Genomic DNA, 56,347 nt, shown 5'->3' on the forward strand with positions numbered 1-56,347 from the left:
GCTGCCCGACGTGCCTACCGCCGCCGAAGCCGGCCTGAAGGACTTCGAAGTCAGCTCGATGTTCGGCATCGTGGCCCCGGCCAATACGCCTGCGCCGGTCATCGACCGCCTGAACGCCGAGCTCAAGAAGATCCTGGCCAAGCCCGAGGTCAAGGCGTCGCTGTTGAACCAGGGCGCGATTGCGACGTGGACGTCGCCTGCTGACGCCAGCGCGCGTGTGTCGGCTGAAGTCGCGCGCTGGACCAAGGTGATCGACGAGGCGGGCGTGAAGGGCGAGTAAGTCCCTTCTGACGGCGCGCCGCGCCTCATTGCTCCCTACGCCGGAAATTCGCCACGAATTTCCGGCGTTCTCGTTTTTGCGGCTTCTGAAAGGAACCGAAATAATCGCTTCCGCCGCCTTGTGCGCTGCGCTGGGAAAGACGCTGTATTTCAGAGAATTGCACTGACGCTGCGAACGGCTATGCAATAAACCGCAATAAAGCGGTTTTGGGGCCCGACAAGGTGGTTGACCCCAAATTCAGTAGCCCGTAATGTGTTTCGCGGGCCTTAGGACGGCGGGGGGATACCAATGACTGAGAACCAGGACGAAAAGTCGATCCTGCACACGCATTTCGGTACGCATAGCCCATATTGGCGGTTGTCCGCCGATAGCGATGCGATTGAACTCGCCGCAGTCAAGGGCGCAACCAATATCGCCATGGCCTTGCGCCCGGACCAGGCCGAGGCCGTGCGCGGCCTGACGGGCATCACGTCCAGCGTGCGGATCGACATCATGCTGTATGGCGATCTGCTTCACCTGCACCTGGTTGGCCGCAAGATCAATCCCAACGAATGGGCCGGCACCGCATCGGCCCACACCGATACCGAATCCGTCGCCAAGGACCTCGTCGAAGGTCTGTCGTTCGCCGAAACGGTAGTGTCCGAAGCCAATTCGGTCATCGTGATTGTCGACCAGAACGGCCGCGTACAGCGCTTCAACAAGCTCAGCGAGGAATACACCGGCAAGCGCGAACAGGACATCGTGGGCCGCAGCGTCTTCGACATGTTCATGACGCGCGAGGAGGCCATTGCCTCGCGCCGCAATATCGCCGAGTTCTACAAACGCGGCCAGTCGTACGAGGTCGAGCGCACGATCAACACCGTCAAAGGTCCGCGCCTTTTCCTGTTCCGCAACAAGTTCGTTACCAGCGGCAGCGGCGAAAAGCGGGTCTACCTGATCTGCTCGGGCACCGACATCACCGAAGAACGCCAGGCGCAGGAGCGCATGCGGGTGCTGGCCAACACCGACATGCTGACCAACCTGCCCAACCGCCACGCGATCACGTCGCGGCTGAAGGCGGCGCTGGCGGCGGGCCGCGAAGGGCGGGGCGGCGTGTTGTTCCTGGACCTGGACAACTTCAAGCGCATCAACGACCACTACGGCCACGGCTTCGGCGACCGGCTGCTGAAAGCGGTGTCGGTCGCCATTTCGAACTGCTTGTCCGATGGCCAGACGCTGGCCCGCCTGGGCGGCGACGAGTTCATCGTCCTGCAGGAAGAGGCGCAGGCCTGGCAACTGGAGGCCACCGCGCAGCGCATCATCGAGCGGCTGCGCGAACCGTTCCGCCAGGGCCTCATCGAGGTCTACACCAGTTGCTCCATCGGCATCGCAATGTACCCCGATCACGGCGCCGACCTGGACAGCGTGGTGCGCAGCGCGGATATCGCCATGTACGTGGCCAAGGAAGCGGGCCGCCATACGTATCGCGTGTTCCAGCCCGACATGGACCGCCGCAACGCGGACTATGTGTGGCTGGACACGAACCTTCGCAAGGCGCTGGCCGAGAACCACCTGATGCTGTACTACCAGCCCAAGCTGGTGGGCCGCACAGGCGAGGTCGACGGCGTGGAAGCGCTGGTGCGCTGGCGTTCGCCGGAACGCGGCATGGTGGGTCCGGACACCTTCATTCCCTACGCCGAGGAATCGGGGCTCATCTCGCCGCTGGGCGTCTGGGTGATGCGCGAAGCGGCCCGGCAGGCGGCGGCCTGGAAGCGCGAGGGCCTGAACCTGCGCATCGCCATCAACATGTCGGCCCGCCAGCTGGATGACAAGGGCGTGGTCAGCGAATTCATGCGCGCCATCAACGATGCGAATCTCAACCCCTGCCTGGTCGACATCGAGCTCACGGAAAGCTGCCTGATCGACGATGAAGACGCCGCCATCGAACTCATCAAGCAGTTCCGGCAACTGGGGGCGCGTGTGCACCTGGACGATTTCGGCACGGGTTATTCGTCGTTGTCGCAGCTGGCGCGGATTCCGCTGGACGCAATCAAGCTTGACGCCAGCTTCGTGCGTGGCGTCAACGAAAATCCGGTCTCGCAGGCGCTCGCGCGCGCCATCGTTGCCGTGGCGCGCACGCTCGAGCTCCAGGTCATTGCCGAAGGCGTGGAAACCCAGGAAGAAACCGTCTTCCTGGACACCCTGGGCGTGGACGCCAAGCAGGGCTACCTGTACGCCAAGCCCATGCCCGCGGCGGAGCTCACCGCCTGGCTGGCGCAGCGCCGCCGGCTGCATCTCATTGCATGACGCAACCGGCGGCGCGCCGCCGGATCAGTGCATGGTGGCCACTTCGGTGGCCTCCGAATTGCTCGCCGTGCGGCGGTTCTGCGCCATCACCAGCCGCTCCATGTAGGCGCGGTCCTTCGGATCGATGGAGAAGGCGGCTTCGACCCAATCCTCGGTAATGTCCATCAGCTCGGCGCGCGGCAGAGCCAGCACGCGCTGGCGCGCGCGCAGCATGGCGCGCATGCCATTGAGCTTGGGCCGCATCACGTCGATGAAGGTGCGGGTGGCCTTGAAGGCCTCGCCCGGCTCGAACAGCACGTCCACCAGGCCGCGGCCGTGATACCACTCGGCCGTGTGCGATTCGCCGGTGCTGATCAGCTCCTCGGCCAGCTTCATGCCCGAGCGGCGCGCGACCAGCGAATAGCCGCCCATGCCGGGGAAAAGGTTGAACGCCATCTCAGGGAAGCCCATGCGCGCATTGTTTTGCGCGAGCACGAAGTGGTGGGCCAGCGCGGCCTCGAAGCCGCCGCCCAGCGCGGTGCCCTCGATCATGGCCAGCGAGATGGCGCCGGTGTCAAAACCGCGCGTGGCGGCGTGCACGCAATCAACGCATGCACGGGCATAGGCCCGCAGCGCCTCGCGCTTGCCGGTGCGGATGGCCTCGGCAAAAAAGTTCAGATCGCCGCCGACGTTGTAGATCTGCGGCACCAGCGAGCCCGTGACCCAGAAGTCGATGGGCAGGCCGGAGTCCTTGGCGGCGCGCGCCAGGGTCATGATCTCGTCGATGAGTTCATGGTTAAAGCACGGGCGCGGTTGCGCGCGCAGCATCATCCACATGACACGGCGACCTTCCTCGTAATACGCGGAGATCTGCTTCAGATTGCCTGCGGCGGTAAAGGGGTGGCAGTCCGGATGAATGAGTTGATTCATTGCTTTCGTCCAATCGATCAAGGTGAGTCGGAGTACTGCCGGGTCAGGCTAAACCACGGCTTACGGACTCCGTCTCATGCAAACCTCGTCCAACTGGCCAGACTTTTCCGTAAATCAAAGTCCGGAGCGCGCAAACTGAAAATCTGAAAACCGCTGAAATTGCCTCGGCCCATCGGGCGAGGCGCGCATGGGTAATACGGATGAGGACATCAGCAAATATGCGGCATTCCAAGCCGCGGCATGTGCGTCTGTCCACGTGACCGCGTTCATGCGTAGGGATGAGGGTGGGCCATCGCGCCAACGCCGGGCCGCGCCGAAAGCCGTGCGTGTGCACCCCTGCGCGTGCGACTGGCGGAGGCGATTTGGTGGGCGTACTGTGGCTCGCACCTCAACCGTGGTTTAACCCGAAGGGGGAGCAACATGAACGTTCTTGAACGCATCTCGCTCGTTTGCCTGGCCGGACTGGTCGCGGCCTGCGCGTCTTCCACACCCGGCCGCAATAGCAAGGAAACCGTGGAACGGGTGCCCGTCTCGGTGCAGACGGACACCGGCGTTGTTGTGGGAGCGCTGGTCGTGACCGTGTATGCGCCCGCAGCGCCGGGCAAACACCCTCTCCTGATCATCAACCACGGTCGGGGCGCAACCGCCGAAGAACGGGCCAAGATGAGCCGCACCCAGTATCCGCAGGCGGTCAGGTACTTCACTGATGCCGGCTTCGTCGTGGCGGTGCCGCTGCGGCTGGGCTATGGAGAAACGGCCGGCCCCGATCTGGAGGACAGCGGTCCTTGCGGCGATCGCCAGTTCACACCGATGTTCAATCGGGCCGCCAGCCAGATCGGACAGGTCGTGAAGGCGCTTCAGCAGCGCCCCGATGTAGACGCTTCCAACGTCGTGCTGGTTGGACAGTCGATCGGCGGCGGCACCGTCATCGCGCTAGCTGCGCAGAATCCGCCCGGGGGCAGGACGGCCATCAATTTTTCTGGCGGCGCGGGCGGGGACGCGAAGTCTCCGGGCAACCCGTGCGGGCCAGACCGGCTGCAGCAGACGTTTGCGTCTTATGGGCAGACGACGCGCCTGCCCACGCTTTGGATCTATTCGGAGAACGATCTCTTCTGGGGGCCCGACTGGCCCAAGCGCTGGGTGGACGCCTACAACGCGGCGGGCGGTCACGCGACTTTTGTGCCGATGGGACCCGATGGCAACAACGGCCATCTGCTGTTTCCGCGCTCGCCGCAGAAGTGGCAGCCGGTGGTGGCGGAGTTCCTGCGGGCGCAGGGCTACGCGATGCCGAAGTAGGCGGGCGCTCAGGCCACGCCGCCATTCGCACGCACGATCTGCCCGTTCACCCACCCACTGTCGGGTCCCGCCAGGAACGAGATGATGCCCGCGATGTCATCCGGTTGGCCCAGGCGTTCCAGCGGCGGCATCTTGGCGTAGTGCTCGATCAATTCGGGGCTCTTGCCCTTGAAGAACAGCTCGGTGGCGACAGGGCCGGGGGCGACGGCGTTCACCCTGATCTGGCGTCCGCGCAGTTCCTTGGCGAAGACCTGCGTCAGGCTTTCGACGGCGGCCTTGCTGGCGATGTAGACCGAGTAGCCGGGCAGGTTGAGCGCGACGGTGGTGCTGGACACGTTGATGATGCTGCCGCCATCGGCCAGACGTGCGGCGGCCTCGCGCAGCGTGTTGAAGGTGCCGCGGGTGTTGATGTCGAACGTCCGGTCGTACAGGTCGTCGCTGGTTTCCGCCAGCGGCTGCACCTGCAGCACGCCCGCGCTGTTGACCAGCACGTCGATCCGGCCGAATTCGGTCTGGATGGCATCGAACATCGCGCGCACGTCATCGGGCTTGGCAACATCGGCGCGCACGGCCAAGGCGCGTCCGCCGGCTTGGCGGACTTCGCCGGCCAGGGCGTCGGCTTCTGCCGCGCTCGAGGCGTAATTGATGGCGACGGCAAAGCCGTCGTCTGCCAGGCGGCGCACGATGGCCGCGCCGATGCCGCGCGATCCGCCGGTGACCAGGGCAACGCGCTGGGAAGCTTGGTCGATCATGGGTTTCTCCTTGGATGAGTGGGTGAGACGTATGATCGACTATTCCGATCCAAAGATAATTACGCCTGCTTTGCTAAGATAATTTCATTTGCTTTAACAATAGGCGGGGCAGGGGCATGGATCGTTTCCAGGAAATGCAGGTGTTCGTGCGCATCGCCGAACGGGGCAGTTTCACCAAGGCGTCGGACGACCTGCGCATCCCGCGCGCCACGGTCACCAACCTGATCAAGCGCATGGAGGCCCGCTTGGGCGCGCGGTTGCTTGACCGCACCACGCGGCAGGTCCGGCTGACGCACGACGGGGAGGCCCACTACCAGCGCTGCGTGCGGCTTCTGGCCGACCTGGAGGAGGCCGACGGCGCTTTCCTGGACACGGCGCCCAAGGGGCTGTTGCGAGTCAACGCGCAGGGCACGCTGGCCCGGTTCTTCGTGATGCCCGGCCTGCCGGATTTTCTGCAGCGCTATCCCGACATCGCCCTGCATCTGGGCGAAGACGACCGGCTGGTGGATCTGGTGCGTGAGGGCGTCGACTGCGTGCTGCGCGCGGGCGTGCCGCAGGACTCGACGCTGGCGGGGCGGACGATCGCCCAGATGCCGCAGGTGACGGTGGCCAGCCCGGCCTATCTGTCGCGCCACGGCGTGCCGGACAGCGTGCAGGCGCTGGAACATCACATCGCCGTGGATTACGTGTCCAGCGTGACGGGCCGCGCCGTGCCGCTGGATTTTCGGGTTGACGGGCGCATCGTCCAGGTGCGCCCGCGTGCGGTCGTCAGCGTGAGCGGGGCCGAACTCTACACCAGTGCGGCGCTCGCGGGCCTGGGATTGGTGCAGGTCCCGCGCTACCGCGTGGAGCGCGAACTGGCGGCGGGGCACCTGAAGATCGTGCTGCCCCACGCGCCGCCCGCGCCCATGCCGGTTTCCGTGCTGACGCCGCAGAACCGGCAGGTGCCGGCGCGGGTGCGCGTGTTCACGCAGTGGCTGGCGGGCGTATTCGCCGCCGCCTTCGATCAGACGATGCCGGTCAGGTAGAACACGCCGATCACCAGGAACACCGACAGCGTCGATATCAGCGTGATGGCGAAGATGTCGCCATAGGATTGGCGGTGCGTGAGACCCGTGACGGCCAGCAGCGTGATGACCGCGCCGTTGTGCGGCAGCGTGTCCATGCCGCCGCTCGCCATCGCGGCGACCCGGTGCAGCACCTCCATCGGGATACCTGCCGCCAGCGCGCCGTCGATGAAGGTCTGCGACATCGCGGCCAGCGCGATGCTCATGCCGCCCGAGGCCGAGCCCGTGATGCCGGCCAGTGTGGTCACCGCGACCGCTTCGCCCACCAGCGGATCGGGAATGGCCTTCAAGGCCTGCGCGACCAGCAGAAATCCCGGCAGCGCGGCAATGACGCCGCCAAACCCGTATTCGGCTGCGGTGTTCATCGACGCCAGCAGCGCGCCCGACACGGCGCTCTTGCTGCTTTCGGCAAAATGCGACTTGATGGCGCGGAACGAGAACAGCAGGATGGTGACGATGCCTGCGATCAGCGCGCCCATCACGGCCCACAGCGCCACCTGCTCCTCGGCGTTGACGGGCATGGGCTTGGCCAGGCCGGGCAGGTCGACTTCGGAACCGGCCGGATACCAGCCCGGGATCCAGCGCGTCAGCAGGAAGTTCATGACCCCAACCACCACCAGCGGCAACAGCGCGATCAGCGGATGATGATTGCGCTCACCGGTAGGCGCCGCGGGTTCGTTGCGCAGGTCCGTGCCGTAGGTCTCGCCAGCCGCGGCCGCGCGCTTGCGGCGCCATTCCAGGTAGGCGATGCCGGCGGTCAGCGTGAACGCGGCGCCGATGAGACCGAGCCAGGGCGCGGCCCAGGTCGTGGTCTCGAAGAACGTGGTGGGGATGATGTTCTGGATCTGCGGCGTGCCGGGCAGTGCCGTCATGGTGAAGGTGAAGGCGCCCAGCGCAATCGCGCCCGGCATCAGGCGCTTGGGGATGCCGCCCTGGCGGAACATCTCGGCGGCAAACGGGTAGACCGCGAACACCACCACGAATAGCGATACGCCGCCGTACGTCAGCACCGCACACACCAGCACGATGGCGACGATGGCGCGCTCGGCGCCGATCAGACGCAGCACCGCCTGCACGATGGCGCGTGAAAAGCCCGACAGTTCGATGAGCTTGCCGAACACAGCGCCCAAGAGGAACACAGGGAAATAGAGCTTGGCAAAACCGGCCATGCGCTCCATGAAGATGCCCGAGAACACGGGCGCCAGCGCTGAAGCGTCTGTCAGAAGCACCGCGCCCATGGCTGCGATGGGCGCGCACAGGATGACGCTATAACCTCGATACGCCGCCAGCATCAGAAACGCCAGCGCCGCCACCACGATGAACAATCCGGTCATTCGGTACTCCAGGAATGAAGAGACAAGGGGTGTGGGGCTACACCTTAACGTATCGGGCGTTTAGCGCGCTGCCATCAGATCTGCCGCCTTGTGCGCCAGCTCCGCCACCCCGAAGCTCGTGGCCAGCGCGTGGGCATCAAGGTCAGCCAGGGACACCCAGCGCGCATCGCGGGCATCGTCCCCCGCGACCGGCTCACCGGACACCCAGCGGCACAGCACGGCGATCAGGATGAAGTGGCGGCGCAGGGCGCCGGTGTCGTCGCGGTCGAAGACGTCGACGGCGTCAAAGACGTGCAGCGGCTCGGCAGTGACGCCGGTCTCTTCCAGTAATTCGCGCGCGGCCGCGTCAGCCAGCCGTTCGCCCGCGTCGATCTTGCCGCCCGGAAACGCCCAGCGGTCCTGATCGGGCGGGTTGGCGCGGCGCACCAGCAGCACGTGGCCGTCGCGCACGACGGCGGCGATGGTGGCAGCGATGGGGCGCGGGGCGGGGGTGGTCATGCGGATCTCCAGCGGCAGTCAGACGTCCGGCAAGGATACGCCCCGTCCGTTCATACCTCTTCGATGCGTCGCTTGGGCGCGAACGGCGTGCCCAGGTCGAGCAGCGCATAGATGCGTTCGGTGATGCGCTGGCGCCGCGTCGGCTTGCCCATGCGCCACCGCACGTCGAGCCAGAGGAGCGGCAGAGCGAAGCACAGCCACACCAGCAGGAACATGCCCAGGATGAACAACGCGAGTTCCGGAAAGTCGCCCTGCAACGCCTCGGGATCCATGAACCAAGTCAGGCCAATGAGGAACAGCCAGACCGCAAGCATCAACCCGCCGATGGACTTGAGCAGCGGCGCGCGCTGATTCATGCCGACGCCGACCGGCGTGTCCCTGCCGGGAAAGGCGCGGAATCGCAGATGACACATATAGGTGCGCCCGTCCTCAAGATTGCGCAAAGCGTAGACCGCATGCGGCTCGTCTGGCGCCGGCTGGGCATTGACGGCCATCTCGACGAAATCGTCCTGCGCCAGGAACGGCTGCCAGCTTCCCAGTGATTCATCGACCGTCATCAGGAACTGGCGGCCCTGAACCGAAAAGCGATAGTGGCCGTAAGTCGGGCCCTTATGCACATGCCGCGTTTCATGCGTGATGCCGTCCAGCTGCCCGCGGATCAGGAGGAGAGGGGGATCGCCCTCCTGCGTCAGCGCAGCCGGTTCCTGCTGAAGCGGTGAGGGGGCTGGCGCAGCGTTCATGGCCGCTGGGCGCTTCGCGGGATCGAACAGAGCCTCGCTGGCAAGGATGCGCGGCCGCTCGCGGCGGTTGTGCCAGAGGGCGTGCAAGGCGCTCGCGGCAAGCACCAGCGCCATCAGCGCGATCACCAGCGCGAACACCATCATGAACATGCGCGGCAACGTCGAGATCCCTGCCAGCCACGCCGCGCCCAGGGCAGCCACGCCCACGGCGCTGCAGATGGCGGCCTCGCGTCCGCTGCGCCGTTGGGCGGTCTGGTAGGTGAGCGGCGCAATGGGTTCACCTTGCGCGGGCACGGCCCAGCAAAAGCGGTTCAAGCCATGCTCGGCTTCCAGCACGCCTATGCGCACGGCAGTGCCTTTATTGTGGAAGGCGCGCAGCAGGGAGATGTGCGAGGGGTCCAGCGCGGCTCCCCAGATCGTCTCTGCACCGACCCGCAGGAAGACATCGTTTCGCCGCACCGGCGTTGCGACCCGGATCTGGTCGATGGTTCCCTCGATGATGCGGGCTGCGCGTTGCGACATGTCGGAGCGGCGAAAGGCAAAGCGGCAAGGATAACGCGCCGGGCGTAGTCGGCGGCGGGCGTCCCCGCGGCGGGCGTCTCCCGCGGCGGGCGCTTCACGCCGCCGATGCCATCCTCCGCAGCTCCCGCCGAGGACGCCCCGCCGTACTACTTCTTGACCAGCGGGCAGGTCGACCGGGACAGCGGCATGAAGGCCTGGTCGCCCGGCAGCGTGGCCACCAGCTTGTAGTAGTCCCACGGCCGCTTGGATTCCGACGGCTTCTTGACCTCGAACAGGTACATGTCGTGCACCATGCGGCCGTCTTCGCGGATGCGGCCGTTGGTGGCGAAGAAGTCGTTGATGGGCGTGGCCTTCATCTGCTTCATCACCGCCGTGGGTTCGTCCGTGCCCGCCGCCTGCACCGCTTTCAGATAGTGCATGACCGACGAATACGTGCCCGCCTGGCTCATGTTGGGCATCTTCTTGAGCTTGTCGTAATAGCGCTGCGACCACGCGCGGGTCTGGTCGTTCATGTCCCAGTAGAAGGCTTCGGTCAGCGTCAGGCCGGCGGCCGCGTCCAGGCCGATGGCGTGGATGTCGTTGATGTAGAGCAGCAGGCCCGCCATCTTCTGCCCGCCCTTGGTCAGCCCGAACTCGCTGGCCGCCTTGATGGCGTTGACGGTGTCGCCGCCCGCGTTGGCCAGGCCCACGATCTGCGCCTTGCTGGCCTGCGCCTGCAGCAGATAAGAGGCGAAGTCGCTGGAGCCGAGCGGGTGGCGCGAGGCGCCCAGCACCGTGCCGCCATTGGCCTTCACGACGTCGGTGGCCGACGCCTGCAGCGTGTGGCCGAACGCGTAGTCCGCCGTCAGGAAGTACCAGCTCTTGCCGCCTTGCTCCACGGTGGCGCGTGCGGTGGTGTTGGCGAGCGACCAGGTGTCGTAGGTGTAGTGGACGGAATAGGGAGAGCACAGGTCGTTGGTGATGCGCTCGGTGCCCGGCCCGCTGAAGACCACGATCTTTTTCTTTTCACGCGCCACTTCCAGCGCGGCCAGCGCGGGCGCGGAGCCGGCGACGTCCATGATGGCGTCGACCTTCTGGACGTCGTACCACTCGCGCGCCTTGGCGGCGGCGATGTCGGCCTTGTTCTGGTGGTCCACCACCAGCAGGTCCACCTTCTTGCCCAGCACGGTGCCGCCGAAGTCGGCAATCGCCATCTCGGCGGCGGTGGCGCTGCCCTTGCCGGTCACGTCGGCATAGACGCCGCTCATGTCCAGGATCAGGCCCAGCCGCACCACGTCGTCGGAGACGGCGGGGGCGGGCGTCTGCGCCTGTGCGCTGGCGGCGGCAAGCGCGGCCGCGGCAAAGGCGGTCGTGGCGAACAAGCGAACAATCGTGCTGCGGCACTGCATTGAAATCCGGGTCCTGTCGGCATGTCTCATGGTTGTCTCCCTGTATGCCGGATTCTTTTCGGATATGGCGGGCGCGTATGTAGGTTTTGTTTGCTGCTGCACCCAGTGTGTTCGGACGGCGGCGGTCGTTGATGGGGGGCGGTGTTCTCCTGAGGCAGGTTGGGTGAAGCGCTCAGCGGCTGGTGAGCAGGTCGAACTCCATCCGCACCTTGCGGAATGGAAACTCCAGCCGCGCGAAATACACCACGCGGCCGTCGATGCAGGCATAGCGGCGCAGCTCGGCCACCGGGGAAGACACGGGTATCTGCAGCGACTCGGCAGACTCCTGGCCCGCTTCGATCACGTTCAGGACCTGGCGGGCTTCAGAGATGCGCGCGCCGTAAAACTGGTCCAGTACCGGGGCGACGGTGCTTTTCTGAATGCGGGCGCGGTGCTTACGGAAGAGGCCGCTGTCCAGAAAGACCTCGCTGTAGCAGAAGGGGCCGGCATCCGTCGTATGAATGCGCCGCAGGTACTGGAAGCTGCCGCTGCGGTCGGCGCCGCACGGCATGCCCAGCGTGTCGGGCAGCGGCGAGTCGGCGCTGGACTCTACCAGCGACACCGTGCCGAGCTGGTTGCTCAGTTCGACCGTTTCGGCCCAGGTCTTGGGAATGAGCAGCGTGGGCGTTTCGGGCAGTTCGGCGTTGACGAAGGTGCCGGAGCCGCGCGAGCGCCGGATCAGGCCGTCTTCTTCCAGCAGGCCGAACGCCTGGCGGATGGTCGCGCGCGAGATGCCGTAGGTCTCCATCAGCGATTCCAGCGGCGGGATCTGCTGTCCGGGCCGCCACGTCCGGTTCTGGATGTGGCTGCGGAACAGCGCGGCGGCCTGCAGATAAAGCGGCTGGGGACTGCGCGAAAAAAGCTTGCGGGCGGGCATGGCGGGATGAAGGGCTATGAAGCGGAAGCCGAGAGCATAGCGTCCGCCATCTCGCGCAGCCGGTGCTTCTGGATCTTGACCGAGTTGGCGCTCTCCACTGACGGGAAGGCGTCCAGCACGGTAAAGCCCGCCGGCGCCTTGAAACCCGCCATGGCCGCCTTGCACGCCGCGGTCCAACCGGCCGGGTCGGCCTGCGCGCCTTCCTGCAGCAGCACGAAGGCGTACGGCACGATCTTGCCGTTGCGCGTTGCGCCCACCACCTGGCAGGCCCGCACGCCCGGCAGGGTCTCGACGACCTGTTCGATCTCCACCGGATTGACCAGGAAGCCGGACAGCCGCAGCGAGTCGCCCATCCGGGTCTGGAACACGAACTGGCGGTCGGTCAGCGTGTAGCCCAGGTCGCCAGTCTTGAAGTAGCCGTCATCCGTCACGGCCGCGCGGGTCGCGTCCGGGTTGTCCAGGTAGCCCTGCATCAGGCTGGGCGAAAGGATTTCGATTTCGCCGGACTGGCCGTGCGGCAGCACCTGGCCGGACTCGGGATCGCGGGCGCGCACACGGGCGTTGGGGTAGATGAGCGTGCCGCCGGGCTGGTGGCGGGCCAACACGTCGCCGTCGGCGGGGTCGCGGGGCTGGCCGGCCACCAGCGCGATCAGTTCGCTGGAACCGTACAGGCCCGTGAGCGGCACGCCAGCCACGCGGGCCAGGTCCAGCATGTTGTCCAGCGCGGGGGTGAAGCTGGCGAAGCCGAATAGCTGCACGGACGCAAACGCGCCGGGCGCGGCGGCCTGCATTATGCCGACCAGCGCCTCGTTGTTGGCGTAGGTGTGGGTGACGGCATGCCGGGCGATGGCCTGCGCGGATTGGGCCGCGTCGAACACAGGGGCGCAGACGACGGGCACGCCGCGCGCCAGGCCACCGGCCAATGTCGCAAAACCGAATGCGCCGCAGAACGGCGCGCTGGCCAGCACGCAGGCCCGGTCGTCGTAGCCGAACGCCCGCGCCACCATCGCGCCGTGGCGCAACAAGGTCTTTTGATCGTGCAGCACGAACTTGGGTTTGGACGTGGTGCCGGATGTGGTGAAGCACAACACGCCGGCATTGGCTTGCGCGACGGGGGCGGGGTCGGCGCAGGCCAGCAGCGCGTCGTACCGGTGCACCGGTTTGCCGTGAAGCGATGCCGGAGGAAGTTCGTCGGGCCCAGCCAGCGCGACCGCGCCCTGCAACTGATCCACATCCACTGGCGCGACGCCATCCAGGATGCCCTGGAAGTCGATGCCTTTGAAGTCGGGCCAATACACCAGCCAGTCGGCGCGGCCGCGACCCAGGATGTCGGCCACTTCGACCGAGCGGAAGCGCGTGTTGACGGCCAGCACCAGCGCGCCCAGCTGGGCGCACGCAAGAAAGGATTCGACCCAGGCCGCGCAGTTGGGCAGCCAGACGGCGACGCGGTGCCCGGGCTGCACGCCGATGCGGGACAGGCCCGCCGCCAGCGCGAGGCTGCGCGTGCGCAGGTCCGCGAAACTTAGCGGCTGATCACGATCGATGAGCGCAACGGCATCGGGTTGCCGGGCGGCCCGCGCGTCCAGATGGTCGGAGAAGGTCGAGTACGGCAGGGGCATGGCTTACACCGTGGCGATAGGCGTCACAGGCGAGCCGACGGCGCCGGGCATGCGCAGGGGCGGGGCGGTCAGCAGGAACCGGCTGCGGCCGTTCGCATGGAGCCAGTCGGCCAGGTCCTTCAGATACCACAGCTCGGCCAGCGGCACGCCCAGCTTGAAGAGGCAATGGTGGTGCAGCGGCAGGATGGAATGGCCGGGGCCGGCTGTGCGCGCCGGATACGATTCGACGGCGTAGTTGTCGGCGCAGATGGCGGCGATGCCGGAATGCGTGATCCAGTCCAGCAGCGCGGAATCGGCGCCGTCCAGCACCGCGCCCGTCTGCTCCAGTGTGTGCGGATCGGGGTGGCCATTCATGGCCACGACGGCTTCCGCGAAACCGGTGCGCAGCACCAGCATGTCGCCGGGCTCGGGCTGGGCGTCCTGCTCGCGCATGGCGGCTCGAAGCTGCGCATGGCCGACGATCGTGCGGCCCGGGCCAAAGGCACGCGCCAAGTCCACCAGCACGCCGCGGCCCTGCATGCCTTTTTCGGCATAGCGGCTGACGCTGAGCTTGCGCGCATACGAGCCGCCCGGCGGGCAGCAGGCGGCTTCCGAGTTGTCGGGATCGGCGCCGCCAAACACGTCCACGCCGGCGGCGTAACCGTTGTAATAGACGCGGCGCGCCTGGCCGTCGCCCTGAATGTCGAACATGGCGCCCACGTGGCACAGGCCGTCCCATTGCGTCGAATACTGCATCGACAGCGTGACCTGATCGTCCGACAGCACGTCGATGGCTTCGGGCTGTACCTGCGACATCGCAAAGTTCAGATAGGGCGTGCCTTCGCGGAAGGTGGGCTTGAGGGTGGGCGCGTGGCGGCGCGGATTGAGCAGGTTGCCGCCGGGCAGATCCAGCGGCAGCGACAGGCAGAAGACCTTGCCGGCACGGACTTCGCGCACCGCCTGCAGCACCTTTTCTTCGGTCAGCAGGTTCAGACGGCCCAGTTCGTCATCCGGGCCGAAGTCGCCCCAGGTGGAACCTTCGGGGCGTTGCGTCCAGCGTTTCATCTGCTTGTCTCCTGTCGGTTTTTCATGTTCTTATGAATATAGTACGTATTTACGTACTTTAAAAAGAAATCCGCAATCACCGGATTCGATAGGAGACGAGACCATGACGCAATTGCAGCATCCGCGCGCCGGATGGCGCATCGCCCTTGCCGCGCTGGCCGTTCTGGCGCTGCCTGCGGCCCACGCCGCGGGCTATCCCGAGCACCCTGTGACCGTCGTCGTACCGTATCCGCCGGGCGGCGGCGCGGACCTCTTTGGCCGCGCCATCGCCAACGCGCTGCAGCCGGGCTTGAAGCAGACGGTGCTGGTCGAGAACAAGCCGGGCGCGGGCGGCAATATCGGCATGGCTTACGTCGCCCGGGCGAAGGCGGACGGCTACACGCTGGGGCTGGGCACGATCGGCACGCAGACGATCAACCAGTTTCTCTACAGCAACATGCCGTTCGATCCCGAGCGCGATTTGGTGCCGATCGCGCTGGTGTCCACGACGCCGAACGTGATCGCGGTCAGCGCGAAGTCGCCCTACAAGACGGTGGCGGACGTGATCAAGGCGGCCAAGCAGTCAACGGACAAGAAGCTGACTTACGCGTCACCGGGGATCGGTTCGTCGGTGCACCTGACGGGGGCATACTTCGAGGCCATGGCCGGGGTGACGATGCTGCACGTGCCGTTCAAGGGCACGTCCGCATCGCTGCCGGCGGTGGCGGGCGGGCAGGTGGACCTTCTGTTCGACAATCTGCCGGGCGCGCTGGCGCAGATCAAGGACGGGAATCTGGTGCGCGGGGTGGCGGTGACTTCTGCGGCGCGTGATCCGTCGGTGCCAGACTTGCCGACGGTTGCCGAGTCCGGATTGCCTGGGTTTGACGTGACGGCGTGGTTTGCGTTGTATGCGCCGCGCAATACCCCCGCGCCGGTAGTTGAACAACTGATTGCCGCCGCCCGCAGCGGCTTGGCGACGCCGGCCATCGCCGCCAACTTCGCCACGATGGGCGCGAAGCCGGGCACGCTGTTCGGCAAGGATCTGGCCGCGTTCGAATCCGCCGAACGCAAGAAGTGGGGCGGACTCATCAAGGATCAGGGAATCAAGGCGCAATGAATTCACCCATCGCTCTCGTGACCGGCGCAAGCCGGGGAATCGGCCGCGCCATCGTGGCGAGGCTGATCGATGACGGCTTTCAGGTCGTCAATTTCAGCCGTACGTCACCCGAGACATTGTTGCCTGGCGAGACGTTCCGGTCGGTGGACCTGTGCGACGCGGCGGCGACTATTGCTGCGGGCCGTGAGTTGGCGGCGCAGCAACCGGTGCTGCATCTGGTCAACAACGCGGGGATGATCCAGGTTGCGAACATCGAGGACATTACGCAGGAGGAACTGGCGCGGACGATGGCGTTGAATCTGACTGCGCCGATTCTGCTGATGCAGGCGCTATTGCCGGGGATGCGGCAGGCGAAGTACGGGCGTGTCGTGAATATCGGCAGCCGGGCGGCGCTGGGCAAGGGCGGGCGGTCGGTGTATGGCGCGTCGAAGGCGGGGCTGGCGGGGATGACGCGGACCTGGGCTTTGGAGCTGGCGGGCGATGGCATTACGGTGAACACCGTGGCGCCTGGGCCGGTTGCTACCGAGCTGTTCAACCAGTCCAATCCGCCAGGGGCACTGAAGACGCTGGCGCTGGAGGCGGCGATTCCCGTGGGGCGGGTTGGGCGGCCGGATGAGGTGGCGCATACCGTGGCGATGTTTCTGGACCCGCGGGCGGGGTTTGTGACTGGGCAGGTGCTTTATGTTTGCGGGGGGATGTCGGTGGGGTTAGCTTGAGTGCCGTTGCTGGCCATCGTCGGCGTTCTTGAGACGCCCGGTGCGGCGTGGGCCTGGGGCGGGCGGGGCTCCGATTGCGGTCCGGAGCCTTCGCTCCGGACTGGCCTAGGCGGCCCCCCCCTTCGTCAACCTCGTACGCCTTCGGCTCCCTACGGTTTCCCTCGGGCGCATCTAAACGCCCCGCCCGCCCCAGGCCCACGCCACACCGGGCTCGAGTTGCTTGATCTTCGAGGGCGTTGGGGCGAGTTGGGTTCTTGAGGTTTTGGCACGCACTGGTGTGGAAGAGAAGCGTCTTGCGGTGCCCGCCCCCGGGCGGCCGCGCGGGCGGCCTTCGTTGGCTTACGCGCTGTCTTGCGTCGTGGCGATGACGCTTCGCGCGTGGCTGCTTGTGCTTCTGCGTCAGGGTAAGTGTCATAAATTCGGTGTCTGACACCCTGATCCCCACCAGCGCGCAAGCGCACACCGCCACGACGTCCCACCGGCCCAATGCCGGGTTGCCGCCGTCCGGGCGGCAGCAACCCGGCGGCCCCGCAGATTTCCTGCCCTGAACACGGGTCTTACAGCGCCTCAAACCAAAGACCCTCGCAGCACGGCGTCGTGGTCCCCGTCGGCACGAGCGCCGTCGATGCGCCCGAGGGAATCCGTAGGAGTCGCCGCAGGCGAGGACGAGGATGACAACGGGGCAGTCCGGAGCGAAGGCTCCGGACCGCAATCGTGGGCGCTCGTGCCGACGGGGACCGCGGCGTCGGGCGACCTACGAAGCTCGGACGCAGCCTTGCCGTTATCGCCGCGGACGCAGCCTCACCGCTATTGCCTGGGGCGCTTGTGCACCGGACCCACGTGTTGCTCGACGGCCTTCCTCGTCATCTTCCCCGAGCCCTCCAGGGCACCGGCGCGCTCTTCGCGCAGACGCCGCAGCACTTCGGTCGGCGCGACGCCGAAGTGTGCTGCGAACTTGCGCTGGAAGGTGCGCCGCGACATGCCGCAGGCGTCGGCCATGTCGTCCACCGACCAGCGGGCCGACAGGCGTGCCTCCATTTTTTCGACCAGTTCGCGGAATGGGGCGGCCACGCGATCCTGGAGCCGCAGCGTCTGGCTGTACTGGCGTTGGTCCCCGTTGCGGCGCATGAAGACCACCAGCCGCCGCGCGACCTGCTGGGACAGCGCGGCGCCGAAGTCGCGTTCGATCAGCGCCAGCGCCAGGTCGATGCCGGCGGTGACGCCCGCGGAGGTCCAGTATTTGCCGCTTTCGATGAAGATGCGATCGTCATCGACGCGCAGGCCCGGATAAAGCTTGCGCAGCCGGTCGGCGGAGCGCCAGTGCGTGGTGACGGCGCGGCCATCGAGCAGGCCGGCGGCGGCCAGGATGAATGCGCCCGTGCAGACGCTGCTGGTGCGGCGTGTGCCGTAGTTGCGGCGGCGTAGCCAGGCGCGGGTTTCACCGTGCGCCGCGGCGCGATCCACGCCGGGGCCGCCGGGCACCAGCAGCATGTCGATGGGCGCGTCGTCGTCCGCTTCGAAGGTGCCGTCCACTTGCATGCGCAGCCCTTGTTCCCAGGTGGTTACCACCGGCGATGCCGCGATCGTGTTCAAGGCATATAGCTGGCGGCCCGATTCTTCGTTGGCCGAGCTGAACGCCTGCCACGGTCCGGCCAGGTCCAGCGGCTGGAAACCGTCGTACAGCACGAACAGCACGCGCTGTGGCGCGATTGGCGCGTTTTCTGGCGCACCGCGCGGCGCGCGTTCGCCTATGCTGGGTTCTGGCGTTTTCATGGGAGCAACGTCATGAAGGTGAATATCGTCTTGTTCGAAGGGCTGACTCAGCTGGATATGACCGGGCCGTACGAAGTGCTGGCGAACGCGCCGGGATTTACCGTGGATTTTGTCGCAAAAACGATGGAGCCGGTGCGCTGCGACCGGGGCTTGCGCTTCGTGCCTACGCAAACGATCGACTCGGCGCCGCCTTGCGACCTGCTGGTCGTGCCGGGCGGACCTGGCACGGACGACGCCATCGTCGATCCGGCGTGGGTGGATTTCACCCGCAGGCAGGGGCAGGGCGCCAAATACCTGTTCGGTATCTGCACGGGATCGCTGCTGCTGGGCGCGGCCGGGCTGCTGCGGGGTAAGCGGGCGTCCAGCCACTGGCGGGCGCGGGAGCTGCTGGCGCGGTTTGGGGCCACGCCGAGCGACGAGCGCCTGTGTGTGGACGGCAATGTGTTCACGGCCGGCGGCGTGACGTCGGGGATCGACATGGGGCTGAAGGTGGTGGCGTCGCTGTGCGGCGAGGATGTCGCCAAGCTGATCCAGTTGCAGATCGAATACGATCCGAAGCCGCCGTTTCCGGGCGGCACGCCCAAGACGTCCGAGCCGGCGATTGTGGAGCGCTATCTGGCGATGTCGCAGGCGCGATTCGCGCGACGCAGCGCGGCGGTGGATCGGGCGGCGGCGGCCATGCGGTGAGGCCGTGAACATGGCAAGAGGGCGGCGATTCGGCCGTGTCGGCGGCGGCCATGCCGCGGGGGTGAGGTGTCGCGACGATGGCGATGCCGTGGCGGCGAAGTTCATGCCGTCACAGCGGCGCCCCTGTCTTTGAAGAGGGGCGGAACAGCCTTTATCGCTGCGCCGCTCACCGCCCCAGATGGTCCAGCGGCAGCGGGCTCTGCGGCTTGACCGTCTGGATCGCGAAGTTGCTGCGGATGTCCTTGACGCCGGGCAGTTTCAGCAGGGTACGCAGCAGGAACTGCTCGTATCCGCGCAGGTCGGGCACCACGACCTGCAACAGGAAGTCGGACTCGCCGGACACCAGATGCGCGGCGATCACTTCCGGCAGCGCGCTGACCTCGTTGCGGAACATTTCGGCGTCGCGCTCATGGTGGCGCTCGACCTTCACGCCCACGAATACCGTCAGTCCCAATCCGACCTCGTCCGGATCCAGCCGCGCTTCGTAGCCCTGGATGACGCCGGCTTCTTCCATCATCCGCACGCGCCGCAAGCAGGGCGAGGGCGACAGGCCGATCTGGTCCGCCAGCTCCACGTTAGTGAGCCGGCCGTTCTTCTGCAGCGCCTCCAGAATCCGGCGGTCGTAGGCGTCAAGTTGGCGTTTTGGCATGGATGTGGGGAATTCAGGCTTGGGTTGGTGGGTTGTGCCAGGAATGGTATCCAACTTGGCAAGAATGGCAAGCACATGCCAGCCCCTTTTTTCTAGAATCTCGCCATTGAAAACTTGCGGTGGAGCGCGGTCATGGCCGATATGGCGTTGTTTCTGGGAGCCTTGCTGATTGTGTACGTGGTACCCGGGCCGGACATGATCCTGCTGCTGGAAACCGGCCTGCTGCGCGGTCGCGGGCAGGCGCTGGCGGTGGCGGCGGGCCTGGCGATTGCTCGTGCGGCGCACGTGACGCTGGCCGCGCTGGGTCTGGCGGCCTTGTTCAAGACGCACCCCTGGGCGTTCGACGCGGCGCGCACGGTGGGCGGCTGCTATCTGGTGTGGCTGGGGATCCGTCTCTTGCGCGCGCCGCTTGCCGTTCCGGCTTTGGACGGGGAGGCCGCGCCGCGCCATGCAGGCTGGGGACCCGCGCTGATGAGCGGCGTGCTCACCAATGTGCTCAACCCCAAGGCCTTGCTGTTCTGCTCGGTGCTCCTGCCGCAGTTCGTGTCGCCGGAGCGCGGCCCGATTGGCCAGCAGTTTGCCGTGCTGGGCGTCATCCTCGTCGGATTGGGCCTGACGTTCGACGTGCTGTGCGCGCTGGCGGGCGGCGCGGTAGGCCGCTGGATGTCCGCCAGCCCGCGCGCACAAAAGATCCAGAGCCTGGTCTTCGGCACCGCCCTGATCGGCTTCGGCCTGCGCCTGACCTTCGCCAATCGCCCGGCCTGAGGTGCGCGGCACCTTGTGGGGAGTAGGACATCCATGGTTTTGTAAGACCAAATGAGGTGTCAGACACCGGCCCTATGCGTCGAAATCCGCAACAAAATAAGGTCCGGCGCGCAATCGCGCCGGGCCTTATTGCTTAGCACCGGACCTGCGTTACTTGCCGAAGGCGAACGACGCTGCGTCGACCTCGTCAGCCTTGGCGGGCGGCGGGACGGCGCCGTCTTCCAGCAGTTCCGCGGGATCCAGTCCCTTGGTCAGCTCCAGCGCCTGGCGCTCGAACAGGCGCCGGTACAGGCCGCCCTTCAGGCGGATCAGCGCGTCGTGGCTGCCTTCTTCAATCACGCGGCCATGGTCCATCACCAGCAGGCGGTCCAGGGCCCGGACCGTCGACAGGCGGTGCGCTACGACCAGCGTCGTGCGGCCTTCCATCAGGCGGTCCATCGCGCGCTGGATCAGCACCTCGCTTTCGCTGTCCAGGCTGGACGTGGCTTCGTCCAGGATCAGGATCGGCGCGTCCGCCAGGAACGCCCGCGCAATCGCCACACGCTGGCGTTCGCCGCCGGACAGCTTCACGCCGCGTTCACCGACCAGCGTCTCATAGCCCTTGGGCAGCGCCTTGATGAAGTCATGCGCACTGGCCAGCCGGGCCGCCTGCTCGATGTCGGCCTGCGACGCGCCGGGGCGGGCGTAGGCGATGTTTTCCGCCAGCGTCCGGTGAAACAGCACGGGCTCCTGCTGCACGATCGCGATCTGCCCGCGCAGCGACGCCTGCTTCACCTGGGCGATGTCCTGCCCGTCGATGGTGATGCGGCCGCCGTTCACGTCGTACAGACGCTGGATCAGCTTGATGAACGTCGTTTTGCCCGAACCCGAGTGGCCGACCAGGCCCACCCGTTCGCCCGGCGCAATGCGCACCGAGAACCGGTCGTACAGCGCGACGTTGTGCGCGCCATAGCGGAACGTCACGTCTTCGAAGCGGATCTCGCCTGCCGTCACCGCAATGTCGCCCGCGCCCGGCCGGTCTTCCACGCCCAGCGGCTGCTTCTCCAGCGACACCAGTTCCTCCATGTCGTTGACCGAGCGCTGCAGGTTGCGGATGTGCATGCCCACGTCCCGCAGATAGCCTTGGAGCACAAAGAACATGGTCAGCGTGAACGTGATGTCGCCCACGCTGGCCTGGTTGCGCGACCACAGCAGCAGCGATGCGCCCAGGATCGAGGCCTGCATGGCGACGAGCATCGCGCCCTGGATGCCGCCGTTGAACGTGGCGCGGATCCAGGTGCGGCGCGTGCGGCGGCGCCACTTGTCGATGACGCGGTCCAGCCGCGCTTCTTCACGCGTCTCCGCGCCAAAGGCTTTGACCACGGCGTTGCAGCTGACCGCATCGGCCAGCGCGCCGCCCATGCGCGTATCCCAGGCATTGCCCAGGCGCGCCGCGGGAGCCACGTACGCCAGCGACAGCGTGGCGGTGACGGCGATGTAGAGCACCGAACCCAGGCCCACGACCAGCCCCATCAGCGGCCAATGCGCGCCCAGCAGCGCGGTGGCGCCCACCAGCATGACGACCGACGGCAGCAGCGCCACCAGCAGCGTGTCATTGAGCAGGTCCACCGCCCACATGCCGCGCGTGATCTTGCGCACTGTCGAGCCCGCGAAGCTGTTGGCATGCCAGTCGGTCGAAAAGCGCTGCACGCGGTAAAAGGCATTCGAGGCGATGCCGTTCATCATCTTCAGCGTGAAGGTGATGATGTTCTGGAACACCGCCTGGCGCAGCAGCGTCCCGCCCACGCCTAGCGCAACCAGCAGCCAGAAGGCGGTGATGGCGGCGGTCCAGGCAAGCTGGTCGCCGGCCGCGCCCGATGCCACGGCGTCGACCAGGCGGCCGGCGTACATCGGGGTCAGCACGTCGGCCACGGCGGACAGCAGCGCCAGCGCCACGATCACGACGATGCGCAGCGGCTGCCGGCCCCAATAGCGGAAGGTAAAGCCCAGGACATCCTTGAAGGCCTGTCCTCGAAAATCGATTTTTTTTCTAGCCATTGCCATGGCCTGGCGGCAGAGCACACGCCAGGTTCCTTGTAAGGAAAGAGGAAAAACACGCCGTGCGCCGGAAGGGGCGCTGGCAACTGCGTTAAGGGTTCAAATGGGCACGGCGGACCGGTCGCCAGGTAGTGAACTGGCGATGGTGCCGCGCGGGCGACGACTTAATGGCGTCGCGGGGACACGCGCGGGACGGCGTTCGGCATGGGGTACATCATGCGGCCTCCCTGTCGGTGGGTGAGGGGAAAAAAGGAAGTGGGCGCGAGGCCCGAATTGCCGATTCTATCCAAGTGATGTAGGCGAATCAACGGGCCGCGCGTGGGGACAGAATGCGATGTCGGTTTTTTTCAACGCGGCGGATGCGGCAAATGCGCCCGACGCTGCATGCGTCGCAAACGCTGCGATCAAGACGATCGCAGCGGATCAGCGGGCACAACGAGCGGCGCAACCGCCGCGCTAACCGGGCAGCGACGCCGCGCCCGCAGCGGTATACCCGCCCTGATGGCTTGCCAGCCGCGCATACACGCCTTGCTTGCGCAGCAGTTGGTCGTGCGTGCCGGACTCGGCCAGCGTGCCGCGGTCCAGCACCAGGATCAGGTCGGCGTCGCGAATGGTGGACAGGCGATGCGCAATCACCAGCGTCGTGCGGTGGCGCATCAGCACGTCGAGTGCGCCGCGCACCTGCATTTCCGACAGCGTGTCCAGATGCGACGTGGCTTCGTCCAGAATCAGCACCGGCGCGTTCTTCAAGAAGGCGCGCGCAATCGAGATGCGCTGCCGCTGACCGCCCGACAACTGCATGCCGCGTTCGCCCACGCGCGTCGCCAGCCCCTCGGGCAGACGCTGCACGAAGTCGGCCAGCGCCGCCTGTTCCAGTGCACGCATCAGATCTTCGCGGCTGGCCTCGGGACGCGCCAGCCGGATGTTGCCTTCGAGCGTGTCGTTGAACAGATACGTATCTTGTGTGACCAGCGCCACGCGCTCGCGCAGGCCGTCGAGCTGGAGTTGGCGCACGTCCACGCCGTCCAGCTTGACCGCGCCTTCGCGGGGATCCCAGAAGCGCAGCAACAGGCTGGCCACCGTGCTCTTGCCCGCGCCCGAGGCGCCGACGATCGCCACCGTGGCGCCGGCAGGCGCGGTGAAGCTAAGCTGCCGCAGCGTGTCCTGGCGCTTGCCGGGGTAGGCGAAGCTGACGCGCTCGAACGCGAGCGACAGGCCATGCGGCGCCACCGGCGCGGGCAGGGGGCCGTCCACGACCGGTTCGGGTTCGGTGGCCACCACGTGCAGGCGGCGCGTGGCGGCGATGGTGTCGGCCAGTTGCCGGCTGACCTGCGAGATCTCCGACACCGGCAGGAACGTCGCCAGCGCGATCAGCACCAGTAGCGGCAGCATGCCGGCCGCCAGCGTGCCGGCCTGCACCTGCAGCGCGCCCACGACAGCCACCGCGAGTCCGCCCAAGCCCATCGCGATTTCAAACCAGGCCGTCTGGCGGGACAGGTCGCGCAGGATGGCCAAGCGCCGCGCCCGATAGTGATCGGCGACCTTCAAGAACTGATCGCGGCGCCGGCCCGTCGCCTGGAAGGCAGTGAGGTCGGCCAGGCCCTGGATGGTGTCGGTGGTGTGAGCGCTCATTTCACCCAGCGCCTCGCGCGCCTTGTCGCCCAATGCATCGACGCGGCGCCGGCCGCGCACGGGAGAGACCAGCGCATAGGCCAGGAACGGCAGCAGCGCCAGCGCCACCGGCCAACTGTAGAACCCCAGGAAACCCAGCACGGACAACGGCACCAGCACGGACACGATGGCCGGCGCGATGGTGTGCGCGTAGAAATACTCGACCATCTCCACGTCCTGCGTGGCCAGCGCGACCAGATCGCCGGAGCGGCGTTGCAGCAGGTACGCGGTCGCCAGCCGTTCCAGCTTGTCGTAGAGCTTGACGCGCATGTCGGCCAGTAGCTGATAGGCCATCGCATGCGCCAGCCACGATTCCAGCCAATGGAATAGCGCGGCCAGCGGCGCGGCGATCAGCAGGCCGACGATCAGCGCGGTGGTATCGCCGCCGTCGCGGATGGCGGCCACGATCAGGGCGCTGAACACGCCCACGCCGATGAAGGCGGCGACACGCGCCACGCCCAGCAGAATGGTCGCGATGAGCGTGCCGCGCCATGGGCGCACCACCGACAGCAGGGTGCCCAGTGTGGCGCGCCAGCCGACCTGATCGGCATCCGCGTCCAGCGACCGCAGGGCCGGACAGGGCGTGTTGCCGTCGTCGGGCTCAGCGGCGGTATGGCCCGCCGCCTGCTGCGCCGAGGGCAGGGAGCCGGCGGCCGGGTTGCGGTGCGCGGCCGCCTGTTCGTGCATCAGGCGGTAGTACAGCCCTTTCTCGCGCATCAGGTCGGCATGCGGTCCGGCTTCGGCCACTCGGCCCTGGTCCAGCACCAGGATGCGGTCCGCGCCGATCACGCTGGCCAGCCGGTGCGCCAGGATCAGCGTCGTGCGGCCGGCCATGAGGCGGTCCAGCGCCTGCTGGATCAGCGCCTCGTTCTCGGTGTCGACCGATGACAGCGCCTCGTCCAGGATCAGGATGGGCGCGTCGCGCAGCAGGGCGCGGGCGATCGCCACGCGCTGGCGCTGGCCGCCCGACAATTGCAGGCCGCGCTCGCCAATGCGCGTGGCGTAGCCGTCCGGCAGCGCCATGATGAAGTCGTCGATGTTGGCGGCACGGGCGGCGGCACGCACCTCATCAAGCGTTGCGTCGGGGCGGCCCAGACGCAGGTTGTCGTCGATGGTGCCGTGAAATAGGGTGATGTCCTGGCTGACCAGCGCGATGTGTGACAAGAGGAGCTGCGTGTCCAGCGCGTTGACGTCGTGCCCGCCCACGCGGACCGCGCCGGATTGCGGCACGCATTCGCGCAGCAGCAGCCGCACGATGGTGGATTTGCCCGCGCCGCTGGGGCCGACCACGCCGACCCGTTCGCCCGCCGCAATGCGGAACGCCAGGCCCCGGTGGGCGGCGCGTTCGGGCGTGTACGAAAAGGCGACGTCGTCGAACTCGATGGTCGGCGCCAGGCGCGCAGGGCCCGCTTGCGCGGCGCGCGCGTCGGGGGCGGGCGTCAGCGGCTGCGCATCCATCAACGCGTGAATGCTGGCGGCGGCCGACTGGCCCAGCATGCCCCGGTGCAGCACCGCGCGCAGATCGCGCATTGGGCGGAAAATCTCGGTGCCCGCCATCAGCACGATCAAGAGCGCCTCGACGCTCATGTCGCCGGCGGTCACGCGCCAGGCGCCCAGCGTCAGCGCCAGCGCGGCGCCCAGCGCCACGCCCAGGTCGCTGATGCCGCGCGTCAGCAGGCTGACGGACAGCACCCAGAACGTGTTGTCGGACAGACTGCGCGCGCGGGCGGCAAGCCGCTCGCCCCAGGCCTTGCCCTGGCCATACGACTTGAGCGTGGGCAGCCCCTGGACCGCGTCCAGGAACTCTTCACCGAATTCGTTGAGCGACCGGCTGCGCGCCAGGCTGGCACGGCGGTCCAGCATGTGTACGGCCATCGGCCCGAACAATGCGAAAAGCGCGGCGGCCAGGAAGACGAGGGCGGTCGGCACGTCCCAGAACGCGATGACGGCAAAGATGGCAAAGGGTGCGGCGGCCGCGATGGCGACCTGCGGCAGATACTGTCCGAAGAAGGTCTGCAACTGTTCGACGCCGTCCACCACGGTCAGCATGACGCCGCCAGTGCGCTGGTTGGCGAACCATGCCGGTCCCAACGCGACGATGCGGTCATACAGCTTCGCGCGCAGCGTGTGCTGGATGGCAGCGGATGTGCGGTTGGCCTGCACCGTGCGCCAGTCGTCCAGTAACGCCCGCAGCAGCACCATGGCCGCCACGCATAGCGCGGGCATTGCCCATTCCTGCCACGGTGCCCCGTCGAACACGCGTGCGAGCAACTGCCCCAGGAACACGTACCGTGCAATCCCGGCCGCCAGCGCCAACAGGCCCAGGAAGATGCCGCCCGCCATGCCGGCACGCAGACCCTCGGTCAGACGCCACAGCCTCGAATCGAAATACATAGCATTACTCCATCCAGAGCCTGCATCGTCCCCGATCCGGCGCGCGTGCGAAAGCGATGAATTTTCAATCAAGGGTTGAGATAAACTCAACCGATGTCCGATTCCTCTACCCGCACGCCGCCGCTGGCCGCGTTGCGCGCCTTCGAAGCCGTGGCCCGTCTAGGGAGCCTAAGCCGCGCGGCTGCCGAGCTCAACGTCACGAAAAGCGCAGTCAGCCATCAGTTGCGGGCGCTGGAAGCCGACCTGGGAACCTCGCTGCTGCGCCGGGGCGGCACCGTGCGGCGCGCCGAGACCACCGAGGCGGGTGCTGCGTTGCTGGCTTCCGTACAACAGGCCTTGACCCTATTGGAAACCGCCTGCCGCAATGTCCGGGCCAGCGCCCGCGGCAAGCGGCGCTACACCCTGAACGTGTCCGCCAACCCGTCGCTGGCCGCGCTGTGGCTGGCGCCGCGCATCGGCCGCTTCATCGAACTGCATCCGGACATCGACATCCAGGTGTATCTGCACGCCAGCCAGGATCCGGCCTGGAAAACCCAGGACATCGACCTGGCCTTCCTGCACGTGCGCGCGATGGGGCCGCACATTGCCGCGCCGGGCGACATTCCGCTGATGACCGAGACCGTGGTGCCGGTGTGCAGTCCGGCGCTGGTGCCCGAGGCCGACCGCAATGACCCGCGCGTGTTCATGCGCCACCGCTGGTTGGAAGAAAAGCACATCGACAGCCCCGAGACCGATTGGCGCACGTGGGGACCCCGGCTGGGGATTGCGCCGGATGATTGGCAGGATCCGATGGTGCTGAGCGGCTTGAGCACCGTGGTGGCCGCCGCGGCGGCCGGGGTGGGCATCGCGCTGGGCCGCGCGCCGCTGATCGACGAAGACCTGGCGAGCGGCAGGCTGGTGCCGCTGATGCCGCATCTGCGCATGCCGGGCTCGTGGGGCTATGTCATGCGCATCCACGCCAACCGGCCGATGGATCCCTCATTGCCCGCGCTGGTGGAGTTTCTGGCCGAGGAAGGCCGCAGCACAGGCGCGTGGCAAAGCCCCGACGGCGTATTCGGCAGCCTTGCCCCGCATGACGTTCACGCCGAGCATCAAGATCGTCCAGCCGGATCGCGCACGCGGCGCGGTTAATCGGCCGTCAACTCCATGCTGCGCGTCACTTCCTCCTGCACGCGCTCCCAGATCGCCCGCTTCAGTTCCACAAAACGCGGCGACAGCTGCACGTCCGCGCTGCGCGGATGCGGCAGGTCGTTCTGGATGTCCTGCACGATGCGGCCGGGCTTGGAACCCATGACCGCCATCCGCGTCGACAGGGTCAGCGCCTCGTCGATGGAGTGCGTGATGAAGACGATGGTCTTGCCGCTCTGCTCGTAGATCGACAGCAATTGGTCCTGCAGCACCTGCCGGGTCATCGCATCAAGCGCCGCGAACGGCTCGTCGAACAGCATCACGTCCGGGTCGTTGGCCAGCACGCGCGCAATCGACACGCGCTGCTTCATCCCGCCCGACAGCGCGTGCGGATACTTCTCCGCCGCGTGCTTCAGGCCCACCATCTCGATGAACTTGCGGGCGATCGGCGCGCGCTCCTGGCGCGACATGCCGCGCATCTTCAGGCCGAACTCCACGTTCTCCTGCACCGTGCGCCACGGAAACAGCGCGTACTGCTGGAACACCATGCCGCAGGCGGCGGTCACGTCGGTGACCTTTTTGCCGTTGATCTCCACCGACCCGGTGTTGGGCGTGATGAAGCCCGCCATCAGGTTCAGCAGTGTCGATTTGCCGCAGCCCGAGGCGCCCAGCAGCACCAGGAATTCTCCGCGTTTGACCTCCAGGTTGACCTTGTCCAGCACGGGCACTTCGCCGTAGGCCTTGGAGACGTCCGTCAGCCGGATCATCGTGTCGTTCATCGCTGCCATGCCAGCACCCATCGTTCAAGAAGCCGCAAACACAGATCGGTCACCAGCACGGTGAAACTGATCAGCACCATGCCCAGCACCACGGTGTCGGTCTGGAAGAATTCCTTGCCGTTCATGATCATGAAGCCCAGGCCTTCCTTGGACGCCACCAGCTCGGCCGAGATCACGCAGGTCCACGACAGGCCCAGGATGATCTTCATGCCCGACAGGATCTGCGGCAGACAGCCCGGAAACAGCACCTCGCGCATGACCTGCCAGCGGTTGGCGCCCAGATTGCGCGCGGCGCGCACCAGCACCGGGTCGATGCTGCGTGAGGCCTCCATCACGTACAGCAACGCGGGCACGAAGGACCCCATGAACACGATGCTGTACTTCTGCGTTTCGGTGATGCCGAACCACAGCAGCGAAAGCGGAATCCAGCTCATGGACGGCAGGGGGCGCAGGAACGAGATGATGGGATCGAAGACGGCGCGCGCCACCTTCGACGTGCCCAGCAGGATGCCCAGCGGAATCGCGACGACCACGGCGGCCAGAAAGCCCACCATGACGCGGCGCGTGGAGGCCAGCACGTTGTAGAACAGCGTGCCCTGGTCGGACATGGACAGCGCGCGCGCCAGGACCTGGGACGGCGCGGGCAGGAAGATGGGATCGACCGCGCCGGCACGGCACAGGCCTTCCCACATCAGCAGAAAACCCAGCAGCGAAAACACGCTGACCCAGAGCAGGCGCGTTTCGCGGGATGACGAACGTGTGGACATAGGCAGACTGTCCCGGGATTAGAGGTACGAGGACTGGACCCAGTCCTTGACGGTGGGCGCGCGGTCGATCTGCTTGAGCGACACCAACATCTCGGCCAGCTTCTGCATGCCGTTCACGAAGTTGCCGGGCTCGATCATCAGCGCCTTTTGGTCTTCAGCCGAATACCACTGCGTCTGCTTGATGACGGCCAGCTGCTCGTCCTTGGACAGGCCGGTCAGTTCCAGCAGCACGCCGGCCGCTTCCTCGGGCTGGTTGGTCAGCATGGCGTTGGCCTGGAACACCGCCTGCAGGAATTTGCGCACGGCGTCCGGGTTCTCCTTGCCCAGCTTGGCGTGCGTCAGCAGTACGTCGGGTCCGGGCGTGATGGCGTATTGCTTGTAGAGCGAGAACGCGGTGTCGTCCAGCAGCACGTGCGTGCCCGGCACGGCCTTGATGCGGTCAAACGCCGGCGTCCAGGCCACGGCCGCGTCGATCTGGTTGCCCTGGTAGGCAGACAGCAGGTTGGTCGCGGGCAAATTGATGATCGAGACATCGCGATCGGGATTCAGGCCGGCCTGGCGCAGCACGTCCAGCAGCAGCACGTGGGCGCTGGAGGCGTACGTGACGCCGATCTTCTTGCCCTTCAGGTCGGCAACGGATTTGACGTTGTCGCGCACCAGCACGCCTTCGGCACGGCCGAAGTTGTTGGGGGTGGCGATGACCTGGAACTGGCGCGCGCCCGCGGCCATCAGCGCCAGCGACGACACCACGCCCGTGCCCGCCAGGTCCACATTGCCCGCCATCACCGCGCTCATGCGGTCCGACGACGTGGCAAAGCTCTGCCACTTGATGTCCAGACCCTGCTTGGCGAACAGCCCCGTCTTCATCGCGATGTAGGCGGAGTAATGGCCCAGCCAGGCCGAGCCGCCATAGGTGTAGGACGCGCCGGCGGCGCGGCCGATCATCGGAAAGCCCAGGGCGCTTGCGCCCGCAAGTGCAGCGGTGCGCACCAGCATGGCGCGGCGATTCATGTTCATATTTTTCCCCTACTTGAATGTAGATTGACCGATAGATTCCATGTCGCCGGCACTCTGGGGTGCGGCAGACGAGACTTTCGCCCGAGCGCCTGGCGGCGGCATGAATATAAGGAGCGGCGATGGTCAACATCAGCGGCGCTTAAATTTCTGCAGCTCCGAAACGGCGGGTCCACACTCGCCGCACTTGTCCTTGGAGCCTTGTCGTGAAAAGTTTTGACGTGATCGTGATTGGTGCCGGCGTGATCGGCAGTTCGGTGGCGTTTCACCTGGCCGAACTCGGCGCGAAGAACGTGCTGGTGCTGGACCGCGAGACCATCGGCGCGGGCACCACGTCGCAGTCGTCCGGCATCCTGCGCACGCACTATTCCGTGCGCGAGAACGTGGAGCTGGCCCAGCGTTCGTGGAGCGTGTTCAACAATTTCGCCAGCTATCTGGGCGACGAAGAGGCCTCGTGCGGCCTGGTCAAGTGCGGCTACCTGATCACCGCCGCCGACGACGACAAGCTGGAACCGCTGCGCGGCGCGCTGGCGCAGCAGCAGGCGCAGGGCATCGCGCTGGAATTGCTGAATGCCGCGCAGGCGCGCGAGCTGCTGCCCATTGCGTCCTTCGACAACGCCGCGCTGATCGGCTATGAGCCCGAGGCGGGCTTTGCGGACGCGTATCTGGTGGCCACCAGTTTTGCGCGCGGCGCCCGCCGCCGCGGCGTCACCATCCGCGAAAACGTCAACGTCCAGCGCCTGATCATCGACAGCGGGCGCGTAACGGGCGTGGTGACTTCCGAAGGCGACTACAGCGCGCCGCTGGTCATCAGCACGCAGAACATCTGGACGCCGGAGCTTGCCGGCTGGACTGGCGTGGCGATGCCCGTCGTGCCGGAGCGCCATGCCGTGCTGGCGTTGGAATGCGAGGCGGCGCCCTATACGTATTCGATGCCGGTCTTCAAGGACCTGGCCTCGCCCGGCATGCTGTATTGCCGCAGCTACGGCGGCAACCAGATGCTGGTCAGCGAAGGCATCGTCGGCGAGGCGCTGCAAAAGAGCGACGCCGAGCAGGGCGACATTCCGCTGGACTACGTGGCAGAGGTCGGCGCGCAGGTGGCAGACCGCTTCCCCGCGTATGAGTCCGCCGGACTGGCGTCTTCGTGGACCGGTGTCTACGACGTGACGCCTGACTGGAACCCCGTGCTGGGCCGTGTGCCGGGGGTCGAAGGGCTGATCGTGGGCTTCGGCTTCTCGGGCCACGGCTTCAAGCTGTCGCCCACCGTGGGCCGCGTGCTGGCGCAGGAAGCGCTGGGTCTGGCGACCGACGTGTCGCTCACGCCTTACGAATTGGGGCGCTTTCAGCGCGGCGCGCTGTTGACCGGGAAGTATGGCCTTGGCGCAGTCTCCTGATCCGCGCGGTCCGGTGCAAGCCAGCTGGTTGGCGCTGCCGCCCGAGCCGTGGAAGAACGGCGGGGGTGTCACGCGCACGCTGGCGGCTGATCCGGCCGGACGCTGGCGCGTCAGCATCGCCGATATCGAACGCGACGGCCCGTATTCACGGTTTCCCGGGTATGACCGCGTGTCGGTCGTGCTGGCGGGCGAGGGCGTGATGCTGCAAGGCGAGGGTGTGGCGGCCGTGCCGTTGCGGCTGCGTGAACCGGCGGTGTTTGGCGGCGATGCGTTGCTGCAATCCACGTTGGTGGGCGGACCGGTGCAGGTGCTGAATCTCTTTGTCTTGCGCGGCGGTGCGAGGGCGTCGGTGACCTGTTCGGGGTCGGCGTCCGGTTGCTGCGAGGTCGGCGCGCTGCGGGCCGGCTCGGACGGACTCGAGGTTACGCGGGTGCGGGTGACGGCGGGGGCATACGAGATGACGCGCGGCGTGGAAATGCCGGGCGTCGATACGCCGGGCGTCGATACGCCGGGCGTCGATACGCCGGGCGTCGCCACCCCCGGCCCCCCAGCCACGCAAACCGACTTCACCGTGATCCTGGACATCACGGTCCAGAAAAGCTTCCCGGACTGACCAAACTACAGCCGTCCCAGTCACAACCTGGGGCGTCCGTTGATTCCTTTCACTCAGGAGTGTTTCCATGAAGGTACTTGCCGCGGTCAAGCGCGTGGTTGACTACAACGTCAACGTGCGCGTCAAGGCCGACCAGAGCGGCGTGGACATCGGCAACGTGAAGATGTCGATGAACCCGTTCGATGAAATCGCCGTCGAGGCGGCCGTGCGCCTGAAAGAGCAGGGCGCGGCGGCTGAAGTCGTGGCCGTGTCGTGCGGCACGGCGCAGTCGCAGGAGACGTTGCGCACCGCGCTGGCCATCGGCGCCGACCGCGGCGTGCTGGTGCAGACGGATGCCGCCTTGCAGCCGCTGGAAGTCGCCAAGCTGCTGCGCGCCGTCGTGGTCAAGGAAGCGCCCGCGCTGGTGATCCTGGGCAAGCAGGCCATCGACGACGACGCGTGCCAGACCGGCCAGATGCTGGCGGCCCTGCTGGGCTGGCCGCAGGCCACCAACGCCAGCGCCATCGCCATCGGCGACGGCACGGCGCGCGTCACGCGCGAGGTGGACGGCGGCCTGGAAGTGGTGGAACTGACGCTGCCCGCCATTGTGACGGCGGACCTGCGCCTGAACGAGCCGCGCTATGTCACGTTGCCCAACATCATGAAGGCCAAGAAGAAGCCGCTGGATGTGGAAACGCCGGACGCGCTGGGCGTGGACCCGGTGTCCCGCCTGCAGACGCTGCGCGTCGAAGAGCCGGCGGCGCGCGCACCCGGCATCAAGGTTGCCGACGTGGCCGCGCTGGTCGACAAACTGAAGAACGAAGCCAAGGTGATCTGATGACTGTTCTTGTTATTGCCGAACACGATAATCGGGCGCTGAATGGCGCCACGCTCAACGCCATTTCTGCCGCGGGCAGGCTGGACATGCCGGTCCACGTACTGGTCGCGGGCGAGGGCGCGCAGCCGGTGGCCGAGGCGGCTGCACGGGTCGCCGGGGTGGCAAAGGTACTGCTGGCGCAGGCGCCGCAGCTTGCCGATGGCCTGCCGGAAGCCGTGGCCGCGCAGGCCGTGGCGGCGGCCGCCGGCTACTCGCACGTCTTCCTGGCCGCGACGGCGCAGGGCAAGAGCGTGGCGCCGCGCATCGCCGCCTTGCTCGACGTGGCGCAGGTGTCGGACGTCATCGAAGTGCTGGCGCCCGATACGTTCAAGCGTCCGATCTACGCCGGCAACGCGATCGCGACGGTCAAGAGCGGTTACCCGGTAGTTGTGGCCACGATCCGCCCCACGGCGTTCGATGCGGTGTCTGCCGAAGGCGGCAGCGCCACGGTGGAAGCGGTCGAGGCCGTGACGGCGGCGGGCTTGTCGCGATTCATCAGCCGCGAGATCGCGGTGTCAGAGCGCCCCGACCTGGGCGCGGCGCGCGCCGTGGTGTCGGGCGGACGCGGCCTGGGCAGCGCGGAAAACTTCAAGCTGCTCGATCCCCTGGCCGAAAAACTGGGCGCGGCGCTGGGCGCCTCGCGCGCCGCTGTCGACGCGGGTTATGCGCCGAACGACTGGCAGGTCGGCCAGACCGGCAAGATCGTCGCGCCGGACCTGTACGTGGCCGTCGGGATTTCGGGCGCGATCCAGCATCTGGCGGGCATGAAGGATTCCAAGGTCATCGTCGCCATCAACAAGGACGGCGACGCGCCGATCTTCGGCGTGGCGGATTACGGGCTGGTGGGCGACCTGTTCGAAGCCGTGCCGGCGCTGACGTCCTCGCTGCCGTGATGGAAGCGGCGTTGGCGCCGCAGAACGCGCCAACGCCGCAGGCAGCCCTTCGCTGCCGAACCCCGCGTTCGGGGCGCCGCGGGCTTTACGTCAACGCCGCAGGCTGCGCCAGAGCGTGGCCGGCGGCAGCCCCAGCGCCGGGGCCAGTTCCTTCTGGATCAGGCGCTCCATCGCCATCAGGATCACGTCGCGCGCCTCGGCGGGCAGCTTGCCCACCTCCTGCTGGCGCGCGGCCAGATACAGCGTGCGCGACAGGGCGGGATCGTCGGCCCGCGCCGCGCCCAGGAAGGGCGCCAGCGGCAGCACGCGCAGCTGGTCCAGGAAATGGCGCGACTGCCAGATGCACAGCGGCGTGCTGATGCCAAAGCCCAGCCCGGCCGTGACCAGGCTGAGCAGCGGATCGGTATTGTCGAATTCGTAAGTCCGCTCGATCATCACGCCGTGCGACTCGACCAGCCGGTCGATCTCGGCCCCGATGAACGAACGTGCGCTGTAGCGGATGAACTGGGCGCGCTTGCCCAGTTCCTTCAGCGTGTCGATCCGGTCCATGCTCATCGAGCGCGGCACGATCAGCACGTAGGGCTCGCTGAACAGACTGTACTTGCGGATGGTGGGCTTGCCTGCCGATGCGCTGGTGGTGACGACGAGGTCGAGCTGCCGGTCTTCAAGCTGCTTGTCCAGCACGGGCGTGATGCCCGACCACAGCCGGATCTGGCGCGACGCCCCGGACAGGCCGTGGATCAGCGTCGGCCCCAGCGTGCCGGCAAACGAGTCCACGCAGCCGAAACGCACGATGTTGCGCTTGGCCCGGCTAAGGTTGCGCACGCTTTCCGTCATGTCGCCGGCCTGCGCCAGCAGCCGCGCGGCGTGTTCGAACAGCAGCTCGCCGGCCGGCGTGGGCCGGGCGGGGCGGGTGCTGCGGTCCAGCAGTTCGGTCGACATGGCGGCTTCAAGCTGCTTGATCCGCTGCGACACGGCCGCCTGCGAAAAACCCAACAGCCGCGCCGCGCCCGAGACCGACGCCGCTTCCACCACCGCCACCCACGTCAGCAGCAGGCTCCATTCCGGATAGTTTTCCGTGCTGGTGAACGAAAAGCGGTTCATGGCGTGGGCGTCCGGCGGCGATTCAACAGAGCTTAGCGCTGGCGCGCGGTGGTCTGGCGCAGCGCGGCAGTCACCATGCCTTCGACCACCGGAATGACCTTGTCGGCCAGATCGGGGCGATAGCCGTACGGGTATGTTTCGTCCATGTAGGTGGACTGGCACATCTCGAGCTGGATGGCGTGCACGTTGTCAGCCGGCGAACCGTAGTGGCGCGTGATGTAGCCGCCCTTGAAACGGCCATTGACGGCCCAGGTGTAATCCTTGCAGCCGTTCAACTGCTCTTGCACGGCGGCCAGGATGTCGGGCGCGCAGGAGGCGCCGTCGGACGTGCCGATGTTCAGGTCGGGCAGCTTGCCCTCGAAAAGGCGCGGCAGCACGCTGGCGATCGAGTGCGCTTCCCACAGCAGCACCGTGCCGTGCTCGGCCTTGATGCGGTCAATCTCTTCTTGCAGCTTGGCGTGATACGGCTTCCAGTACGCCTCCAGGCGCTGGGCGCGTTCCGCGTCGGTCAGCACAGCATCGTTCTGGTAAAGCGCATCGCCGCGAAAGGCCTGGGTGGGGCACAGGCCGGTCTTGGTCTGCCCGGGATACAGGCTTTCGTCGTTGGGCGGGCGGTTCAGGTCGACCACGTAACGGGAATAGCGCGCGCCCAGCACGGACGCGCCCAACGCCTGGGCGAACTGATACAGGGTGTCCAGATGCCAGTCGGTGTCGCCGGATTGCAGGGCGACGTCCGTCATGTGCGGACGCTGCGCGTCGGGAATCTGGCTGCCGAGGTGGGGAATGGAGATCAGCAGCGGGGCGGTGCCGCGGCTGAATTGAAAGAGGTCGGTCAAGAGGAAACTCCGGGTGGCAATGGCAATGCGCCGCGGCAGAGCCGCAGGCAACGGGCGCTTGTATGCTAGGCAGCACGGCCCGCTGCGGGAATTGCATCAGTTTAATGGATGCTGATGATTAGCCGCGCCGATGCTCATGGCGATGGCCGCGGCGTGGTCACGGTGAGCCGCGTTCTGGGTCGCGCTGGTCAGCCGCGGCCCGTGGACCGAGTTGCTGGGCCGTGTGAGGTAGAGTAGACGGCGCGCACACTCTAGCGAGCGGACATGATTGATGAACTGATTCAACTGGGCAAGCTCGTCAGCCTGGGTCTGGCGCTGATGCTGCCGCTGGCCAATCCGCTGACGTCCATGACGCTGCTGCTGTCGCTCGGCCAGCAGATACCGTTCAAGGAACGGCAGAAGCAGGTGACCCAGGCGGCGTTCTACGTGGTCGGGATCATGCTGGTGACCTACTACGCCGGCGCGCTGCTGATGCACACCTTCGGCATTTCCATCCCCGGCCTGCGCATTGCGGGCGGACTGATCGTGGTCAGCATCGGCTTTAGCATGCTGTTTCCGTCGGACCAGCCGCGCGCCCTGGAAGCCGAGGCCGCGGCCGACGCGCAGGAGCGCCAGAGCCCCAACATCGCATTCGTGCCCCTTGCCCTGCCCGGCACGGCGGGACCCGGCACGATCGCCATGATCATCAGCGGCGCGTCGTCTGTCGATTCGGCCATTGCACCGGACTATGCGCGTTGGGTGGTGGGCGTGGCCCCGGTCATCGTGTTCGCGCTGCTGGGGCTCTTGTTCTGGGTCTGCCTGCATTTCGCGGGCCGCATCGTCGCCGTGATCGGCAAGAGCGGCGTCGAGGCGATCTCACGCGTGATGGGATTCCTGTTGGTCTGCATGGGCGTGCAGTTCGTCATCAACGGCGTGTTGGAGATCGTGGAGAAGTTTCCCAACGTGTAGCGGGCATAGCGTCAGGCGTTCCGTCCATGCATGCCTGCGCTGCGCCGGGCAGTCCATAAAGTCACGCGGATTTTGATTTCACCCCGTTTCGTGAAGCTTGTAGAAACATAATCTACGCTACATTACATTTTTGATTTTTCGCCGTGGGCAGTCATGCTTGCCCGCGACGGCAGTTTTTGTATGTGCAACATCATTGAAGACAGGATCAGGCAGTGCGCGGTAGCCCGCGAATCCATCGTGGTCGGCGCGCCGAAGTGCCGGTCAAGCTCCTGCGGTACGGCCGCCGCAATCTGCAAGCGTGCGTCATGATGGCCTGGCTACCCTTGATCGTGTTGGGGCTGGTGGTCAGCGGCGTAGTCACCGCCTTGATGCGCGAGCCGGGCGTTCGCCTTTACGACTGGATCGCCACCCGCGCGCGCCGGCCGCAACCGGCCGTCCAGCGGCGTATCCCCGACACCGAATGCGAACCGTTGACCCAGACGAGCTGATCCGCGTCACGCGTTTCGCGTCCGGCGTCTGTCCTGTCAGCGGCTCGGTCGTTCCAGCCCCAGATGCCCGCGCAGCGTGGCGTGTTCGTAGTCCTTACGGAATAGCCCGCGCTGTTGCAGCACCGGCACCACCTGCTCCACAAAGTCGTCGATGCCGCCCGGCAGTGACGGGGGCATCAGGTTGAAGCCGTCGGCGCCTTCGTTCCTGAACCAATGTTCCATCCGGTCCGCGATCTGCTCCGGTGTGCCCACCATCGTGCAGTGCCCGCCGCCCGCGGCCAGCCGGCCGAGCAACTGGCGCACGGTGGGCTGTTCGGTTTCGATGATGCGCAGGATGGTGCCGTAACGGCCCTTGGGGCCGGTGAAGTCGGACAGCGGGGGCAGGGGCGGCACGGGCGCGTCCAGTTCCCAGCCCGAACAATCCTGCAGGACGAACGTGCCAAGTTGGCGCAATGAGGCGTCCGCGGGCAGGAGTTCGTCCAATTCGCGCTGCTTGGCGCGGGCCTCGGCTTCGGTCGAGCCGACATAGGTCACGAGGCCCGGCATGATGGGCACGAACGCGTCGCGGCCAGCGGCCCGGACACGTTGCTTGATGTCGCGGTAATAGGACTGCGCGGCGGGCAAGTCGTAGGCCACGGCATAGATGGCTTCCGCGCGGCGCGCCGCCAGATCGCGGCCTTGATCCGAGGCGCCCGCCTGGAACAGCACCGGATGCCCCTGCGGCGGTCGCGGCACGGTAAGCGGGCCGTCCACCAGAAAGTGTTCGCCGTGGTGATCTATCTTGTGCAGGCGGTCCGGCACGCCGAAGTGGCCGTTGCGGTCGATGACCAGCGCGTCGTCGTCCCACGAGTCGAACAGCCTCAGCGCAACGTCGACAAATTCCTCGGCGCGCGCGTAGCGCCAGTCGTGGCCGGGCATGGCTTCGTAACCGTGATTGCGCGCCTCGGCATCGAACATCGAGGTCACCACGTTCCAGCCCATGCGGCCGCCCGAAATGTGATCCAGCGAGGCCACCATGCGCGCCGCATGAAAGGGCGTGAAGAACGTGCTGGACACCGTGCTGATCAGGCCGATTCTCGTGGTGGCGCGGGCGATCGCGGCCATCGTGGTGAGCGGTTCGAGATACCAGCGCGGCCCGTCGCCGATGTTGTCCATCGACTGGCCGTCGGCAAAGAAAATGGCGTCGAGCTTGCCGCGCTCGGCCGTGCGGGCCAGGCTTTCGTAATAGCTGATGTCGCCCAGCCGCTCGGCCGCCGAGTCCGGGTGGCGCCAGGCCGCGCGATGGTGGCCGCAGCCGAAAATGAACAGGTTCAGGTGCATCATGGCGATCAGCTCGTCGATTGCTTCATCAGTTGCGTCATTGATTGCCGCGTCCGGCACGCCCGCGGGTGCCGCAAGCGGGCGAACTTAGCATAAAACGGCGGGCGGGCGCCGTTGCGGTCGGTGGGGCTTGCGCGGCCGCGGCGCCTGCCCGGCAGACCCGGCCCGACGTTTCTCACGCCGCGCGTTGACATCGCCGCGCTGCTCTCCTAACCTTGCGGCAATTCCTGGGGGAGCCCTGTATGGGCTGAGATTCCGCGTCTATGCGGTAACCCTTTGAACCTGATCCGGGTAATGCCGGCGAAGGGAAGGACTCCGCAAGTCTCTCGCGCGCCCTCCCTGATTCCATTCATCTTGCGGCCTCCCTGACGGCGGGCCGCCGCGTTACGCGTCCGGCCTCAGGCCGCCCGCGGGAGGACCGACCTTCATGTTGACCCAAACCACCGCCCTGGTATGGCTGCTGCTGTTCTCGGGCGGCTTCGCCGTGGCCAGCGTGCTGTACACCCGACGCAAGCGCGGCACCCTGGAAGACTACATCGTCGCGCGCAATAGCCAGGGGTCGTTTGGCACGATCCTGACGCTGATGGCGTCCACGCTGGGCGCATGGATTCTCTTTTCGCCGGCGCAGGCCGCAACCTGGGGCGGGCTGGCCGCCGTGATCGGCTACGCGCTCGGGTCGATGTCGCCGCGTCTGGTCATGATTCCGCTGGGCCGGCGCATGCGCGAACTGATCCCGCACGGCCACACGCTGACCGAATTCCTGATGGCGCGCTACGGCCGGCCCATGTATGGCCTGGCGCTTTTCATCATGCTGTTCTACCTGTTCATCGCGCTGTCGGCCGAGGTTACCGCCATTGCCAAGCTGGTCGCGATGCTGGCGCCCGTGCCCCTGTGGGCCACCGCCGCCATCGTGATGGGGACGACCTTGCTCTACACCACCTACGGCGGCCTGCGCTCGTCCATCTTCACCGATCAGGTGCAGATGATGATCATCGTGCCGCTGCTGGTGGTGCTGTGCGTCGTCGGCTGGCAGGCGGCCGGTGGCGCATTGCCCACCATCGAAGCCCTGCAGGCCAAGGCGCCGCAACTGCTGGACCTGACCGACCCGGTGGGCGTGAAGGCGGGACTGACCTTCTTTGTCGCCATTTTGCTGACCGGCATCTTCCACCAGGGCAACTGGCAGCGCATCTACGCCGCCCGCGACACCCGCACGATGCGCAACGGCTTTCTGCTGGGCGGCGTGCTGGTGGCGCCGTTCATCTTTTTGATGGGCCTGTTCGGCCTGGCGTTTGTCGGTTTGGCGCCCGAGGGCGACAGCTCGATCGCGCTGTTCAGCGTCATCATGCCGCACGCCCCGGCGTGGTTTGTCATCGCCCTGATTCCGCTGGGTCTGTCCCTGGTCATGAGCACCGCCGACACCGCCATCAGCGCGGTGTCCAGCATCATCGCGGTCGACCTGCGCCGCCTGATGCCCAACGCCGGCGGCGCCACCATGAAGCGCCTGGCGCGCTGGCTGGTGCTGCTGATGGCGATCCCCGTGATGATCGTGGCGTCGCAAGGCTACAGCGTGCTGTACCTGTTCCTGCTGGCCGACCTGCTGTGCTCGGCTGCTGCCTTCCCGGTGTTTTACGGGCTTTTCAGCCGCAAGCACGATGGATTCACGGCGACCACGGCCACCATCACGGGGCTGATCGCCGGGCTGTTTTTCTTTCCCGCGCCGGGGGATAAGCCGACTTTCCTGCTGGAATCGTTCCTGCTGGCGGCGATTGTGCCGGTGGTGACGACGGTGCTGATCCGGCTGGTGATGCGCGGGCGCAAGGAGTTTGATTTCTCGACGCTGAGCGCGGCGGTGCGGCGGTTGGATAAGGAGACGGTTTGAGGGGGAAGTAGTTAAAGACTGCGCGGCATTCGTGCGCCGACGCAGCGTCCAAATTCCCTCAGCCTTAAACGTCGTTCCAGGGGTTGATGACAGCGACGTCAGCGGCCTTGAAAGGGGCCGTATCGCGGCTGGCAACAATCATGCCGCGCGTTGCGGCCGTTGCCGCGATGTAGCCGTCGGCTGCGCTGATGGCTTTACCCGCTTTGCGCGCCTTTGCCATCAAATGGGAATAGGCGCCCGAAGCCTCCAGGTCGAATGGCAGGATGCGTCCGAAGAATGCTGGCAGCAATTCTCTTTCCAACAGCCCGCAAAAGTGATCGCGTCGCTTGCTTGACGGCATGACCGCCAACCCAAGTCGCAGTTCTGCGATAGTGACGGCCGATATGAAAAGAGTCTCGGCGTTCTGGGCATCTATCCACTGCATCACTTGCGCGGAGGGTTGTGGCTTCCAGACTTCCGAAATGACGTTGGTATCAAGAACGATCATTCAAAATCCATCGGTTTGGCAGGTCGCTTGTCGCGAACCCCGTTGATGGATTCAACCTCTGTTTCGGTCAGAGGACCGGCTTTGTGGGCGAAGGACGCTAACAGAGAGCCAATCTTGAGGCGCCCCTCGGGGCGTGCTGCTTGTTCGAGAATGGCGCGAACTTCTGCTTCGGTGCTTCGGCCATGCTTGGCGGCGCGCGCACGCAGCGCGCGGTGTACTTCGTCGGGAATATTGCGGACGGTGATCGAGGCCATGATGTGGAACCTCTCGGCGTGAATTGATGTCATTTTATTGATTTGATATCACCGTCACAAGTTTGTCTGTTTAGGAACGCGGAGGTCTTTCGCGGATGCCGAGGTGGATACAAGCGTTGATGAGATTCAGCGTCGGCGCGTGGGGGTTACCGGTTGAATGCGGCGCGCGGCGCTGCCGCTGAATATGCCTCGATTGTGTGCTCTGTCTAGGAATGGCGCTACGCCGAGGCTAGAAAAATCAGACGAAGCGACAGAAAGGCGGCGTCTCATGACGATAGCTTGCTGAAGGCGGTGCGAAGGGGGTGAGGCGGAACTCCCGGCTTAAACTCGCTGATTGTCCGAAATTTGCCTACAAATATCGGACAGCCCTCAACTTATAAGGATGATTCGGGGGACATCTGGTGGAAGCAGATCAAAGGTCCGGAAATCTGCGTGTAGAGCGCTTTGCTCTAAACACCAAAGGCCGCGACCTTGCCGTCGGCGACATACACGGCCATTTCGGCCGGCTTGAAGCCGCGCTTGCCGCAGCCCGGTTTTCCCCCGAGCATGACCGCTTGTTCGCCGTCGGCGATCTCGTCGATCGCGGGCCAGAGTCCGCCGAGGTTCTGGCTTGGCTGGAGCGCCCCTGGTTTCACGCGATCTGCGGGAATCACGACCTCATGACGTGGCGGCGCGCCATGAACAACCCCATTCCCGACGTGGATCATCGCCTCCATGGCGGCGAATGGCTGGATGCGTGCGATGGCGACACCCAGGTCCGCATCGCTACATGCCTGAATGCCTTGCCGTTGGCCATCGAGGTGGAAACGCCGGGCGGTGTCGTCGGTCTGGTGCATGCCGACTTTCCCTATGACGATTGGCAAGCCATTCATGGGGCCGGCTTCAGTCTGGACGATGAAGACGCGTGCCTGTGGTCCATCGACCGCTATCGAATGCAATATGCCAAACCTGTCCGAAACGTCGGTGCGGTGGTCCACGGGCACATGACGCTGCGCAAGCCGGCGCAGTTGGGCAATGTGTATTACATCGACACGGGGGGGTGGCAGGACGGGGGGCGGTTCACGCTGCTGGATCTGCACACGTTGAAGCCTTGCCGGTGAAACGGCCAAGCGCCGTCGCGCTTGCCGTTCGAATGTTGCCGCTCCATAGGCGGGCTGTAGGTTCCGCCTACGGCCCGTACAGATCCTGCCCGCAGAAACAAAAAAGCCTTGGCACACAAAAGTGTCCAAGGCTTTTCCGTCTGGAATTTGGTGGAGCGGAGGAGGATCGAACTCCCGACCTTCGCATTGCGAACGCGACGCTCTCCCAGCTGAGCTACCGCCCCAAATCAAGCAAGACCAGAAATATACAGGAATTCCCCCCGGCTGCGCAACACGCGCCGGCGCCGATATTTTTCAGACAAATGCGAGCGTGGCGATGACCGGCGCGTGGTCCGACGGTTGCTCGTTGCGGCGGGGTTCCTTGTCGATCACGCAGGCGGTGCAACGCTTGACCAAGGGGGCGGACAGCAGCACGTGGTCGATGCGCAGGCCGGCGTTGCGGCGGAACGCGAATTGGCGGTAATCCCACCACGTGAACGACTTTTCCGGCTGCTCGAACAGGCGGAACGAGTCGGTCAGGCCCACGTCGATCAGCGAGCGCAAGGCCTGGCGTTCAGGTTCGGACACAAGGACCTGGCCTTCCCACTTTTCGGGGTTGTGCACGTCTTCGTCGGCGGGCGCGACGTTGTAGTCGCCCAGCACGGCCAGGCGGGGGAATTGCTTGATCTCTTCAGCCAGCCATTTGCGCATGGCTTCAAACCATTCCAGCTTGTACGCGTACTTGTCGGACCCGACCGACTGGCCGTTGGGGCAGTAGGCGCACACGACGCGCACGTCGCCTTCGGGGCTGGGGAAGGTCAGGGCCAGGACGCGCTGCTGCGGGTCTTCAAAGCCGGGGATGTTGCGCACCATCGTCGTGCCGGGCACGCGGGAAATGATGGCGACGCCGTTGTAGGTTTTCTGGCCGGCCCACACAGCGTGGTAGCCGGCTTCCTTGAAGGCTGCCTCGGGGAACTTGTCGTCGGTGAGCTTGAGCTCCTGGATGCACAGCACGTCGACGGGATTGGCGGCGAGCCAGTCGAGGACCTGTTGCAGGCGCACGTTCAGGGAGTTGACGTTCCAGGTGGCGAGTTTCATGTTTTGTTCAGATGTTTGTTTACGCGGCTCTCGCGGCATCGCGTCGGCGTGACGGGCCGATGGCTTCAAATCCGGCTTCGATGGCGTCGTTGAAACGAGAGCAATTCGGGGGGGCGAGGCCGCCCCATGCAGATGCGGAATGATACCGCGCCGCCATGACGCGCTTTTTTGCCAGGCCTGCGCATATTGGGTGTCTGACACCCGCGGGAGGCGATCGCCAGTTCGGGGCAGCGTCTCATTGGGGTGTCAGACACCGGCCAGCGGAGCTCCACCGCCGCCGCAAGGTGTCAGACACGCACAAACAAAAACCCCGATTCCTGCGAATCGGGGTTTTGGCTTTTGCTATTCGCTGATGTGATTGAACTCAACCGATCCCGGCTCGATTCCCCCGCGCCGCAGCCGGCCGTCGACATCGTCCGGATTTCCGCCCGCCGCGTCCGCCGCCGGCAGGTCCAGCCAATTCGCCAGTTCCTGCTTCGCTTGCTGGCTGTCGGAAATCCCGCCATTGACCAGCGCCACGCCGTCGCTGCCGTCGAGCTTTCGATAACTGATCTGTGTCTTCATCTTGCCTCCTGGGTTGCGGTGGATTTGCCGGTCCACCGTAACACACGACGCATCAGCGTCATCCGGGGGGCTTCCCGGATGCGGCGATCAACCCTTCACCAGTCCACCGTCGACAATCAGGTTCTGCCCGGTCACCGCGCGCGACCAGGGGCTGGCGAAGAACAGCACGGCATCCGCAAATTGCTCTGGCGTGGTGACTTCGCGCAGCGGGGTGCCGGCGGCGATCATGTCGAAGACGGCGTCGGGGGTGGCGGCCGAGGCGTCGGTGGTGCGCAGCAGGCCGCCGGACACCATGTTGACGGTGATGCCGTCCGCGCCCAGTTCGTGGGACAGGGTGCGGGTGAAGGCGAGCAGTGCGGCCTTGGCAGCGGTGTAGTCGTGGTACGGCACGACCGGGTTCTGGACCAGGTTGGTGCCGACGTTGATGATGCGGCCGCCGCCGGCGGCGCGCATGCCGGGCAGGGCGGCCTGCGTGGTGTTGAGCGCCGCGCGCACGCTGCCTTCGATCTGGGCGTTCATCTGCGCCCAGTCCAGCGTGTCGGCGTGGGGACGGGCGTCGCCGTTGAACTGGAAGGCGGGCAGGGCGTTGTTGACGATGGTGCTGACCGGCTGGCCAAAGTGCTGGCTGGCGCGGGCGACCAGGGCGGCGACGGCGGCGGGGTCGCGCACGTCGGCCTGCACGGCCAGGGCGCGGTCCGGGGCGGACGCCGCCAGAGCCTCGGCGCGCTCTGCGCTGTTCAGATAGTTGATGACGACCTTGGCGCCTTCACGCAGGAAGGCCTGCGCGATGGCGGCGCCCAGGCCGCGGCTGGCGCCGGTGACGATGACGAGTTGCTGGTTCAGGTTCAGTTGCGGACGTTGCGATGACATGGGGTACGGCTTCCTGCTCAATGTTCCGAGCCGCTGTTGAGCATGCGGCTGCGGGCTTTTTCGATATGGGCGCGCATGACGTTGCGCGCGCCCTCGGCATCCTGATCGCGGATCAGTTTGTAGATGTGGCGGTGTTCGTCGATGGCGGCGCGCGTGCGCTTCCAGGGTTCGCTGTGGACCAGATGGCGCATGACGTTCACGGCGTGGCTCACGTCGTATTCCAGGGACTTGAGCACCTGCACGAAGCGCTGGTTGCCCGTGGCCGTGGCAATGGCGCGGTGAAAGCCATAGTCGTGATGGTGCGCGATGGCGCCGGACGCGTCGGCCTCTTCGTAGCCGGTCAGCATGCGGTCCATTTCCTGCAGGTCTTCGGGTGTGCGGCGCAGTGCGGCCAGGTGCGCGCATTCGGGCTCGATCACCATGCGCAGTTCCAGGCCTTCCAGGATGTGGCCCACGCGGCGCGCGGGGTCCACGGCGGGCATGCCGCCCATCAGGTCCGGTTTGGACTTCACGTAGGAGCCCGATCCGCGGATCGAGTCCACAAGCTGGTCTTCACGCAGCCGGTCCAGCGCCTGGCGCACGACGGGCCGCGACACTTCAAAGAGCGCGGCCAGTTCCAGTTCGGTCGGCAGCTTGTTGCCGGGGGCGATCTTGCCGGTGGCGATCGCGTAGAACAGGCTTTCGTAGACGCGCTCGGCAAAGCGCTCGGCGCGGACATAGCCCAGGCCTGACGCCACCTCGGCCAGCACGTCCAGTTCGGGACGGGGGCGGGTAGCCGCGGCCAGCAGCGATTCAAGCTGCGGGTCACGTAGGTTGCTCATCGGGCGCTCCTTCAAGTAGGGACAGGTTGTCATGCGGCATGACTAACCGGTGGGCCGCTAAGCCCCTGAAATATTAGGGATAACCCGATCATCCAGAAAAATATCCTGAAGGTTGGGATTAAAGCTGTCATTTCAATTGACAAGTTGCGGAGGCCTCCCGTACCTTGCCATTCAAACCACAACGCCCGCGCGCACGACGCGCCGGCGGCGCGGCCGGCCCAGCTGCCGGCAAGCGCACCGAGACATGCAGCTTCCCCCAACCGGCCGTTCGGCCGCTACTTTACTCCGCACATCGTGACTCAGAAGAACTTTATCGCCAACCAATGGGTGGCCGCGGCCACCGGTGAAACCATTCCCGTCCTGAACCCGTCCGATGGCAAGCCTTTCGAGGAACTGGCCCGCTCGAACGAGGCCGACGTGGACCGTGCCGTGCAGGCCGCGCGCCAGGCGTTCGAAGGCGAGTGGGGCCAGATGGCGCCCGCCGTCCGCAGCCGCCTGCTGATGAAGATTGCCTTTGCGCTGCTGGACCGCCAGGAGGAACTGGCGCAGCTGGAATCGGCCGACACGGGCAAGCCCATCAAGCAGGCGCGCGCCGATGCCGCCGCCGTGGCGCGCTATTTCGAGTTCTATGCCGGCGCGGTCGACAAGCTGCATGGCGAGACCATTCCGTACACGCCGGGATTCACCGTGCTGACGGTGCGCGAGCCGCATGGCGTCACCGGCCACATCGTGCCGTGGAACTACCCCCTGCAGATCTTCGGCCGCAGCGTCGGCGCGGCGCTGGCGGCGGGCAACGCGTGCGTGGTCAAGCCCGCTGAAGATGCCTGCCTGTCGCTCCTGAAGCTGGCCGAGATCGCCGCCGAAGTCGGCCTGCCCGCCGGCGCGCTGAACATCGTCACGGGCTACGGTCATGAGGCGGGCGCCGCGCTGTCCGCGCATCCGGGCATCGACCACATCTCGTTCACGGGCTCGCCGCAGACCGGCAAGATGGTCGCGCACGCCGCTGCCGAGAACCACGTGCCCGTCACGCTGGAGCTGGGCGGCAAGTCGCCGCAGATCGTGTTCGACGACGCCGACCTGGACGCCGCGATGCCGGTGCTGCTGGGCGCCATCATCCAGAACGCCGGCCAGACGTGCTCGGCCGGCAGCCGCGTGCTGATCCAGCGCGGCGTGTACGAAACCGTGCTCAAGCGCCTGTCGGACGCGTTTTCCGCCACGGTGACCGGACCGGCGGCGGCGGACCTGGATGTCGGTCCGCTGATCAACGCGCGCCAGCAGGATCGCGTGCGCGGCTTCCTGGCCGAAGCCGAGGCGCAAGGCATGAAGGTCGCCGCGCGCGGCAAGCTGAAGGACGGCACGCCCGAGGCCGGCTTCTATCAGACGCCGGTCCTGTTCCGCGATGTGCCGCCCGACAGCCGCCTGGCGCAGGAAGAAGTCTTCGGCCCGGTGCTGGCCGCCATGGTGTTCGACACCGAGGAAGAGGCGCTGGAAATCGCCAACGGCACGCTGTATGGCCTGGTGGCGGGCGTGTGGACGCGCGACGGCGGCCGCCAGATGCGCTTGGCCCGCAAGCTGCGCGCCGGCCAGGTGTTCGTCAACAACTACGGCGCGGGCGGCGGCGTGGAACTGCCGTTCGGCGGTTCGCGCCAGTCGGGCTACGGCCGCGAGAAGGGCTTTGAGGCGCTGTACGGCTTCACCAGCCTGAAGACCATCGCGATCCGCCACTGATCCCGGCGCGGGGGCGGCGCGTCCGCGCAATGACCCGGGCAATGACCCGGGCAATGACCCGGGCAGCGGCCCCCAGCAAGGACCCGGACAAAATATCGGTTAACGTTGATGTTTTGCTTCCGGGGCCTGCCGCCCCGCATTCAGGATCCGTATGTTCACCGGTATTGTTCAAGGCACCGCGAAGATCGCAAAGATCGCGGATCGCGAAGGCCTGCGCACCTTCACGCTGGATTTCCCCCCTGGTTTCTGCACTGACCTGGCCATCGGCGCCAGCGTGTCGACGGACGGCGTCTGCTTGACCGTCACGGAAATCCTGTCCGAAAACCAAGCCACGTTCGACGTCATGCTGCAAAGCCTGGCGATCACCACGCTGGGCAGTTATGGCGAGGGCGACAGCGCGAATGTAGAGCGCGCGGCCAAAGACGGCGCCGAGATCGGCGGCCACCCGTTGTCGGGCCACGTGGACTTCACGTCGCAGGTGCTGATGGTGAAGTCGTCGGACACCAATCGCCTGATGCGCTTCAGCATCCCCGAGGCCTTCCGCAAATACGTGTTCGCAAAGGGCTACATCGCCATCAACGGCGCCAGCCTGACCGTATCGGAAGTGAACCGCGCCGAAGGCTGGTTCGAGGTCTGGCTGATTCCCGAGACGCGCCGCATGACGGTCTTCGAGGACAAGCAGGTGGGCGACGCGGTCAACATCGAGATCGAGCGCAGCACGCAGGTCATCGTCGATACCGTGCGCGAGACCGTTCAGGAAAGCCTGGGCAAGCTGCAACCGCTGCTGGAGGCGATCCTGAAGGAAAAGGGACTGACGCTGGAAGACTTCGTCAGCCCGCAGGGCAAGCTGAAGTAGTACCGCTTGATGGCGGCCACGATGGCCGCCTTCGTCAATATGGCCGGCGCCTTTGCGCCGGCCATGCCGTTTTTACGCCGCCGCGAACGGCCGCCCCTGCGGCCGCACCCGCATCCCGGGTGCCAGACGCGTCCATGGCAGATCCGCGGGATCGGCCTGCATCGGGCCGGGCGCCTTGGCCACCAACACCTCGTGCGCGATGGGCTGGAAGTCGGCCCGGAAATGCACCGAGCTTTTCACCACCAATATCCCCATTTCCTCGGGCTGCACGCCGCCGACGCGGAACAGATTGCGGTCCAGCATCTGCGCCTTGCCGGCGCTGACCACCACCCGCACGCCCCCGATCCGCAGCGTGGCCGTCCCGCCCAGGTCGACGTCCATGCCGTTCATCATCGGTCCGTCAAAGCGCAGCTTGCCGTTCGATAGCGCCTCGACCACGAATTCGCCTTCAAAGGCCGCGTCGCCCGTGACGCCGGACTGACCGCCCAGCTTGAGCGCGACGGTCGCGCCGACGCCTGCCGCTGTTGCCTGACGCACCACGTCGGGGTCGTACAGCAAGCCCAACGCCGCGTTCTGCGCGTCCGCTTCCACCAGCGCGCGCAGCATGCCGGTGGTGTTGGCGTCACCGCCCGCGCCGGGGTTGTCCTGCGTGTCCGCAATGACGACGGGCCGCGTCGCTTCCGCGGCCAGGGCCTGCGCGCGGCGCACCGCCTCGGCCGGTTCCAGAAAGTCCGGCGACCACTCGGGTTCCAGCGCCAGCACGCGCGCATACAGCGATTCCGTGACCTGCTCGACCGCGGCGGCGTCCGTGCCGTAGGCCCACACCACCGGCCCGCACTCCGGGAAATCCGCGGCGGGAAAGCCCGGCGCGAAGGAAACGGAGGCGACGCCGGGCGTCTGTTCCAGTTCACCCAGTAAGGCATACACGCCCTGCGAGGGTTCGAGCATCGTGCACATGCCGTTGATGGGAATCAGGAAGGGCAGGCGGCGTTCGCTGCGGATCCATTTGCCGCCGGCCTGCATGCGAGCCATGAGCAGCCGCGCGGCCAGCACGCCAGTGTCGGCCATGTCCACGTGCGGATAGGTGCGGAATGCCACCAGGCCGTCCGCGCTTTGCAGCATCTGCGCGGTGACATTCGCGTGCAGATCCAGGCTGGTGACCACCGGCACGGCCGGTCCCACGATCTCGCGCACGCGGGCAAGCAGTTCGCCTTCGCCGTCGTCCAGATGCTCCGTGACCATGGCGCCGTGCAGGTCCAGATAGACGGCGTCAAAGCCGCCCGCCCGCACCGCGTCCAGGATCTCGCCAGCGATGCGTTCGTAGGCGTCGCGCGTCACATGGGCAGACGGGCTGGCGCCTGCCCAGATCACGGTCTGCACGGTGTGGCCTTCCGCGGCCACCGCGTTGATAAAGCCGCCGGCCGGAATGTTGACCTCGCGCAGCGCCAGCATGTCCGCGCCCCGCACCATCGCGGGAAAGCCTTCGCCGCGCACGAAGTTGTCGTAGCCCGCCTTGGAGGGCGCGAAGGTATTGGTCTCGTGCTGGAAGCCAGCAACCAGGATGTGCATGAGCGTATTTCCTTGCCGATGAGAGGAGGGGAATTCGAGCGTGCGGAAATTATTGGGGGCGGCGCTGCGATCGGCAATACCGATGTCCGCGGCTCGTCGTACAAATCCCTGCCTGAGCGCCGAATCGCGGGAAATCCCTGATAAGCGGCGCGTCGACCCGTGGCCTTGACATAGAATGGCCGCACCCCAGCGGTCATTTCGAGGTATCTATGTCGGTCGCATCCGATATCAAACTACGCCCGCTCGAACGCGGCGACCTGCACTTTGTGCACAAGATCAACAATAACGACGTCATCATGCGCTACTGGTTCGAAGAGCCTTACGAGGCCTATGACGAACTCGTAGCTCTGTACGACCGCCACCTGCACGACCAGAACGAGCGGCGTTTCATCATCGAGCACGACACCGGGCAGCCGGCCGGGCTGGTCGAACTGGTCGAGATCGACTACATCCATCGCCGCGCCGAATTCCAGATCATCATCGCGCCCAGCTACCAGGGCCGCGGCTACGCCAAGGCCGCCACGCGCATTGCGGTGGGCTACGCGTTCCGCGTGCTGAACCTGCACAAGGTGTATCTGGTGGTGGACAAGGACAATACCGCTGCCGTCCACGTGTACGAGCGCTGCGGCTTTCAGATCGAAGGCCTGCTCAAGGAAGAGTTCTTTTCCAACGGCGCGTACCGCGATGCTTATCGTATGGCGCTGTTGCAGCACGACCATCTGCGCGACGTGGGACCGGGCGCGCCGGATGCGCCCGTGCTGCGGGACTGGCCGCAGGAAGACCAGGCAGGCTGACGCCGCCTGCAAAGGCGAAGGCCGCGGCATCGCACGCCGCGGCCTTCGCCGAACGAAACCTGAACCATCGCGCCGCCCCGCGCTTCATGCGCGAGGCGGCGTTTTACATCAGGGCTTGAAGAATGCCGTCGGCGTCATCAGGCGGTTTTCCTGGCTGATCAGGTAGCCGGCCTCGGCGCTTTTGGTCAGATAGGTCGCCCAGGCCGGATCCTTCTGCAGCGCCTGGCGCTTGGCTTCGCGGTCGGCGGTGCTGTCATAGACCCAGATGTGCATGTAGGTGTTGACGTTGCCCGTCTCGGTCTGCATGTAGGCGAGCGGCTTGCCCAAATGGCGGCTCTGCACCTCGTAGCCGTGTTCGGCATACAGCGCCAGGTGCTTCTTGATGGTGCCGGCGCGGCAGGTGTAGGTACGTACGTCGTAAAGCATGATGAATCCTTGATGGCGGTTGCAAAAACGGGTGTCAGTCGGCGGTGGCGCCGGACTGCTTGACCAGCACGCTCCAGCGTTCCACTTCCGTGTTGACGTATTTCTGGAAGGCGGTGTGACCATCGCCCACCGGGTCGGCGCCCACGCCCTTGAGCTTGTCCTGCACCGCCGGGTCGGCGATGCCGTCCGTGATGGCCTTGGACAGTTTTTCCACCACGGGCGCGGGCGTGGCGGCCGGCACGAACAGGCCGAACCACGAGCGCGCGTTCATGGCCGTGTAGGCCGTCTCGGAAAACGCGGGCACGTTGGGCAGGGCGGCGTGGCGCTGCGTGCCGGTAACGGCGATGGGGGTGAGGCGGCCTGCCTGCACCTGCGACAGCACCTCGGGCAGGTTGGCGAACATGATCTGGACCTGTCCGCCCATGAGGTCGTTGAGCGCCTGCGCGCCGCCCTTGTACGGCACGTGCGTCATCTGCGCGCCGGCCAGCGAATTGAATTGCGCGCCCGCCAGGTGCGAAGCCGTGCCGGTGCCGCCGGACGCGTAGTTCACGCGGTTGCCGTTGGCCTTGGCGTAGTCGGCCAGTTCCTGCGGCGTCTTGGCCGGCACGGACGGGTTCACCACCAGCACCAGCGGCACCGAGGCCAGGTTCGACAGGCCGGCGAAGTCGCGCGTCAGGTTGTAGTCCAGCTTGTGATAGAGCGAGGCGTTGATGGCGTGGCTGGACGTGGCCATCAGCAGCGTGTAGCCGTCGGCCTCGGAACGGGCCGCCATGACGGCGCCGATGTTGCCGTTGGCGCCGGCCTTGTTTTCCACCACGACGGGCTGGCCCAGCCGGGTGGACATGGACTGCGCCACGGTGCGGGCGATGACGTCGGTGGCGCCGCCTGCGGCGAACGGCACGATGATGCGCAGGGGGCGCTCGGGGAAATCAGCCGCGGCAGCCGTTGCGGCCGCGCCCAGCGAGGCGGCGGTCATCAGGAAGGCGGCCGCCAGGCGGCGCGGGGTCAGGGTTGTGGTCATGTCTCTCTCCAGTGTTGGATTTTTTTATGTAAACGCCGTGCCTGATCTGTCAGGCTCCGGCGGTGCGCGCCTTTTCGCGCAGGCTCGTCAACGTGGCCCGGGGCGTGATCACCTCGGGGTCCAGACTGAGTTCGATCAGATAGGGGGAACCGCTGTCCAGCGCACGCGCCAACGCGGGGCCGAACGCTTCATGGGTGTCCACGCGTTCGGCCGTCACGCCGAACGATTGGGCGTAGGCCACGAAGTCCGGGTTGCACAGGTCCGTGCCGATGGTGCGGCCGGGGTAGTGCACCTCCTGGTGCATGCGGATCGTGCCGTACATGCCGTTGTTGAACACGATGAAGACGATGCCCAGCTGGTGCTGCTTCACGGTGGCCAGTTCCTGCGAGGTCATCAGGAAGCAGCCGTCGCCCGCCAGGCAGATCACCTGGCGATCAGGATGGCGCAGCTTGGCCGCGATGGCCGCGGGCACGCCGTAACCCATGGCGCCGCTGGTGGGCGCCAATTGCGTGCGCGGTTGGCTGAAGCGGTAGTAGCGATGCGCCCAGGCGCTGTAGTTGCCCGCGCCGTTGGTCAGGATGGCGCTCGGGTCGAGCTGGTCGCGCAGCGTAGCAATGACGCGCGCCGGGTCCATGTCTCCGCGCGCGGCGGGCAGCTCGGTGTAGCGCAGGTAGTTGCCGCGCAGCGTCTGCGTCCAGTCGCGCCACGGCGAGGCGTCCACGGGCGCCAGTTCCGCCGCCGACGTTGCAAAGGCATCCATGCCCGATTGGATCTTCAGCGCCGGCTGATACACGCGGCCCAGTTCTTCGGCGCTGGCCAGCACGTGGATCAGCGTCTGGCTGGGCACCGGCGATTGCAGCAGCGTATAGCCGCCCGTCACCATCTCGCCCAGCCGCGCGCCCACGGCCAGGATGACGTCGGCCTGGCGCACGGCCTCGGCCAGTTCCGGGTTCACGCCGATGCCGACTTCGCCGACGTACTGCGCGTGGTGGTTGTCGAACAGGTCCTGGCGGCGGAATGAGCACGCGACCGGCAGGCCGTTGATCTCGGCAAAGCGGGTCAGGCTTGCCAGTCCCGTATCGGTCCAGCCGGACCCGCCGGCGATCAGCAGGGGACGCCGCGCGTTGGCAAGCAGCGTGCGCATGCCGGCCATCGCGTCGGGCGCCGGGTAGGCCTGCGGCACCTGGATCGCGCCGCAGGACAGGGCCGGGGCCACGTCCGTCAGCATGTCCTCGGGCAGCGCCAGCACCACGGGGCCGGGGCGGCCGGACGTGGCGACGGAAAAGGCGCGGTTCAGGTATTCGGTGACGCGCGCGGCGCTGTCGATCTGCGCCACCCACTTCGTGAACTGGCCGAACATGCGGCGGTAGTCGATTTCCTGGAAGGCCTCGCGCTCGACCATGTCGTTGCCGACCTGGCCCACCAGCACGATCATCGGGGTGGAATCCTGGAACGCGGTCTGCACGCCGATGCTGGCGTTGGTGGCGCCGGGGCCGCGCGTCACCATGCAGATGCCGGGCCGGCCGGTCAGCTTGCCGTGCGCTTCGGCCATGAATGCCGCCGCGCCTTCATGCCGGCAGGACACCAGGCGGATCTGCTCGCGGTGCGCATACAGCGCATCCAATACATCCAGGTAGCTCTCGCCGGGCACGCCGAATACGGTGTCCACGCCGTGTTCCAGCAAGGCCCGCACCACATGCTGGCCGCCCGTCATCAATGTCGAAGTGTCATTCATCGCAGTTTCAATCTGGCCGCAGCGCGGCGGGTTGAGTCCGGATGAACTTTACGCAGCCCGGGTCAGGGCGCGTTAGGACAGATCAGAGCTTGTTTTGCACTTTTTTGCGGGGCGGGCGACGCGGCCGCCATTCGGTATGGCCGTCATCCGACGGCGCCGTCATTCATTACGGCCGCCATCCGACGGGGCCGTCATTCGATGGGGCGGTAGTACTTCTTGCGGAAGTCGCCCGGGGTGCAGCCCGTGTGCTTCTTGAAAAAGCGCGTGAAGTACGCCGGGTCCTCGATGTTCAGCTGGAATCCGATCTCGGCGATGCTCAAGTCCGTGTTGCACAGTAGCCGCTTGGCCTCCAGCGCAATGCGCTCCTGCACGAGCTGGCTGGCGGTGCGCCCCACGTTGCGCTTGACCGCGTCGTTGAGCTGGCGCTCGCTGACGCACAGGGCGTCGGCGTACTGGCGGATAGCCGAGAAGTCTAGGTAATGCTCTTCGATCAGCATGGTGAAGCGCTTGGCCAGCGAATAACTGGGACCGGCGGCGGTCTCGCGTTCGTCGGCCGGATACAGGCGGCGAAGCTGCGTCAGCAGGATCAGCAGGTACGAGCGCACCACGTCAAAGCGGCCCGTCTGCCGGTCACGCGTTTCGCGTTCGATCTCGGCCAGCAGCGGCAGCATGGCGTCGTGCTGCTCGCGCGTCAGGTAGATCACGGGCGGGCCGCCCGCCATGTGAAAGAACGGAAACTTGGCGATGTCGTCCGCGCGCGGGAACATCTGCGCGAAGAATTCGGTGCTGATGTTCATGACGTAGCCGCTGGGTTTCACCGACGACGTCCACGCGTGAATCTGGCCCGGGGACAGGAAGAAGACCGAGTGGTCGCGCACCGCGTGCTGCTCGAAGTCCAGAAGATGCGTGCCCTGCGCCTCGGTCATCCACAGCAGATGGTAATAGCGGTGCCGGTGCAGGAAACCGCGCGGAATGTCGTCGTGATCCTGCAGGCGCACGAGGTCGAAATAGAAGGATCCCTCTCCCGAGAAATCCGACGATTCGAAGGTAGGAAATGTTTCCGGAATGGGCGAATGCGAACCTGCGGACAAGCGGGAGTCTCCTTGATGGCGCGCGGGGCGGCTCTGTTTTTCGCCATCATACGGGCAATCGCGGTGGAGGCTTTTGGTGGAGACTGTGTTCGCAGGCCGCTTTGGATCGGCGCCGCCCGCCGCATCCAGCCCGCCGCATCCAGCCCGACTGCGGAGGCGACGCGCCGCCCGCCGTTCCGGTCAGCGGCTGGCCGGCGCGGCGCGCAGCAGCCGCAGGCCGTTGGCCACCACCAGCAGGCTCGCGCCCACGTCGGCAAACACCGCCATCCACAGCGTCGCGTGGCCCGTCACGGCCAGCGCCAGGAACACCACCTTGATGCCCAGCGCCAGCGCGATGTTCTGAACCAGCACGCGATGCGTTGCACGCGAGAGGCGCAGGAAGGTGCCGATCTTGCGCAGGTCGTCGTCCATCAGCGCCACGTCGGCGGTCTCGATGGCGGTGCCGGTGCCGGCCGCGCCCATCGCAAAGCCGATGTCGGCGCGGGCCAGCGCGGGCGCGTCGTTGATGCCGTCGCCCACCATGCCGACCCGCACATCCGGCGCAAGCTTGCCTTCAATGGCGGTCAGCTTGTCCTCGGGCAGCTGGTCGCCGCGCGCTTCGTCGATGCCGACCTGGCGCGCGATGGCCTGCGCAGTTGGCGTGTTGTCGCCGGTCAGCATCAGCGTACGCACGCCCAGCCCGTGCAGGTCGGCGATGGCCTGGGCGCTGGTGGGCTTGACCGTATCGGCCACGGCCGCCAGCGCCAGCACGCGGCTGCCGTCGGATAGCGCGATGACACTTTTGCCCTGACTTTCCAGTTCATCAAAGCGGGCGTCGAGCGCGGCATTGGAGACGCCCAGTTCGCGCATCAGGCGGCGGTTGCCCAGGTGATACGTCTGGCCGTCGACCTGACCGCTGACGCCGCGGCCGGGCAGGGCGGTAAAGGCGTCGACCTCCAGCAGCGCGCTGCCGGCCTCGCGCGCAGCGTTGGCCACGGCCAGCGACACGGGGTGGTCGGAACGGGCGGCCAGGCTGGCGGCGATCAGGGCGGCGGGGTGGGGATTCTGCGCCGGGGCGTCCCAGTCCTGCAGATCGGTCTGCACCGGCTTGCCGTGCGTCAGCGTGCCGGTCTTGTCCAGCGCCAGCCATTTCAGGTTGCGCCCTTCTTCAAGATAGACGCCGCCCTTGATGAGGATGCCGCGGCGCGAGGCGGCGGTCAGGCCGCTGACGATGCTGACTGGCGTGGAAATCACCAGTGCGCATGGGCAGGCGATGATCAACAGCGCCAGCGCGCGGTAGATGGCGTCGAACCACGGCTGGCCCCACAGCAGCGGCGGCAGCACGGCCACGGCCGCCGCGATGGCCACGACGGCGGGCGTGTAGATGCGCGAAAACCGGTCGATGAAGCGCTGCGTGGGCGCGCGCGCGCCCTGCGCCTGTTCCACCGCGTGGATGATGCGCGCCAGCGTCGTGTTGCCGGCCGCGGCGGTCACGCGGTATTCAAAGGACCCGGAGG

Annotated in this window: 51 protein-coding genes, 1 tRNA gene and 1 riboswitch (2 of these 53 cut by a window edge); of the genes, 20 read left to right on the forward strand and 32 right to left on the reverse strand. The window is 66.4% G+C overall.

Going from position 1 to position 56,347, the window contains the following annotated elements; translation table 11 throughout:
* Both B3098_RS01030 and pdeR read left to right on the forward strand, forming a co-directional pair.
* On the forward strand, positions 1–280 hold the final stretch of the coding sequence (locus tag B3098_RS01030) for a Bug family tripartite tricarboxylate transporter substrate binding protein (RefSeq protein ID WP_175138452.1). The gene continues 716 nt to the left of window position 1, outside the view; the window shows 280 of its 996 coding nt (coding positions 717–996); the start codon falls outside the window, past its left edge; its stop codon occupies positions 278–280.
* A gap of 288 nt (positions 281–568) precedes the next feature.
* Positions 569–2,566, forward strand: a complete 1,998-nt coding sequence (gene pdeR, locus B3098_RS01035; RefSeq protein ID WP_279973276.1) for a cyclic di-GMP phosphodiesterase — start codon at positions 569–571, stop codon at positions 2,564–2,566.
* Between the two features lie 24 nt (positions 2,567–2,590).
* On the opposite strand, the gene B3098_RS01040 is transcribed toward pdeR, so the two are convergent.
* Positions 2,591–3,475, reverse strand: a complete 885-nt coding sequence (locus B3098_RS01040; RefSeq protein ID WP_175124135.1) for a crotonase/enoyl-CoA hydratase family protein — start codon at positions 3,473–3,475, stop codon at positions 2,591–2,593.
* A 420-nt stretch (positions 3,476–3,895) separates the two neighbouring features.
* Here B3098_RS01040 and B3098_RS01045 point away from each other — a divergent pair, with 420 nt between their 5' ends.
* Positions 3,896–4,771, forward strand: a complete 876-nt coding sequence (locus B3098_RS01045) for a dienelactone hydrolase family protein (RefSeq protein ID WP_286890167.1) — start codon at positions 3,896–3,898, stop codon at positions 4,769–4,771.
* Between the two features lie 8 nt (positions 4,772–4,779).
* Here the strand turns inward: B3098_RS01045 and B3098_RS01050 are convergent, their stop codons facing one another.
* Complete coding sequence (locus B3098_RS01050) at positions 4,780–5,523, reverse strand: SDR family oxidoreductase (RefSeq protein ID WP_286890169.1); 744 nt, start codon at positions 5,521–5,523, stop codon at positions 4,780–4,782.
* A 116-nt stretch (positions 5,524–5,639) separates the two neighbouring features.
* Between B3098_RS01050 and B3098_RS01055 the strand changes: the two genes are divergently transcribed.
* On the forward strand, positions 5,640–6,551 hold the full coding sequence (locus B3098_RS01055; protein ID WP_239214344.1) for a LysR family transcriptional regulator: 912 nt from the start codon (positions 5,640–5,642) through the stop codon (positions 6,549–6,551).
* Here B3098_RS01055 and B3098_RS01060 read toward each other — a convergent pair.
* From B3098_RS01060 to B3098_RS01090, 7 genes are all read right to left on the reverse strand, one after another.
* Positions 6,530–7,924 carry a GntP family permease gene (locus B3098_RS01060; RefSeq protein ID WP_286890171.1) on the reverse strand — a complete coding sequence of 465 codons (1,395 nt, stop codon included), beginning with the start codon at positions 7,922–7,924 and terminating at the stop codon, positions 6,530–6,532. The two genes, B3098_RS01055 and B3098_RS01060, sit on opposite strands and share 22 nt — an antisense overlap.
* Before the next feature lie 60 nt (positions 7,925–7,984).
* Positions 7,985–8,422, reverse strand: a complete 438-nt coding sequence (locus tag B3098_RS01065) for an NUDIX hydrolase (RefSeq protein WP_286890173.1) — start codon at positions 8,420–8,422, stop codon at positions 7,985–7,987.
* Between the two features lie 50 nt (positions 8,423–8,472).
* Positions 8,473–9,684, reverse strand: a complete 1,212-nt coding sequence (locus B3098_RS01070) for a hypothetical protein (protein ID WP_286890174.1) — start codon at positions 9,682–9,684, stop codon at positions 8,473–8,475.
* 146 nt (positions 9,685–9,830) lie between these two features.
* Positions 9,831–11,072 carry an ABC transporter substrate-binding protein gene (locus B3098_RS01075; protein WP_279973501.1) on the reverse strand — a complete coding sequence of 414 codons (1,242 nt, stop codon included), beginning with the start codon at positions 11,070–11,072 and terminating at the stop codon, positions 9,831–9,833.
* 172 nt (positions 11,073–11,244) lie between these two features.
* The gene (locus B3098_RS01080) at positions 11,245–11,988 is read right to left on the reverse strand and encodes a GntR family transcriptional regulator (RefSeq protein WP_105238367.1); all 744 of its coding nucleotides are present in this window, start codon (positions 11,986–11,988) and stop codon (positions 11,245–11,247) included.
* A 14-nt stretch (positions 11,989–12,002) separates the two neighbouring features.
* Complete coding sequence (locus tag B3098_RS01085) at positions 12,003–13,607, reverse strand: AMP-binding protein (protein ID WP_286890176.1); 1,605 nt, start codon at positions 13,605–13,607, stop codon at positions 12,003–12,005.
* A 3-nt stretch (positions 13,608–13,610) separates the two neighbouring features.
* The gene (locus tag B3098_RS01090) at positions 13,611–14,651 is read right to left on the reverse strand and encodes a cyclase family protein (RefSeq protein WP_286890178.1); all 1,041 of its coding nucleotides are present in this window, start codon (positions 14,649–14,651) and stop codon (positions 13,611–13,613) included.
* 103 nt (positions 14,652–14,754) lie between these two features.
* On the opposite strand from B3098_RS01090, the gene B3098_RS01095 reads away from it, so the two are divergent.
* Positions 14,755–15,747: a Bug family tripartite tricarboxylate transporter substrate binding protein gene (locus B3098_RS01095; RefSeq protein ID WP_279973259.1), complete on the forward strand. Its 993-nt coding sequence runs from the start codon at positions 14,755–14,757 to the stop codon at positions 15,745–15,747.
* Positions 15,744–16,463, forward strand: coding sequence for an SDR family oxidoreductase (locus B3098_RS01100; protein WP_286890180.1), 720 nt, complete (start codon positions 15,744–15,746; stop codon positions 16,461–16,463). The genes B3098_RS01095 and B3098_RS01100 overlap by 4 nt, the downstream gene beginning before the upstream one ends.
* An 807-nt stretch (positions 16,464–17,270) precedes the next feature.
* Here B3098_RS01100 and B3098_RS01105 read toward each other — a convergent pair.
* A complete protein-coding gene (locus B3098_RS01105) occupies positions 17,271–18,158 on the reverse strand; it encodes a GlxA family transcriptional regulator (RefSeq protein WP_286890382.1) in 888 nt (295 codons plus the stop codon).
* A gap of 90 nt (positions 18,159–18,248) precedes the next feature.
* On the opposite strand from B3098_RS01105, the gene B3098_RS01110 reads away from it, so the two are divergent.
* Entirely contained in the window at positions 18,249–18,923 is a 675-nt protein-coding gene (locus tag B3098_RS01110; protein ID WP_286890181.1) for a DJ-1/PfpI family protein, read from the forward strand.
* A gap of 166 nt (positions 18,924–19,089) precedes the next feature.
* Here B3098_RS01110 and B3098_RS01115 read toward each other — a convergent pair whose 3' ends face one another.
* A complete protein-coding gene (locus B3098_RS01115) occupies positions 19,090–19,572 on the reverse strand; it encodes an Lrp/AsnC family transcriptional regulator (RefSeq protein WP_279973256.1) in 483 nt (160 codons plus the stop codon).
* Positions 19,573–19,704: 132 nt separating this feature from the next.
* Here B3098_RS01115 and B3098_RS01120 point away from each other — a divergent pair, with 132 nt between their 5' ends.
* A complete protein-coding gene (locus tag B3098_RS01120) occupies positions 19,705–20,337 on the forward strand; it encodes a LysE family translocator (RefSeq protein WP_286890182.1) in 633 nt (210 codons plus the stop codon).
* A gap of 150 nt (positions 20,338–20,487) precedes the next feature.
* Here B3098_RS01120 and B3098_RS01125 read toward each other — a convergent pair whose 3' ends face one another.
* Positions 20,488–22,374 carry an ABC transporter ATP-binding protein gene (locus B3098_RS01125; protein WP_286890183.1) on the reverse strand — a complete coding sequence of 629 codons (1,887 nt, stop codon included), beginning with the start codon at positions 22,372–22,374 and terminating at the stop codon, positions 20,488–20,490.
* Positions 22,375–22,830: 456 nt separating this feature from the next.
* Positions 22,831–26,439 (reverse strand): thiol reductant ABC exporter subunit CydC, encoded by a 3,609-nt coding sequence (gene cydC, locus B3098_RS01130; RefSeq protein WP_286890184.1) that lies wholly within the window; start codon positions 26,437–26,439, stop codon positions 22,831–22,833.
* Positions 26,440–26,532: 93 nt separating this feature from the next.
* Here cydC and B3098_RS01135 point away from each other — a divergent pair, with 93 nt between their 5' ends.
* Positions 26,533–27,570 (forward strand): LysR substrate-binding domain-containing protein, encoded by a 1,038-nt coding sequence (locus B3098_RS01135; RefSeq protein WP_286890185.1) that lies wholly within the window; start codon positions 26,533–26,535, stop codon positions 27,568–27,570.
* Here the strand turns inward: B3098_RS01135 and B3098_RS01140 are convergent.
* Genes B3098_RS01140 through B3098_RS01150 form a run of 3 tightly spaced genes read right to left on the reverse strand, consistent with a single transcriptional unit; the run spans position 27,567 to position 30,130 of the window.
* Entirely contained in the window at positions 27,567–28,355 is a 789-nt protein-coding gene (locus B3098_RS01140; protein ID WP_286890186.1) for an ABC transporter ATP-binding protein, read from the reverse strand. The two genes, B3098_RS01135 and B3098_RS01140, sit on opposite strands and share 4 nt — an antisense overlap.
* Positions 28,343–29,113, reverse strand: coding sequence for an ABC transporter permease (locus tag B3098_RS01145; protein ID WP_286890188.1), 771 nt, complete (start codon positions 29,111–29,113; stop codon positions 28,343–28,345). Before B3098_RS01145 ends, B3098_RS01140 begins: the two co-directional genes overlap by 13 nt.
* 18 nt (positions 29,114–29,131) lie before the next feature.
* Positions 29,132–30,130, reverse strand: coding sequence for an aliphatic sulfonate ABC transporter substrate-binding protein (locus B3098_RS01150; protein ID WP_279975427.1), 999 nt, complete (start codon positions 30,128–30,130; stop codon positions 29,132–29,134).
* A 203-nt stretch (positions 30,131–30,333) separates the two neighbouring features.
* Between B3098_RS01150 and B3098_RS01155 the strand changes: the two genes are divergently transcribed.
* From B3098_RS01155 to B3098_RS01170, 4 genes are all read left to right on the forward strand, one after another.
* Positions 30,334–31,521: an NAD(P)/FAD-dependent oxidoreductase gene (locus B3098_RS01155; protein ID WP_286890190.1), complete on the forward strand. Its 1,188-nt coding sequence runs from the start codon at positions 30,334–30,336 to the stop codon at positions 31,519–31,521.
* Entirely contained in the window at positions 31,505–32,134 is a 630-nt protein-coding gene (locus B3098_RS01160; RefSeq protein ID WP_286890192.1) for a HutD family protein, read from the forward strand. The genes B3098_RS01155 and B3098_RS01160 overlap by 17 nt, the downstream gene beginning before the upstream one ends.
* A 67-nt stretch (positions 32,135–32,201) precedes the next feature.
* Positions 32,202–32,951 carry an electron transfer flavoprotein subunit beta/FixA family protein gene (locus B3098_RS01165; RefSeq protein WP_191577349.1) on the forward strand — a complete coding sequence of 250 codons (750 nt, stop codon included), beginning with the start codon at positions 32,202–32,204 and terminating at the stop codon, positions 32,949–32,951.
* Positions 32,951–33,883 carry an electron transfer flavoprotein subunit alpha/FixB family protein gene (locus tag B3098_RS01170; protein WP_286890196.1) on the forward strand — a complete coding sequence of 311 codons (933 nt, stop codon included), beginning with the start codon at positions 32,951–32,953 and terminating at the stop codon, positions 33,881–33,883. Before B3098_RS01165 ends, B3098_RS01170 begins: the two co-directional genes overlap by 1 nt.
* A gap of 90 nt (positions 33,884–33,973) precedes the next feature.
* On the opposite strand, the gene B3098_RS01175 is transcribed toward B3098_RS01170, so the two are convergent.
* Both B3098_RS01175 and hutG read right to left on the reverse strand, forming a co-directional pair.
* A complete protein-coding gene (locus B3098_RS01175) occupies positions 33,974–34,987 on the reverse strand; it encodes a LysR family transcriptional regulator (protein ID WP_286890197.1) in 1,014 nt (337 codons plus the stop codon).
* A gap of 32 nt (positions 34,988–35,019) precedes the next feature.
* Complete coding sequence (gene hutG / locus B3098_RS01180; RefSeq protein ID WP_218343465.1) at positions 35,020–35,823, reverse strand: N-formylglutamate deformylase; 804 nt, start codon at positions 35,821–35,823, stop codon at positions 35,020–35,022.
* A 264-nt stretch (positions 35,824–36,087) separates the two neighbouring features.
* On the opposite strand from hutG, the gene B3098_RS01185 reads away from it, so the two are divergent.
* Together B3098_RS01185 and B3098_RS01190 are read left to right on the forward strand one after the other, a co-directional pair.
* A complete protein-coding gene (locus B3098_RS01185) occupies positions 36,088–36,771 on the forward strand; it encodes a MarC family NAAT transporter (protein ID WP_279975433.1) in 684 nt (227 codons plus the stop codon).
* A gap of 254 nt (positions 36,772–37,025) precedes the next feature.
* Complete coding sequence (locus B3098_RS01190) at positions 37,026–37,259, forward strand: hypothetical protein (RefSeq protein ID WP_286890199.1); 234 nt, start codon at positions 37,026–37,028, stop codon at positions 37,257–37,259.
* Between the two features lie 36 nt (positions 37,260–37,295).
* Here B3098_RS01190 and B3098_RS01195 read toward each other — a convergent pair whose 3' ends face one another.
* Positions 37,296–38,582 (reverse strand): LLM class flavin-dependent oxidoreductase, encoded by a 1,287-nt coding sequence (locus B3098_RS01195; protein ID WP_279975438.1) that lies wholly within the window; start codon positions 38,580–38,582, stop codon positions 37,296–37,298.
* A 216-nt stretch (positions 38,583–38,798) separates the two neighbouring features.
* Positions 38,799–38,905, forward strand: a riboswitch (TPP riboswitch).
* Positions 38,906–39,006: 101 nt separating this feature from the next.
* Between B3098_RS01195 and B3098_RS01200 the strand changes: the two genes are divergently transcribed.
* Positions 39,007–40,458: a sodium:solute symporter family protein gene (locus B3098_RS01200; protein ID WP_279975440.1), complete on the forward strand. Its 1,452-nt coding sequence runs from the start codon at positions 39,007–39,009 to the stop codon at positions 40,456–40,458.
* A 64-nt stretch (positions 40,459–40,522) separates the two neighbouring features.
* Here the strand turns inward: B3098_RS01200 and B3098_RS01205 are convergent, their stop codons facing one another.
* Both B3098_RS01205 and B3098_RS01210 read right to left on the reverse strand, forming a co-directional pair.
* Entirely contained in the window at positions 40,523–40,945 is a 423-nt protein-coding gene (locus tag B3098_RS01205) for a type II toxin-antitoxin system VapC family toxin (protein WP_286890202.1), read from the reverse strand.
* On the reverse strand, positions 40,942–41,199 hold the full coding sequence (locus B3098_RS01210) for a FitA-like ribbon-helix-helix domain-containing protein (RefSeq protein WP_191577356.1): 258 nt from the start codon (positions 41,197–41,199) through the stop codon (positions 40,942–40,944). Before B3098_RS01210 ends, B3098_RS01205 begins: the two co-directional genes overlap by 4 nt.
* Before the next feature lie 401 nt (positions 41,200–41,600).
* On the opposite strand from B3098_RS01210, the gene B3098_RS01215 reads away from it, so the two are divergent.
* Positions 41,601–42,299: a metallophosphoesterase gene (locus tag B3098_RS01215; protein ID WP_286890203.1), complete on the forward strand. Its 699-nt coding sequence runs from the start codon at positions 41,601–41,603 to the stop codon at positions 42,297–42,299.
* A gap of 148 nt (positions 42,300–42,447) precedes the next feature.
* On the opposite strand, the gene B3098_RS01220 is transcribed toward B3098_RS01215, so the two are convergent.
* From B3098_RS01220 to B3098_RS01240, 5 genes are all read right to left on the reverse strand, one after another.
* Positions 42,448–42,523, reverse strand: a tRNA-Ala gene (locus B3098_RS01220).
* A gap of 70 nt (positions 42,524–42,593) precedes the next feature.
* Complete coding sequence (xth, locus tag B3098_RS01225) at positions 42,594–43,376, reverse strand: exodeoxyribonuclease III (protein ID WP_175185134.1); 783 nt, start codon at positions 43,374–43,376, stop codon at positions 42,594–42,596.
* A gap of 342 nt (positions 43,377–43,718) precedes the next feature.
* Entirely contained in the window at positions 43,719–43,940 is a 222-nt protein-coding gene (locus B3098_RS01230) for a hypothetical protein (protein ID WP_063952506.1), read from the reverse strand.
* A gap of 87 nt (positions 43,941–44,027) precedes the next feature.
* A complete protein-coding gene (locus B3098_RS01235) occupies positions 44,028–44,810 on the reverse strand; it encodes a 3-oxoacyl-ACP reductase (protein WP_175138908.1) in 783 nt (260 codons plus the stop codon).
* A 17-nt stretch (positions 44,811–44,827) separates the two neighbouring features.
* On the reverse strand, positions 44,828–45,631 hold the full coding sequence (locus B3098_RS01240) for a FadR/GntR family transcriptional regulator (RefSeq protein WP_286890211.1): 804 nt from the start codon (positions 45,629–45,631) through the stop codon (positions 44,828–44,830).
* A 291-nt stretch (positions 45,632–45,922) separates the two neighbouring features.
* Between B3098_RS01240 and B3098_RS01245 the strand changes: the two genes are divergently transcribed.
* Positions 45,923–47,359, forward strand: a complete 1,437-nt coding sequence (locus B3098_RS01245) for an aldehyde dehydrogenase family protein (protein WP_175138979.1) — start codon at positions 45,923–45,925, stop codon at positions 47,357–47,359.
* A gap of 151 nt (positions 47,360–47,510) precedes the next feature.
* The gene (locus tag B3098_RS01250; protein ID WP_056569982.1) at positions 47,511–48,215 is read left to right on the forward strand and encodes a riboflavin synthase; all 705 of its coding nucleotides are present in this window, start codon (positions 47,511–47,513) and stop codon (positions 48,213–48,215) included.
* 72 nt (positions 48,216–48,287) lie between these two features.
* On the opposite strand, the gene B3098_RS01255 is transcribed toward B3098_RS01250, so the two are convergent.
* Positions 48,288–49,784 (reverse strand): M81 family metallopeptidase, encoded by a 1,497-nt coding sequence (locus B3098_RS01255; RefSeq protein ID WP_286890213.1) that lies wholly within the window; start codon positions 49,782–49,784, stop codon positions 48,288–48,290.
* A gap of 209 nt (positions 49,785–49,993) precedes the next feature.
* Here B3098_RS01255 and speG point away from each other — a divergent pair, with 209 nt between their 5' ends.
* On the forward strand, positions 49,994–50,578 hold the full coding sequence (speG, locus tag B3098_RS01260) for a spermidine N1-acetyltransferase (RefSeq protein WP_175124181.1): 585 nt from the start codon (positions 49,994–49,996) through the stop codon (positions 50,576–50,578).
* 108 nt (positions 50,579–50,686) lie between these two features.
* On the opposite strand, the gene B3098_RS01265 is transcribed toward speG, so the two are convergent.
* The 5 genes from B3098_RS01265 to B3098_RS01285 all read right to left on the reverse strand — a co-directional run.
* Positions 50,687–51,004 carry an NIPSNAP family protein gene (locus tag B3098_RS01265; protein WP_286890215.1) on the reverse strand — a complete coding sequence of 106 codons (318 nt, stop codon included), beginning with the start codon at positions 51,002–51,004 and terminating at the stop codon, positions 50,687–50,689.
* Positions 51,005–51,038: 34 nt separating this feature from the next.
* Positions 51,039–52,025 (reverse strand): tripartite tricarboxylate transporter substrate binding protein, encoded by a 987-nt coding sequence (locus tag B3098_RS01270; RefSeq protein ID WP_286890216.1) that lies wholly within the window; start codon positions 52,023–52,025, stop codon positions 51,039–51,041.
* Between the two features lie 49 nt (positions 52,026–52,074).
* The gene (locus B3098_RS01275; protein ID WP_286890218.1) at positions 52,075–53,760 is read right to left on the reverse strand and encodes a thiamine pyrophosphate-binding protein; all 1,686 of its coding nucleotides are present in this window, start codon (positions 53,758–53,760) and stop codon (positions 52,075–52,077) included.
* A 191-nt stretch (positions 53,761–53,951) separates the two neighbouring features.
* Complete coding sequence (locus tag B3098_RS01280; protein ID WP_286890220.1) at positions 53,952–54,851, reverse strand: helix-turn-helix domain-containing protein; 900 nt, start codon at positions 54,849–54,851, stop codon at positions 53,952–53,954.
* A 180-nt stretch (positions 54,852–55,031) separates the two neighbouring features.
* Positions 55,032–56,347 carry the 3' portion of a heavy metal translocating P-type ATPase gene (locus B3098_RS01285; RefSeq protein ID WP_414631252.1) on the reverse strand. Its footprint extends 1,201 nt past the window's final position, so only the last 1,316 of its 2,517 coding nucleotides appear in the window; its start codon lies off the right edge, out of view; its stop codon occupies positions 55,032–55,034.

Source organism: Achromobacter sp. UBA2119 (assembly GCF_002331005.1).
Lineage (GTDB): Bacteria > Pseudomonadota > Gammaproteobacteria > Burkholderiales > Burkholderiaceae_B > Achromobacter > Achromobacter animicus.

What these genes read in the sequence shown, in the direction of transcription:
- pdeR (WP_279973276.1), top strand. Translation starts at nt 569, where the DNA reads ATGACTGAGAACCAGGACGAAAAGTCGATCCTGCACACGCATTTCGGT.
- B3098_RS01040 (WP_175124135.1), bottom strand. Translation starts at nt 3,475, where the DNA reads ATGAATCAACTCATTCATCCGGACTGCCACCCCTTTACCGCCGCAGGC.
- B3098_RS01045 (WP_286890167.1), top strand. Translation starts at nt 3,896, where the DNA reads ATGAACGTTCTTGAACGCATCTCGCTCGTTTGCCTGGCCGGACTGGTC.
- B3098_RS01050 (WP_286890169.1), bottom strand. Translation starts at nt 5,523, where the DNA reads ATGATCGACCAAGCTTCCCAGCGCGTTGCCCTGGTCACCGGCGGATCG.
- B3098_RS01055 (WP_239214344.1), top strand. Translation starts at nt 5,640, where the DNA reads ATGGATCGTTTCCAGGAAATGCAGGTGTTCGTGCGCATCGCCGAACGG.
- B3098_RS01060 (WP_286890171.1), bottom strand. Translation starts at nt 7,924, where the DNA reads ATGACCGGATTGTTCATCGTGGTGGCGGCGCTGGCGTTTCTGATGCTG.
- B3098_RS01065 (WP_286890173.1), bottom strand. Translation starts at nt 8,422, where the DNA reads ATGACCACCCCCGCCCCGCGCCCCATCGCTGCCACCATCGCCGCCGTC.
- B3098_RS01070 (WP_286890174.1), bottom strand. Translation starts at nt 9,684, where the DNA reads ATGTCGCAACGCGCAGCCCGCATCATCGAGGGAACCATCGACCAGATC.
- B3098_RS01075 (WP_279973501.1), bottom strand. Translation starts at nt 11,072, where the DNA reads ATGCAGTGCCGCAGCACGATTGTTCGCTTGTTCGCCACGACCGCCTTT.
- B3098_RS01080 (WP_105238367.1), bottom strand. Translation starts at nt 11,988, where the DNA reads ATGCCCGCCCGCAAGCTTTTTTCGCGCAGTCCCCAGCCGCTTTATCTG.
- B3098_RS01085 (WP_286890176.1), bottom strand. Translation starts at nt 13,607, where the DNA reads ATGCCCCTGCCGTACTCGACCTTCTCCGACCATCTGGACGCGCGGGCC.
- B3098_RS01090 (WP_286890178.1), bottom strand. Translation starts at nt 14,651, where the DNA reads ATGAAACGCTGGACGCAACGCCCCGAAGGTTCCACCTGGGGCGACTTC.
- B3098_RS01095 (WP_279973259.1), top strand. Translation starts at nt 14,755, where the DNA reads ATGACGCAATTGCAGCATCCGCGCGCCGGATGGCGCATCGCCCTTGCC.
- B3098_RS01100 (WP_286890180.1), top strand. Translation starts at nt 15,744, where the DNA reads ATGAATTCACCCATCGCTCTCGTGACCGGCGCAAGCCGGGGAATCGGC.
- B3098_RS01110 (WP_286890181.1), top strand. Translation starts at nt 18,249, where the DNA reads ATGAAGGTGAATATCGTCTTGTTCGAAGGGCTGACTCAGCTGGATATG.
- B3098_RS01115 (WP_279973256.1), bottom strand. Translation starts at nt 19,572, where the DNA reads ATGCCAAAACGCCAACTTGACGCCTACGACCGCCGGATTCTGGAGGCG.
- B3098_RS01120 (WP_286890182.1), top strand. Translation starts at nt 19,705, where the DNA reads ATGGCCGATATGGCGTTGTTTCTGGGAGCCTTGCTGATTGTGTACGTG.
- B3098_RS01125 (WP_286890183.1), bottom strand. Translation starts at nt 22,374, where the DNA reads ATGGCTAGAAAAAAAATCGATTTTCGAGGACAGGCCTTCAAGGATGTC.
- cydC (WP_286890184.1), bottom strand. Translation starts at nt 26,439, where the DNA reads ATGTATTTCGATTCGAGGCTGTGGCGTCTGACCGAGGGTCTGCGTGCC.
- B3098_RS01135 (WP_286890185.1), top strand. Translation starts at nt 26,533, where the DNA reads ATGTCCGATTCCTCTACCCGCACGCCGCCGCTGGCCGCGTTGCGCGCC.
- B3098_RS01140 (WP_286890186.1), bottom strand. Translation starts at nt 28,355, where the DNA reads ATGGCAGCGATGAACGACACGATGATCCGGCTGACGGACGTCTCCAAG.
- B3098_RS01145 (WP_286890188.1), bottom strand. Translation starts at nt 29,113, where the DNA reads ATGTCCACACGTTCGTCATCCCGCGAAACGCGCCTGCTCTGGGTCAGC.
- B3098_RS01150 (WP_279975427.1), bottom strand. Translation starts at nt 30,130, where the DNA reads ATGAACATGAATCGCCGCGCCATGCTGGTGCGCACCGCTGCACTTGCG.
- B3098_RS01165 (WP_191577349.1), top strand. Translation starts at nt 32,202, where the DNA reads ATGAAGGTACTTGCCGCGGTCAAGCGCGTGGTTGACTACAACGTCAAC.
- B3098_RS01170 (WP_286890196.1), top strand. Translation starts at nt 32,951, where the DNA reads ATGACTGTTCTTGTTATTGCCGAACACGATAATCGGGCGCTGAATGGC.
- B3098_RS01175 (WP_286890197.1), bottom strand. Translation starts at nt 34,987, where the DNA reads ATGAACCGCTTTTCGTTCACCAGCACGGAAAACTATCCGGAATGGAGC.
- B3098_RS01185 (WP_279975433.1), top strand. Translation starts at nt 36,088, where the DNA reads ATGATTGATGAACTGATTCAACTGGGCAAGCTCGTCAGCCTGGGTCTG.
- B3098_RS01195 (WP_279975438.1), bottom strand. Translation starts at nt 38,582, where the DNA reads ATGATGCACCTGAACCTGTTCATTTTCGGCTGCGGCCACCATCGCGCG.
- B3098_RS01200 (WP_279975440.1), top strand. Translation starts at nt 39,007, where the DNA reads ATGTTGACCCAAACCACCGCCCTGGTATGGCTGCTGCTGTTCTCGGGC.
- B3098_RS01205 (WP_286890202.1), bottom strand. Translation starts at nt 40,945, where the DNA reads ATGATCGTTCTTGATACCAACGTCATTTCGGAAGTCTGGAAGCCACAA.
- B3098_RS01210 (WP_191577356.1), bottom strand. Translation starts at nt 41,199, where the DNA reads ATGGCCTCGATCACCGTCCGCAATATTCCCGACGAAGTACACCGCGCG.
- xth (WP_175185134.1), bottom strand. Translation starts at nt 43,376, where the DNA reads ATGAAACTCGCCACCTGGAACGTCAACTCCCTGAACGTGCGCCTGCAA.
- B3098_RS01230 (WP_063952506.1), bottom strand. Translation starts at nt 43,940, where the DNA reads ATGAAGACACAGATCAGTTATCGAAAGCTCGACGGCAGCGACGGCGTG.
- B3098_RS01235 (WP_175138908.1), bottom strand. Translation starts at nt 44,810, where the DNA reads ATGTCATCGCAACGTCCGCAACTGAACCTGAACCAGCAACTCGTCATC.
- B3098_RS01240 (WP_286890211.1), bottom strand. Translation starts at nt 45,631, where the DNA reads ATGAGCAACCTACGTGACCCGCAGCTTGAATCGCTGCTGGCCGCGGCT.
- B3098_RS01250 (WP_056569982.1), top strand. Translation starts at nt 47,511, where the DNA reads ATGTTCACCGGTATTGTTCAAGGCACCGCGAAGATCGCAAAGATCGCG.
- B3098_RS01255 (WP_286890213.1), bottom strand. Translation starts at nt 49,784, where the DNA reads ATGCACATCCTGGTTGCTGGCTTCCAGCACGAGACCAATACCTTCGCG.
- speG (WP_175124181.1), top strand. Translation starts at nt 49,994, where the DNA reads ATGTCGGTCGCATCCGATATCAAACTACGCCCGCTCGAACGCGGCGAC.
- B3098_RS01265 (WP_286890215.1), bottom strand. Translation starts at nt 51,004, where the DNA reads ATGCTTTACGACGTACGTACCTACACCTGCCGCGCCGGCACCATCAAG.
- B3098_RS01270 (WP_286890216.1), bottom strand. Translation starts at nt 52,025, where the DNA reads ATGACCACAACCCTGACCCCGCGCCGCCTGGCGGCCGCCTTCCTGATG.
- B3098_RS01275 (WP_286890218.1), bottom strand. Translation starts at nt 53,760, where the DNA reads ATGAATGACACTTCGACATTGATGACGGGCGGCCAGCATGTGGTGCGG.